Raw genomic sequence first — 48,306 nt, forward strand, 5'->3', positions numbered from 1 at the left:
TGGACCATGCCGATTCGGGATTGGAAGGCGGCGCTGACTCGCTTTACCATTCAGTTCGAGGAACGCATTCCACAGGCGTAACCCAAACCCCGTTTACACAAAAATTCGGACAGGCCCGCCATTGGTCCTATCAGTTTAGCTGTCTGTAACCCACCATTTCTAGTGCCACGGTGGCGGAAAGACTATGGCCATATTCTAGAAGACGCAGGATTTAGTGGATCACTCCCTGCGATCACGTCAACTGATGCAGCGGTCCTTTTCTTAGCACAAAATCTGAGATTCCTTAGCACAGGTGGCAACCTCGGCATCATCGTCCCAGACTCACTAGCCTGTGCAGAAAAGTATGTCGGCTTCCGCAAATCGCTGTTGCAGAACTATGATCTTGTACATGCAATCCGCCTGCCACGTGGTTCGTTCCTTGGAACCGATGCCCTGGCCCATATTTTTGTAGTTAGCAAGAGACAACCTTCACGCCCTTTGATTCGCCTTTCATGTTTAGCTACTGAGGGCGGACCTTTACGAACAATTGAAGTAGAACGCGACTTAGCCGTACAAAGACTCGACTATTCGTTCCATGCAGCAGAAGCGAATAGCACAGTTACAAGGTTGCGTTTAAAAGATGTAGTTATCAATATGCAGCGTGGTAGTTTTAATAGTGCAGAAGTACGTGCCTCACCATCTTTCATTTTGCACACCACAGATATTGGCGCTGACATGCGCGGCAATTGGATATCATTCGATAATAGTTCATTCAATCAAGATGCATTAGTCGGTAATGTCTTGATTGCTGAGCCTGGGGATCTTGTTATTGGACGTGTAGGGCGAAATGCAGCAGAAAAGATCATCGGAATTGCGAAGGGGCACGTCGCGCTCAGTGATTGTCTATTCCGATTACGAGTAAAGCCAGAATACCGCGAACACGTCCTGCGTGTAATCGCATCCGATCATAGCAAGCGCTGGATAGAGATGCGATCCCACGGAGTGGCCGCCAGTCACATTACCAAGCACGACCTTCTTAACTTGCCGCTGGATTACTCATGACTGAACCAGAACTGATCATTGGAGCACCGTTATCTACCTCGGAGGAAGAGGAAGTCGCTCAGGTTTATGAACAGCGTGCAGATCATCTTGAGTTGAACACATTTGCTCAAAACACTGTTCTGACTAACGATACAGAAGAATGGATACGTGCTCTTACGGGAACAGGTGCAAAACTACTTGTTGGGCCTCGAGGATGCGGCAAGACACACCTAATGCGTTTTGCATTTTCCGAATGCCAAGACAATGTGGAGCACCCCTTGGCTATCTATACCAACCTGAATCGCTACTACCGTCTGGAGCCGTTACTACGTAAACGCCCAGATGCGATTCCGATGTTCTACACATGGGTTCTGTCCAACATATTCGTTGCCTTGCATGAAGCCTTAGGTGCTTTTGCCACACAACAAGGCGTGATCATCGACCGTGACAGCCTACTAGAACTCAACGTTGGAGATGTGCAAGACCTTATTGGGACGCTGGAACAGTCTCGCCGTCCTCTGAATAACACCGAAGATGAGCTTGCATCACGCCTGACCGTGGATCGTATCAAGGCTTTCTTCCTCCGCTCAGCTGATGCGCTATCACGTCGCCGGGTCGTCTTGCTTCTTGATGATGCTGCATTAACGCTCACTCCCGAGTATCTATCCCACTTCTTCGACATTTTCCGCGCACTTAAAGCTGCCCGCATAGCCCCTAAGGCATCCGTTTACCCTGGAACAACAGAATATGGCCCGAGTTTCCACGCGGCACATGAGGCTGACTCGATATTCGTATGGAAGGCAGTTACTGACGGAAATTACTTGAATTTCATGGCCGACATTGGCAGAAAACGATGCCCTGACGCAGCCGATTTGCCTGAAGAGACTCGAACGTTGCTTGCTTATGCTGCCTTTGGTGTCCCGCGCTCGTTTATGTCCCTTGTACAAAATTATGTCAAAGGACGTAAATCATCATCACCTGCAACAGCCCAAAGCTTATTGAATCGAGTAATCGAAGACTTCTGTTCAGAAAAAATGAGAGAGTATTTGAGTCTACGGGAGAAGAAGCCGCAATTAGCCACTATCATTTCTGTCGGTGCTATGTGTTTCAACAAGATTGTCTCTGACCTTGCAGAGGCAAACCAAGCACTGGCAGATGGGACCACCCGGCAAATTTATGTAGGTATCGCCGCAGAAGGAGTCGATAGAAAACCTTATGTTGAGCGAATGCTTCGCTTGCTTGAAGAAGTGGGAATGATCTACAAATTTCCGAGCGTATCCCATGGTGATAGGGAATACGTTCGATATGTACCTCATTTGGCGGCATTACAGAACCAGCGTGCATTCACTCGAAAGGGTGCATTCTCTCCCAAATTATCGGTCGAAATACTTCAACGTCCAGACGAAAAGCATGCTGTACGACGATCCATCTCAACATTGCTTGAAGCTGAAACTATTGACGGACTCGGGTTAGATCTACCGAACTGTCTCAACTGCCACACCAAGCGAGTTGAAGGAGCAAAATATTGCTTCCAATGTGGGGCAAAGTTAACAGACGAATCATCCTATGACCGTGTTATGCAGTCACTGCTAGCTGACGTGCCGGGTCTGACCGACTGGCAGCGCGAGAAGCTTAGCCAAGCTAGTTCGGTTCCTCAAACAATTGGTGAATTTCTCGCCCTACAAGACCGTGGCACAACCTTGCGGACCATTCCCCGGATCGGGAAAATTCGTGCCGCCACTGTTATTGGAGCAGTCGAAGCCTACTTGGAAGAATACCTTTCCTAAATGACACCGATCGAAGAAACCCTCCTTGGTACTCTTACACCATCGGGTACTCCAATTACGTCCAAATTGGATACCACTGCGTGGTTCGATAGTACTCACGTAGCGACTGAGCGTTCGCCTATTGATGAATTCGTAGATAACCTGTACGGCATCAATCGTCTCTACTTACAAGCCGAGAGTCGTGGCGAATATAAACCAATCTTAGGCTCACTAGTTTATCTCGGCATGGTATCCGCAGCTGAAAGTTATTTTCGTTGTCTTCTGCGCCGTTTGATTCTTGTCGATCCAGTTTGTAATAACAACGCTTCTAGCCGATCTCTGACGTATGGCGCAGCAGTTCACCACGAAGAAAGTTTATTACCTGAGGCCTTGTTCGAAGGAGTATCGATGGCTTCAACGAAGAATGTCGCTAGCGAGCTGAAAACGCTCTGCGGAGTAACTCAGATGACGAAAGATGGTGGTGTTCCATCACACCTTCATTTGCTCTTCGAAAACTTTGAATCCATCTGTCAAATTCGCCATTGCGGCATTCACCGTTTTGGAAAGCTCGGAAGCCAACAGGCTTTGCGGCTCGGCATTAAGGCCCATAGCCCATTGCTTGAAAAACCGCTTAAACTGAGCGTTGCTCATTTGCAAGATGTAGCCGAAGCACTCGAAGCTCTTATTCGAGGGGTTAATTCGCATTGCTTCGCCGATATAATTAAGCGAACTCACACCGCAGGGCCAGGTGGACGCGACAAAGTGCAAATGTACACAGAGGCATGGCAAATGGATTTTGCGGCTGATCGCGAGCGGTTTAATCTCTACTACGAGATATTTGCTGCGTCTGATGCCCCCCTAAAATCCGAGCCGATTGAGAATGTTTACTCTGCCTTTATGGCTTTCGTCAGACAATATGATGCGAACTCAGGTTTGATAAGACGCTAAAGGTGTGATTACAGCTACGAAGTAAGCATACTGCACAGCTGGTATTTTCCTGAGCTTTGCCCGTGCGAAAATCACGATATACTGCGGGGGACAAAGTTTTATAAAAAGCCGTACGGTCATAGGAATTGCAGACACCCGATTGACAACAATGTAGTCAGCATTACTAATACATAGCTCATTATGTGCACTATAGTAGCTTTAAGCAATTGTGTCGCATATGCTTGTTTTGCCCGAGAAGTTGTTACAGCACAAACCTTCCCTTTTCAGCCTCCGTACACTTTCACTTCTCAAAAACGTAGAGGGGGTCAACGGCCCCCTCTCTTCACTCAGACTCCGACGAACTTTATTCGGATCCGACAGACTTTATTCGGCGTAGTCACTGCCTGCGGCCAACCTTATTCCACCGTGACCGATTTGGCCAGGTTGCGCGGTTTGTCCACGTCGGTGCCACGCGCCAGGGCGACGTGGTAGGCCAGGATCTGCACCGGGATGGAGTGCACGATGGGGCTGAGCACGCCCACGTGGCGCGGGGTACGGATGACGTGTACGCCGTCGGAATCGACGAAGTGGCTGTCGGCGTCGGCAAACACGAACAGTTCGCCGCCACGGGCGCGCACTTCCTGCATGTTCGACTTCACTTTTTCCAGCAGCACGTCGTTGGGGGCAATCACCACCACCGGCATGTTTTCGTCCACTAGCGCCAGCGGGCCGTGCTTCAGCTCGCCGGCCGGGTAGGCTTCGGCGTGAATGTAGGAGATTTCCTTCAGCTTCAGCGCGCCTTCCAGCGCGATGGGGTAATGCAGGCCACGGCCGAGGAACAGCGCGTCGTTCTTGGCGGCAAACTGGCTACTCCAGGCTTTGATCTGCGGCTCCAGGTTCAGCGCGTGCTGCACGCTGCCCGGCAGGTGGCGCAGCTCGTCCAGGTATTGTGCCTCTTGCTCGGCACTGACGCGGCCGCGTACCTTGCCCAGCGTGACGGCCAGTGCAAACAGGCTGACCAACTGGGTGGTGAAGGCCTTGGTGGAGGCCACGCCGATTTCGGCGCCGGCGCGGGTGTAGAACACCAGTTCGGACGCGCGCGGGATGGCGGACTCGCGTACGTTGCAGATGGACAGCGCGTGCTGGTGGCCCAGGCTCTTGGCGTATTTCAGCGCTTCCATGGTGTCCAGCGTTTCGCCGGACTGCGAGATGGTCACCACCAGGTGGTTCGGGTCGGCGTAGGCGTCGCGGTAGCGGTATTCGCTGGCGATTTCCACATCGCACACCACGCCGGCAATGCTTTCGATCCAGTATTTGGCGGTAAGGCCGGCGTAGTAACTGGTGCCGCAGGCCAGGATTTTCACGCCGGTAAGCTGCGGCAGCACGTTGGCCGCAGCCGGGCCGAACAGCTCGGGGACAAAGCCGTCGTCCAGTACCACTTCGATGGTGTCGGACAGGGCTTTGGGCTGTTCGTGGATTTCTTTCTGCATGAAGTGGCTGTACGGGCCCAGCTCCAGCGAGGCCAGCGACACGTCGGACACGTGCACTTGGCGTTCTACCGGCTGGTCGTCTTTGTCGATCAGCTTCACGCTGTCGCGGGTGAGGTGGCCGATGTCGCCCTCTTCCAGGAAGATGACACGACGGGTGGCCGACAGCACGGCGGAAACGTCGGAGGCGATGAAATTCTCACCCTCGCCCAGGCCCACCAGCAGCGGGCAGCCCATGCGCGCGCACACCAGTTCGTCGGGGCGGTCGAGCGCGATGACGCCGATGGCGTAGGCGCCGGTGAGCTCGCGGGTGGCGCGGTGTACGGCGCGGAACAGGTCTTTTTCCACCACGTAGTACTGGTGTACCAGGTGGGCAATGACTTCGGTGTCGGTCTGCGATTCGAACACGTAGCCGGCAGCTTTCAGGGCTTCGCGCTTTTCTTCGTGGTTTTCGATGATGCCGTTGTGCACCACGGCGATCAGGCCGTGCGACACGTGCGGGTGGGCGTTGTACTCGGTAACGCCGCCGTGGGTGGCCCAGCGGGTGTGGCCGATGCCCAGCTCGCCCTGCACATTATCAGCCTGGGCGGCCGCTTCCATTTCGGCCACGCGGCCAACCCGGCGCACGCGGGTAATGTCGCTGCCCACGTGCACGGCGATGCCGGACGAGTCGTAGCCACGGTATTCCAGGCGCTTCAGGCCATCAACCAGAATAGGAACAATATTACGACGCGCAATCGCGCCTACGATGCCGCACATACACTTCTCCTTGAATTATGAATGGCTAAAGGGCGCGCAGATCAGCGTTACGCCTTTGGCCCGGATCGTCGCCCTGGCTTCGGGTGCCAGGGCGTCGTCGGTGATCAGGGTCTGGATGCGTGCCCACGGCAGCTCCAGGTTGGGAATACGGCGGCCGATCTTGTCGGACTCCACCATCACTACTACTTCGCGCGACACTTCAGCCATCACCCGCGACAGGCCCACCAGCTCGTTAAAGGTGGTGGTGCCGCGTGCCAGGTCGATGCCGTCGGCGCCGATGAACAGCTGGTCGAAATCATAAGAGCGCAGCACCTGCTCGGCAATCTGGCCCTGGAACGATTCGGAATGCGGGTCCCAGGTGCCGCCGGTCATCAGCAGCGTGGGTTCGTTTTCCAGCTCGCGCAGGCTGCCGGCCACGTTCAGCGAATTGGTCATCACGATCAACCCGCGCTTGTTACCCAGCAAGGGGATGATGGCGCGCGTGGTGGTGCCGCTATCGATAATCACACGATTATGGTCGCGGATGCGCTCGGCGGCGGCGCGGGCAATGGCCAGCTTTCGTTCCGAAACTTTTACCGGGTCACTTTCGGCCACCATTTCGGTGGGTAGCGACACCGCACCACCGTAACGGCGCAGCAGCAAGCCACCGGTTTCCAGCAAGGCCAGGTCTTTCCGGATGGTAACTTCCGAAGTGGCAAAGCGCTGAGTGAGGTCTTCCACGCTCACCTCGCCCCGCTCTTGCACCAGGGCCACGATGGCGTGGCGACGCTGCTGGGTGTTACGTTTGGTCATTAAAATATTTCGGTTCGTAAGTTTTGCGAAATATTAGCAGCAGGTATGCTCAATGACAAGTGAAGCATGCACTACTGCCAGCCCCATGAAAAACCGCCAGGGCAAGGGCCGCTGGCGGTGTGGGTTGGCTGCAACAAGGCCGCTTATTTCAGCTTTTGCGGGCGCTGCCAGCCTGCTACGGTGAGCTGTTTGGCACGGGCAACGGTGAGCTGGCCGGCGGGGGCGGTTTTGGTCAGCACGGAACCAGCGCCAATGGTGGCGCCCTCTTCCAGCGTCACCGGCGCCACCATCAGGGTGCCGGAGCCAACAAACACGTTATCGCCGATAACGGTCTTGAACTTGTTCACGCCATCGTAGTTGCAAGTGACCGAACCGGCGCCCACGTTGACCTTGCTACCGATCTGCGCATCGCCGATGTAGGTAAGGTGGTTCACCTTGGAGCCTTCGCCCACGGTGGCTTTCTTGATTTCGACAAAGTTGCCCACGTGTACGTGTGCGGCCAACTCGGCGCCCGGGCGCAGGCGGGCGTACGGCCCGATGCGGCAGGCCTCGCCCACGACGGCGTCTTCCAGGTGCGAGTACGGTGCAATACGCGTACCGGCGGCAATGCGCACGTTTTTCAGCACACAGTAGGCACCGATTTCGACATTGTCACCCAGCGTTACCTGGCCTTCGAACACGCAGCCAACATCGATGCTGACGTCCATGCCGTGCTGCAGTTGGCCGCGGATATCGATACGCGCCGGGTCGGCCAGCATCACGCCAGCCGTCAGCAGCGCACGCGCCTGGTTTTGCTGCAGCTGGCGTTCCAGCTCGGCCAGCTGCACCTTGTTGTTGACACCGGCGGCTTCCCAGCCGGCAGCCACGGTGACACCCGGCACAGCGATGCCGTCGCGTACGGCCAGCTCGATCACGTCGGTAAGGTAGTACTCGCCCTGGGCGTTGCCATTGCGCAGCTCGCCCAGCCAGCCTTCCAGTTTGTCGTTGGGTAGTACCATCATGCCGGTGTTGATTTCACGGATGGCTTTTTGCTCGGCGTTGCAGTCTTTGTCTTCGACAATAGCCACGATCTCGCCGGCCGCATTGCGTACGATGCGGCCGTAACCGCTGGCGTCGGCCAGTACGTCGGTGAGCAGGCTCATGCCATTTTGCGCGGCAGCCAACAGCTTTTGCAGGGTTTCTACCGTGGTGAGCGGTACGTCGCCGTACAGCACCAGGGTGCGGCCAACCTTGGGCAGCTGCGACAGCGCCATTTTCAGCGCGTGCCCGGTGCCCAGCTGTTCGGCCTGCAGTGCCCAGTCTACGTCTTCATCACGGATATGCTCGCGCACCTGGTCACCGCCGTGGCCGTACACCACTACCATTTTTGCCGGCTGCAGCTGGCGAGCGGTGCTGATGACGCGGGCCAGCATGGGTTGGCCGCCGATGGGGTGCAGTACCTTGGGCATGGCCGAATACATACGCTTGCCTTTGCCGGCAGCCAGAATGACAACGCTGAGAGATTCCATAATCAAAATGCCCGGAAATTCGTATTGGATAGACTGCTATTATGCCCTAAAGCGGGCGTGAAAAAGGCTGCCACTTTCGTGGCAGCCTGTAGCTTGCATCGCACTGTCGTGCGCTTAGTGCACGCGCTTGCGGAGGTATTCCAGCGCCTTGAGCTGGGCAATCGCTGCAGCCAGGGCTGCGTGGGCTTTTGCCGTGTCCAGGTCGTCGGAAGCGTGCTTGAGGGCATCCTCAGCGGCACGTTTGGCCTCGTTGGCGCGAGCTTCATCCAGATCCTCACCGCGGATCGCCGTATCAGCCAGAACGGTGATGTGGGTCGGTTGCACTTCCATCATGCCACCCGACACCGCCACCAGTACCTCGTCCTTGGAACCTGGCACTGTCAAACGCAGTACACCAGGCTTGATACGGGTCAGAAGCGGCACGTGACGTGGGTAAACACCGATCTCGCCTTCCTGCGCCGGAGCCACGAGGAACTCCGCTTCGCCGGAATAGATGAGCTGTTCAGTGCTGACCACTTCCACATGCATCTTGGCCATGAGCCGTCTCCTTGATTACAGGGTCTTGGCTTTTTCGGCAGCTTCGTCGATACCGCCTACCATGTAGAACGCTTGTTCTGGCAGGTGGTCGTATTCGCCGCTGAGAATTGCCTTGAAGCCCTTGATCGTTTCCTTCAGCGGAACGTATTTGCCCGGGGAACCGGTAAATACTTCAGCTACGTGGAACGGCTGGGACAGGAAACGCTGGATCTTACGCGCACGGTATACAACGAGTTTGTCTTCTTCAGACAGTTCGTCCATACCCAGAATCGCGATAATGTCACGCAGTTCCTTGTACTTCTGCAGCGTGGTCTGAACACCGCGGGCAACGGAGTAGTGCTCGTCGCCTACCACCAGCGGATCCAGCTGGCGGGAAGTGGAGTCCAGCGGATCTACCGCAGGGTAGATACCCAGCGATGCGATATCACGCGACAGAACCACGGTTGCATCCAAGTGAGCAAAAGTGGTGGCCGGGGACGGGTCAGTTAAGTCATCGGCAGGTACGTATACGGCCTGGATGGAGGTAATGGAACCATCCTTGGTCGAAGTAATACGCTCTTGCAGACGGCCCATCTCTTCGGCCAGGGTAGGCTGGTAACCCACGGCGGAAGGCATACGGCCCAGCAGTGCGGATACTTCGGTACCGGCCAGAGTGTAACGGTAGATGTTGTCCACGAAGAACAGAACGTCACGGCCTTTGCCGTTTTCGTCTTTTTCGTCACGGAAATGCTCGGCCATGGTCAGACCGGTCAGCGCTACGCGCAGACGGTTGCCCGGTGGCTCGTTCATCTGGCCGTAAACCATGGCAACTTTATCCAGAACGTTCGACTCTTTCATCTCGTGATAGAAGTCGTTACCTTCACGGGTACGTTCACCAACACCGGCAAACACGGACAGACCCGAGTGAGCTTTAGCGATGTTGTTGATCAGTTCCATCATGTTTACGGTCTTGCCCACACCGGCACCACCGAACAGACCCACTTTACCGCCTTTGGCGAACGGGCACAGCAGGTCAATAACCTTGATGCCTGTTTCCAGCAGTTCGGTAGCGGAGGACAGTTCGTCAAACTTCGGCGCAGCCTGGTGAATGGCGCGAACGTGTTCAGACGCAACAGGGCCGGCTTCATCAACCGGGCTACCCAGTACGTCCATGATACGACCCAGGGTGGCAGCGCCAACCGGTACCGAAATCGGTGCGCCGGTATTGGTAATCGCCATGCCACGCTTCAGGCCGTCAGAGCTACCCATAGCAATGGTGCGCACTACGCCGTCGCCCAGCTGTTGCTGGACTTCAAGCGTCAGTTCTGCGTCAACCAGCTTCAGGGCATCATAAATCTTTGGCATGGCGTCGCGCGGGAATTCCACGTCAACCACCGGGCCAATGATTTGTACGATTTTGCCTTGGCTCATTATCGGTTCCTAACTCAATAAACTTTTACAGTCCTGCGACGGTTATACCGCAGCGGCACCAGACACGATTTCAGACAGTTCTTTGGTAATCGCTGCCTGACGCGACTTGTTGTACACAAGGCGCAGTTGCTTGATGGCATTACCGGCGTTATCTGTTGCGGCCTTCATCGCTACCATACGGGCAGCTTGTTCGGACGCCATGTTTTCGGCCACAGCCTGATACACGACAGATTCCAGGTAACGCTTCACCAGGAACTCCATGACTTCCGGTGCACTTGGCTCGTACACGTAATCCCACGAGTGGGCGTGCTCGACAACCATGTGCTCTTCGGTCAGAGGCAGCAACTGTTCCAGCGCCGGCTCCTGTTTCATCGTATTGATGAAGCGGGAGTACACGATGTAAACCGCATCCAGTTCGCCTTCAGCGTACTGTTTCAACAGCACTGTAAGCGGGCCGATCAGTTTTTCCATCTTGGGCACATCGCCCAGATGAACCGCACTTGCCACAACGTTCAGCTTGGCACGCTGGCAGGCTGCCAGGCCTTTCTGGCCCAGAGCGCAGGCTTGAATTTCAACGCCTTGCTCTTGCAGCGTGTTTACCTTGGCGTAGAAGCGCTTGAGAACGTTGGCGTTCAAGCCACCGCACAAGCCCTTGTCCGAGGTAACCACAATAATGCCTGCGCGCTTGATTTCGCTGCGACGGGCAAGCAGTGGGTGCTCCAGATCCGTATTGGCCGAAGCCAGGTGCGCCATAACAGCACGCACCTTCTCGGCGTAAGGACGGGCAGCGCGCATACGCTCTTGCGTTTTGCGCATCTTGGAGGTCGACACCATTTGCATAGCGCGGGTGATCTTCTGCGTGTTTTGCACGCTTCGGATCTTGGTGAGAATCTCTTTACCGACTGCCATATCCTGAACCTTTCTTTAACTCGAGGTATCCGAAAGACCCAGATTAGAAGCTGTAGCCAGCCTTGAACGATTCGATCGCCTTGGCCAGTACTTTTTCGTTGTCGGCAGACAGATCACCGGAAGCATCGGTAGCGGTCAGCACGTCGGCGTGATTAGCGCGAACGTAAGCCAGGAACGCTGCTTCGAAAGCCAGGGCTTTCTTAACCGGTACGTCTTCGTAGTAACCCTTGTTCACAGACCACAGAGTCAGTGCCATTTCGGCGGTAGACAGGGTCGAGAACTGTTTCTGCTTCATCAGCTCGGTAACCACTTCACCGTGTTGCAGCTGCTTGCGGGTCGCCTCGTCCAGATCGGAAGCAAACTGCGAGAACGCAGCCAGTTCGCGGTACTGGGCCAGAGCCAGACGGATACCACCGCCCAGTTTCTTGATGACCTTGGTTTGCGCAGCGCCACCCACGCGGGATACCGAAATACCTGCGTTAATGGCAGGACGGATACCAGCGTTGAACAGGTCGGTTTCCAGGAAGATCTGACCGTCGGTAATGGAAATTACGTTGGTCGGAACGAAAGCGGAAACGTCACCAGCTTGGGTTTCGATGATTGGCAGAGCAGTCAGCGAACCGGTTTTGCCTTTAACAGCGCCGCCAGTCAGTTTTTCTACTTCGTCTTCGTTGATGCGGGAAGCGCGTTCCAGCAGACGGGAGTGCAGGTAGAAAACGTCGCCCGGGTAAGCTTCGCGGCCCGGTGGGCGACGCAGCAGCAGGGAGATCTGACGGTAGGCTACGGCTTGTTTGGACAGATCGTCATAAACGATCAGTGCATCTTCACCGATATCGCGGAAGAATTCGCCCATGGCGCAACCGGAGTACGGTGCGATGAACTGCAGTGCAGCCGCTTCGGAAGCAGTCGCAGCAACCACAATGGTGTGACCCATTGCGCCGTGCTCTTCCAGCTTGCGCACTACGTTGGCGATGGAGGACGCTTTCTGACCTACGGCTACGTAGATGCAGACAACGCCGGTGCCCTTCTGGTTCACGATGGCATCCAGTGCCACAGCGGTTTTACCAGTCTGACGGTCGCCAATGATCAGTTCACGCTGGCCGCGGCCAACCGGTACCATGGAGTCGATAGACTTCAGGCCGGTTTGCATTGGCTGCGAAACGGATTGACGGGCAATAACGCCCGGAGCAATCTTTTCGATCGGGGAAGTTGTGGACGCGTTGATCGGGCCTTTGCCATCGATCGGCTGACCCAGCGCGTTTACCACGCGGCCAACCAGCTCACGACCTACCGGCACTTCCAGAATACGGCCGGTACATTTAACTTCCTGACCTTCGGAGATGTGCTCGTACTCGCCCAGGATCACGGCACCTACGGAGTCACGCTCCAGGTTCATGGCCAGGCCAAAGGTGTTGCCCGAGAACTCGAGCATTTCACCCTGCATCACGTCTGTCAGGCCATGGATACGAACGATACCGTCGGTCACGGAGATCACAGTACCTTTGGTACGGGTCTCGGCACCTTCAGCCAGGTTCTGAATCTTCGCCTTGATCAGATCGCTGATTTCAGAGGGGTTCAACTGCATGATCTCTCCTAATTCTTGAGGCTTGCTGCCATTGCCTGCAGTTTGCCGCTCACCGACGCATCAATCACGTCGTCACCAACCAGTACTCGCAGACCACCGATCAGCTCGGGGGCAACACGCACTTCAATCCGTACGGTTTTGCCGTACTTCTTGGTAAGCGTGGCGATCAGGTCAGCTTGCTGGCTTTCGTCCATTGGGTAGGCGGACTCTACTTGAGCGTCCAGCACACCTTCGGCACGGGCCTTGAGGGCTTCAAACTGTTCGGCAATTTCAGGCAGCAGCGTCAGACGACGGTTTTCGATAAGGGTAACGATGAACTGTTTGATGTCATCATTGGCCTTGTCGCCCAGTACGTCCAAAAACAACGCCTCAATCTCTTGCGCGGTATGTTTCGGGTTCGTGACGACTTGCGTCACGTCCGGGTTCGCCACCATGGCAGCCAGCCACGCGAGCGCGTCAGACCACTTGGCTTGAGACTGCTGCTCGGTGGCAAGGCTGTATACCGCTTCGGCATAGGGCCTTGCTACGGTAATGAGTTCTGCCATGAGTTAATTAAAACTCCGCTTTGATGGAGGCTAACAGATCAGCGTGCTTCGCAGCGTCGATCTCTTTACGCAGGATCTTCTCTGCGCCGGCTACGGCCAGACCAGCTACCTGCTCGCGCAGGGCTTCCTTGGCACGCAACACTTCCTGATCGATCTGGGATTTGGCTTCGGTTACCAGCTTGGCACCTTCGGTGCGAGCGGCATCCTTCGCCTCTTCCACGATCTGGTTGGCGCGCTTTTCAGCGGCCAGGATCAGCTCGGTAGCTTGTTGTTTAGCCTGACGAAGTTCGTCAGCAACGCGCTTTTCGGCTGCTTCCAGATCCTGCTTGCCACGTTCTGCAGCGGCCAAGCCATCAGCAATACGCTCGGCACGCTCTTCCATCATGTTGGTAAGCGGAGGCCAAACAAACTTCATGGTGAACCATACCAGGATAGCGAAAGTGATCGCCTGGCCCAGTAGTGTTACGTTGAATTCCACGCTTGTTTTCCTCCAGTGTGGTTACGACAACAACCGTTTTCGCTTAGAAATTAAGCGCCAGCTTTCAGGGCAGCCAGAGCTGCAGACAGGAACGGGTTGTTGAAGGTGTACAGCATAGCTACACCCACACCGATCATGGAGATGGCGTCCAGCAGACCAGCGATAATGAACAGCTTGGTTTGCAGAACCGGGATCAGTTCCGGCTGGCGAGCGGAGGACTCCAGGAACTTGCCGCCCAGAATGGCGAAGCCCAGAGCGGTACCGATAGCACCAAGGCCAATGATCAGAGCTGCAGCCAGAGCGGTCATCGACTGGATCTGAGAAACGAGAGCTTCCATTTAAATCTCCTAAAGACTAATGCAAGGATGGTTTGAGAAAAGGTACGAAAAAACTGCTAAAAATTAGTGCTTCTCTACTGCCAGGCTCAGGTACACGATGGTCAGCATCATGAACACGAAGGCCTGCAGGGTGATCACCAGAATGTGGAAGATCGCCCACGGTGCGCCCAGCAGCCACTGAGCACCCCACGGCAGCAGCGCGATCAGGATGAAGATCAGCTCGCCGGAGTACATGTTGCCGAACAAACGCAGAGACAGCGAAATCGGTTTGGCCAGCAGTTCAACCATTTGCAGGGCAAAGTTGGCCGGTGCCAGCAGGATGGTGCCTACCGGGCCACTGGCGTGGAACGGGGCAGTAAACAGTTCTTTGATCCAGCCGCCCAGACCTTTGGCGGAGATGGAGAAGCCGATGATGCAGATCAGCACGGAAATGGACAGACCAAAGGTCACGTTCACGTCGGCAGACGGCACAACACGGAAGTAAACATGGTGAGGGTCGGCACCGAAGAAGGTGAAGCCGATCCACTGGGCTGCCATCGGAATCAGGTCAACCGGCAGCATGTCCATGGCGTTCATCAGGAACACCCAGCAGAAGATGGTCAGCGCCAGCGGTGCAATGACGTTGCTCTTGGCGTGGAAGATTTCTTTCACCTGGGTATCCACCATCTCGACGATGGATTCGACAAACAGCTGCAGTTTGCCGGGGTTTTCCAGCTTGGCGTTGCGTGCCACGTAGGCAAACACACCGGCAAACAGGAAGCCGAGGATCAGGGAAACAGAGAAGCTGTCCACGTGCAGGCTGGAGAAACCACCTTCGTGCGAAGAGTTCCAGAATGTCAGGTGGTGCTTGATGTAATCAGTTGCGTTACTTGCCATCGCTTTATCTCAATTTTTAATCAGAAGCCCGAACCAGTAAGCGGAAGTGGCTGCTATGTAGCCGCCAAACAAACCCGCCACCGACAAATCCTTGAAAAAAGCGAGAGCACCACCAAATAACAAAAGAGTCAGCACAAACTTGACTGCTTCTGCCTTGTAATGCGCCCGCATCAATTCTGCAGGAGAAACCCTGTGCATCGCCCCGGCGATGCGCACGTAAGCCAGTGCCGGCAAGATGGCACACAGCCCGCCTATCAGTGCCGACACCGGAACATTGATCGTCGCGCCGGCAACCAGCAAGCTGATCACCACGGCCAGCAGGGTAAGCCTCACCTGCAGTCGAATTACGCGTTTGGCGTCCGGATTAGTCATGTACGGCACTTAAAAAATCGGTCGATTATAGGCTTGGGCTGACGAAAGCGTCAACTTCGTTAAGTCGTCTGGATAATTGCCGCAAGCCGCTCAGCCGTTTGATTTTGCTTGCAGTTTTTCCAGCAGCCCGTCCAGCTCGTCCAGACTTGCATAATCGATGATGACCTTGCCCTTACCCTTGCTGCCGTGGCGGAAGCTCACACTCATGCCCAGCTTGTCCGACAGCATCCCTGCCAGGCGCTCGATATCAGCGTCGCGCGGGGCTGGCGCAGGGGCTTTGCGGCCAACCTTGGGCTCGGCCAGGGCTTGCACACGCTGCTCGACTTCACGCACGGACAGCTGCTCGGCCACCACCGCCTGCGCCAGCGCCATCTGCTGCAGTACCGGCAGCGGCAACAAGGCGCGGGCATGGCCCATTTCCAGCTGGCCTTCGTGCAGCATGGTTTGCAGCGGTGCCGGCAAGGCCAGCAGGCGCAGCAGGTTACTGATGGCGCTACGCGAGCGGCCCAGTGCATCGGCAGCCGCCTCATGCGTCAGGCCGAATTCCTCGATCAGACGCTTGATACCCTTGGCTTCTTCCAGCGGGTCCAGTTGCTGGCGCTGGATATTCTCGATCAGGCCCATGGCCAGAGCCGACTGGTCGGCCACACTGCGCACCACCGCCGGTATGTCGGTGAGCCCGGCCAACTGGCTGGCACGCCAACGACGCTCGCCAGCGATCAGCTCATAGTCGCCCAAACCGATTTCTCGTACCACGATGGGCTGAATCAGCCCCTGGGAGCGGATGGATGCGGCCAACTCTGCCAATGCAGCTTCATCCATATGGCTGCGCGGCTGGTACTTGCCCGGGCGGATACTGCGCACAGGCAGCGTAGTCAGGCGTTCGTTGTCTGCTTCGACGGTGGAGAGGAGCGCGTCCAGGCCACGCCCGAGTCCTTTGAGTTTGGCCATATTAATGCTCGGTACTTGCGGTTTGCGGTTCTAGGCGGGCGATCAGTTCGGCCGCCAGAGTAAGGTAGGCTTGCGAGCCGCGGGCGGCGCGGTCATAGACGATGCCGGGCAGGCCATGGCTGGGCGCCTCGGCCAGGCGGATATTACGCGGCACGACAGTGTCGAAGACCTTGCCGCCAAAGTGGCGCGCCAGCTGTTCGGACACTTGCTGCGACAGATTGCTGCGCGCATCGAACATGGTACGCAACAGGCCCATGATTTCGATACGCGGATTCACCGCCGCGCGCACTTTGCGCAGGGTATTCACCAGATCGGTCAGCCCTTCCAGCGCGTAGTACTCGCACACCATCGGGATCAGCACGCCCTGCGCAGCCACCAGGCCGTTCAGGGTGAGCAGGTTGAGCGATGGCGGGCTGTCGATCAGTACGTAGTCGTAGTCCGCAGACACCAGCTCCAGTGCATTTTTCAGCCGCGCCTCACGCGCCAGTTCTTGCACCAGCTCGATTTCGGCGGCCGACAGGTCGCGGTTGGCCGGCAGCACGTCATAACCGCCTTCTTTGGCTGGCTGGCGTACTTCTTCTACGGTGTGCTCGCCCATCAGGACGTGGTACACCGACTTTTGCAAAGCGTTCTTGTCGATGCCGCTACCCATGGTGGCGTTGCCCTGCGGGTCGAGGTCGACAATCAGTACGCGCCGGCCCTGCTCTACCAGGCTGGCAGCCAGATTCACGACGGTGGTGGTTTTACCCACCCCGCCCTTCTGGTTGGCCACAGCGATAATGCGGGCTGTCATTTTGCTACCACGCGTACCAGGTGGCGCTGTTCGGCATCCAGCCCCGGCACGTCCAGTTTTTTCACTTCGGCCACGGCAAAGTCTGCCGGCAGCTGGGCGATTTCTTCAAACGGGTAAACGCCTTTCATGGCGACAAACTGGCCGTCTGCGGCCAACAGGTGGCGCGACAGCTTGACGAACTCGGCCAGCTCGGAGAAGGCGCGGCTGGTAATACGGTCGAATTTTTCTGCCGGCTGGTAGGCTTCTACGCGCTCGGTGATCACTTCCACGTTATCCAGTTTCAGCTCGATGACTGCCTGGCGCAGGAAGGTGGTTTTCTTGTGGTTGGCGTCCAGCACCACCACTTTCAGATCAGGGCGCGCAATCGCGGTAGGAATGCCCGGCATACCGCCACCCGAGCCCACGTCCAGCATGCGCGTACCGCCGGCCAGCTGTGGCACCAGGGTCAGACTATCCAGCAAGTGGTAGCTCACCATGCGGTCTTTATCGCGGATAGCGGTGAGGTTGTAGGTCTGGTTCCACTTGGCCAGCAGGCCCAGATAGCCTTCCAGCAGGTCGATCTGTGCGTCGGACAAATCCAGGCCGATAGCGGCCAGGCCCTGGGTGAGTTCTGCGCGATGCGTCATGATGTTCGGAATACGGTGTGTAAGTTGACCCGATTGTAACGGGTATCAAAAACAAATGCGCCCCGAAGTAGCCACCCCGGAGCGCAGTGCAACAAAAAGACGCCTAGCTTGCGCTGCGCGCTTCGCTGAAACCACGCTTGAGGTGTACCAGCAGCAAGGCCACGGCGGCTGGCGTAATACCCTGGATGCGCGAGGCCTGCCCCAGGGTTTCCGGGCGATGCTGGTTCAGCTTTTGCGACACTTCTTTCGATAAGCCTTTTACCAGCGCGTAATCGATGTCCAATGGCAGCTTTACGTCGTCCAGCTGTTCGCGCTTGGCGACTTCTTCGTTCTGGCGGTCGATATAGCCCTGATACTTGATCTGGATTTCTACCTGCTCGGCCACCACCTCGTCCTGTACGCCCTCCCCTGCCAGCGACAGCTTCATCAGCTCGGCGTAGGCCACATTGGGGCGGCGCAGCAAGTCGGCCAGCGTGTATTCGCGCGCCAGTTTCTGGCCCACGATGGCTTCGTCTTCACCCGGCTGCAACTTGGCGGGCTGTACCCAGGTACTGGCAAGGCGCTGCTTTTCAGCCTCGACGGCATCGCGCTTGCGGCAGAAAGCGTCCCACTGCGCATCGCCGATCAGGCCCAGCTTGCGGCCAACCTCGGTCAGGCGCAGGTCGGCGTTGTCTTCGCGCAGCTGCAGGCGGAACTCGGCTCGGCTGGTAAACATGCGGTAAGGCTCGGACACGCCCAGCGTGGTGAGGTCGTCTACCAGCACGCCCAGGTAGGCTTCGTCGCGGCGCGGACACCAGCCATCCTGCTCGCGGGCGTACAAACCGGCGTTCAGGCCAGCCAGCAGGCCTTGCGCGGCGGCTTCTTCGTAGCCGGTGGTGCCGTTGATCTGGCCGGCAAAGAACAAGCCCTGGATGGCCTTGGTTTCCAGCGTGGATTTCAGGCCGCGCGGGTCGAAGTAGTCGTACTCGATGGCATAGCCGGGGCGCAGGATGTGAGCGTTTTCCAGGCCGCGCATGGAGCGCACGGCAGCCAGCTGGATATCGAACGGCAAGCTGGTGGAAATCCCGTTAGGGTAGTACTCGTGCGTGGTCAGGCCTTCCGGCTCCAGGAAGATCTGGTGGCTTTCCTTGTCGGCAAAGCGGTTAATCTTGTCCTCGATGGAGGGGCAGTAGCGCGGGCCCACGCCCTCGATGACGCCGGTGAACATCGGGCTGCGGTCAAAACCACTGCGGATGATGTCGTGCGTCTGCTGGTTGGTATGCGTGATCCAGCACGGCAGCTGTTTTGGGTGCATGGCGCGGCTGCCACGGTAGGAAAACACCGGCTCCGGCGTATCACCCGGCTGCGCTTCCATCACCGAAAAGTCGATGGTGCGGCCATCAATACGCGGCGGAGTGCCGGTTTTCAGCCGGCCTACCGGCAGGCTGAGCTCGCGCAGGCGCTCACCCAGCGTGGAGGCGGCCTGGTCGCCAGCGCGGCCGCCGGTGTAGTTTTCCAGCCCCACGTGGATCTTGCCGGACAGGAAGGTACCCGCTGTCAGCACCACCGTCTTGGCGCGGAAGGTAATGCCGATAGCGGTGATAGCACCGGCGACACGGTCGCCCTCGATCAGCAAGTCGTCCACCGGCTGCTGGAACAGCATCAGGTTAGGCTGGTTTTCCAGCATTTCGCGGATAGCCGCCTTGTATAGCACGCGGTCGGCCTGGGCGCGGGTAGCGCGCACGGCCGGGCCTTTACTGGCATTGAGCGTACGGAACTGGATGCCACCGATATCGGTAGCCAGCGCCATGGCACCGCCGAGCGCGTCGACTTCTTTTACCAGATGACCTTTGCCGATACCGCCAATGGACGGGTTGCACGACATCTGGCCCAGGGTTTCGATGTTGTGCGTGAGCAGCAGGGTCTGGCAGCCCATGCGTGCAGCGGCCAAAGCGGCCTCGGTGCCTGCGTGGCCACCGCCTACTACGATTACGTCAAAGGTCGTCGGATAGATCATGGGTATTGTGCGAAAAGATCGGTCAAACAAAACCGAGTATTGTACGCCAAAAGCGCAAACTTTATAAGTCGTTGATTTTAATCACCCTGCTTGTCATGCGGGTTTCAAAAGACCGTCATCATCATGCCATGCCCGCGTCACGGCGCTGTCAAACTGCCTGCATAGCATGGTGGCACTACCCCTACCCGGAGTGCACGATGCAGCAAGGTCTCGAAACCGCTGTGCTGGCACCAGCCAGCAAGCTGAGTGTGCGTGTGGCGCATAGCGCCAAGGATATCCGTCGCGCACAAAAGTTGCGTTATCAGGTATTTGCCCAAGAGATGGGCGCCAAGCTGGCCTCAGCCGCCGAGGGCATAGACCGTGACGAATACGACCCCTATTGCGACCACCTGATCGTGGAAGACAACACCACCGGCAAAGTAGTCGGTACCTACCGCATGCTGCCGCCACACAAAGCGCGCCAGCTGCCCAGCCTGTATTCCGAGCACGAATTCGACATGAGCCGCCTGGCCGGCATCCGCGACCATATCATCGAAATTGGCCGCTCTTGCGTCCACAAGGACTACCGCCGCGGTGCCGTCATTGCCCTGCTGTGGGCCGGCCTGGCTGACTACGTACGCCAGCACGGTGGCCAGTACCTGGCAGGCTGCGCCAGCGTGAGCCTGGCCGATGGCGGCCATCAGGCCGTCAGCCTGTACCGCCTGCTGGAAAGCAAAAACCTGTCACCAGCAGAATGGCGCGTCACCCCGCACCTGCCCTTGCCGCTGGGCGAGGTGCAGGACGACAGCCAGGTGCCTGTACCACCGCTGATCAAGGGCTATCTGCGCGCTGGTGCCTGGGTGTGCGGCGAGCCGGCGTGGGACCCGGATTTCAACTGTGCCGACTTCTTCATGCTGCTGCCGATGAGCCGTCTGGACATGCGCCATCAGCGTCACTTCGCGGGCTGACCTCTCCCGGCCCGTCCCGCCCAAGGTTGGCTGCACGCCCGTGCGGCCAACCTTTCGCTACAATCGGGGCATGAGCTACACACTGCACCCTATTGGCCTGATCAACTCGCCGTATCAGGAAAAGTTCGGCATACCACGCCAACCCGCGCTGGCACCGTCCGCCCCGGTGAGCCTTACCCTGCTGCCACCCTACAACCAAGCCGACTGCGTGCGCGGCCTGGAGGCTTTTTCCCATGTATGGCTGACGTTTGTCTTTCACGAAACCCTGGCCCGAGGCTGGCAGCCGCTGGTACGCCCGCCGCGCCTGGGTGGCAATAGCAAGGTAGGCGTCTTTGCCAGCCGCGCCACGCACCGCCCCAACGGCTTGGGCTTGTCATTGGTCGAGCTCAAAAGTATCGATACACAGCAAGGTGTCACCCTGCATCTGGCAGGGGCAGACCTGCTACACGGCACGCCGGTGCTCGACATCAAACCTTATATTCCTTTTGTGGAGGCCAAACCGGATGCTCGCGGCGGCTTTGTCGACGGCCCGCCCCCGCAGCTAGGCGTACAGTGGCAGCCCAAAGCACTGGCAGATCTGCAAGCCTGGCACACGGCACCCGCATGGCTGGCCGGCTTGATAGACGAGGTGCTGGCACAAGACCCCCGGCCCGCCTACCAGAACGACCCGACACGCGTCTACGGCATACGCCTGGCTCACTGTGACGTCCGCTTTGCCATACAAGGCGATACGGTGCTGGTACTTGAAATAATCCCGCCCGCCCAGAACTAAGCCATGTTTCGCGTAGTCGAAACGCTGCCTGACCATCAGAGTCAGCTTACCTACTGGAGAATGAATCAATGATTACCCGAGCGAAGACGTCCATTCTGGCCCTCTCCCTCATTGCTGTGCTGGCCACGCCGTTTGCAGAAGCCGCACGCGTGGGTAAAGGCAAGAGCGCCGGCATGCAGCGCGCCACCCCTACCCAAAGCTTCTCGCAACAGAACGCCATCCCTGCCAAAACACCGACCCAGGTTGCACCACAGCAAAAAGGTTCTGGCATTGGCGGCATGGTGGCCGCCGGTGCCGCCGGTGCTGCAGCCGGCTATCTGCTGGGCTCGGCCATGGGCGATGACGACGGTGGCTTCCCATGGCTGGCCGTGATCGGCGGCTCGCTTGCTGGTTTGGCACTGCTGTCTTTCCTGCGCCGCAGAGCGGCCAGCAAGCAGGCCGGCCATCGCGCACCGCCACTGCAAACGCAGCCCATGCACTTCCAACCCTCGCCGGCAGGTGCCAACGGCATTCCGCCTATCGGCTCCGGCAATAACGCCATGGGCGGCAGTGGCCTGACTCCGCCGCCGGCCTCATTCCAGCGCCTGCCAGACGGTACGGAAGCCCCGCACTTCCTGCGCCAGGCGAAAGCTACCTTCCTGCATCTGCAGAATCTCAACTCTGCCGATAGCCTGGAAGAAGTTCGCAAGTACATGACCGCCGACCTGTTCAATGCATTGAAAGACGATATGGCTGCCAATACCGAGCCTGCCGACTTCCCGCAGCTGGACTGCCAGATCGTCGAAGCGACCGTGGAAAGCAGCCGCATGATTGCCAGCGTGCGCTTTAACGGCATGGTGAGCGAAACTGTTGGCGCCCCGGCGGTACAGTTCAGCGAAACTTGGCACTACGTCAAAGACGACAACAGCAATGGCAAGTGGCTGGTGGCGGGTATCCAGCAGAGCTAAGCCAAGGTTGGCCGCAACATGCAAAAAGGCATCTCCGGATGCCTTTTTTATTTTGCACGCCAATTGCCACGCCCGCACCCTACGTACCGGCCGGCGCAACAACATGCATCATCCACAGCGCACAAACAAACAGGGCGAGATGGCTCACCACACTCGCCCTGCCATTGGCCCATGCACGAGCCGCTTACTTCACTCCCGGCCCGGTCAGGCCATCAAAACCCAGCGACAGCAACATCTGCTGCTCGGCATCGGTACGCACACCCTCTGCCACCACGCCCAGGCCGATGTTATGGGCAATATTGCATACCCCTTTCAGGAAAGCCTGGTTGCCCGCCTCCTGATCAATCTGCTGCACAAAGCTGCCATCGATTTTCAGATAGTCGATACCCAGATCGTGCAGCTGTCCGATCAGGCTGAACTGTCGACCGAAGTGCTCGATACCGACCTTGCACGGCAAATCAGCCAGCGCCAGGCACAGCACCCGGAAGCGCTCAAAGCGCTGCACGATGCCGACTTCTGCCATTTCCAGCCACAAGCGCCCGGCAGCTACACGATGGGTGCGAATCTGCCCTACCAGCTTGGCCACAAATTCGTCATCGGCCAGCGACTCTGCCGCCAGATTCACCGCAATACCGCGGCAAGCTGGCTCCGCAGCCAGCTGCTGTAGCGCCAGGGACACTGCCGCCAAATCCAGCGCCGCCACGCGGCGCGTGCGAATGGCCATCGGCATGAACTGGCCGGCAGGCAGCCACTCCTCCCCTTGCAGCAAGCGCAGTGGTGCTTCTTCATGTAGCATGCCGCCGCTGGCGTCACGCACGGCAAAGCGCACCAGCTTGAGCTGCCGCATGGCAATCGCTTCATCCAGCACACTCCCCCAGCGGTCAGCCGTCATGGCCAGCGGCTTATTGAAATTCTCGTCAGCCAGCATCACGCGTACGCCGCCAGCCGCCTCTGACAAAGCCAGCGCGTTATCCAGCCGCGACATAATGTCGCGGATCGCATCCCCATCGCGCAGGTCAGTCGCGGCCATCGCCAGACATATATCTTGCGAGGCAAAACTGCTCAACAACGCGCCAAGCTCGTCATGCAGGGCCTCCAGCCGGGCAGGTTCGGCCTGAGCACTACCCAGCAACAGGGCAAAATCAGCCCCGTTCAAGCGCGATGCCAAGCTTTCCAGACCAAAACGCTCATGATCCCGCAGCGCAGCACCGAACTGACTGAGCATTTCATCCGTCAATGGCCGCCCCAGTTTGGCATTCAGCTCCGCCAGGCCATCAATACGCATCAACAACAGCGTGCGCCCTTCCTTGTCACGCTCCCCCAGCTCGGCGCCCAGCCGGCCCATGAAATAGCCACGGTTCGCCAGGCCGGTAACGCTGTCGAAGTTGATCTGGCGACGTAGCGCTTCAAGCCGCACCGCCTCCTCTTCAAACATGGCCTTTACGCGCATCACCATGGCATTCATGGCTTGGGCCAAACGGCCCATTTCCGGCCCATCCGGCTCCGGAATGGTAATGAAGCGGCGTTGGGTGATGGATTTGGCCTGGTTTACGACAGATAACAGTTGCCGGCGGATGGTACTCACCCCCAGCGAACCGATAGCCCCCACGACCAAACCCGCCAGTAGCACCCAGAACGATACATTCAACGCGCCACGCCACAAGGACTCGTAAGCGTAACCGGCTTCGCTTTCCACCTGGATATACCCTGCCTGCATCCAGCCACTGCTTACCATCGCGCGCGCAGGAGCCGGCACCAGGGTAAACACCTCGCGAAACCAGGCCGGCGTATCGCCCGCGCGCTGCGCGTTCTGGCGTAGCACCAGCGCCTTGCCCTTTGCATCTATCCAGCTGATCTGGCGGAAATGGCCTTGGTCGAATGCGGCATTGATCAGAGTCTCCCCCATCACAGGGTCGGCCTGATTCTGGGTAATGAGCATAGCCAGCGAGTTGGCCGCGTCCGCGCTTTGTGCGGCCAACTGCTGCTGCAAGTAGTCACGCGCATTGAACAAGTTGGCCGTCAGGCTGCCTGCGGCCGCCAGCACCACCGCTGCGATAACCAGCATCCATAGCTGTTGAATCAAGGAAACGCGTTTCATGCCATCTCTCAGGAAATAAAGCCTTCGGTTTTCATCTTGTCGATAAGCTGACGCCAACGGGTCAGCCTGTCTACACTAGAATTCGGCGTTGGGCCGCCCCCCACCCAAATACCATCCGCATTGAAGCTGAACACCGGCTGCAGGTCAGCCCGCTGCGATGCAGGCCGGATCGTGGTGATGAGGTTATCAAGAATGAGTGGCTCGGCTGCGGGGTCGGCATAGTAGGCCAGTACCATATGTGCCTGCGTTACCGTACTGGCAGCGCCACCGATACGAGCCTTCACGTAGGTCAGCCTCAGCTTTTGCGGTGCTACGCCCAGTTCGCGCAGGGTAAAATATTTGGCAATCGTATAATCTTCGCAATCGCCAGCACCGCGCGCCATACTTTCCAGAGGTGTTGCCCAGTAGTCCGCCTGCTTCCACAAATCCATATCGTCAACAAACTGGTAACGCTGATTGAAGAACTGGTTTACATCGCGCAGCATGCTTTGTTCGTTACTTTCTCGCCTGGCGGACAAAAGTAACTGCTGCCACTCCCGATATATACGGACAGCCTGCCCGCCATAAAGCTGTTGCACGCGCTCTAGCGGCATTTCAGCCACAGCCAGTGCTGCCAGCACCAGCCACACAGGCAGCCAGATGAAACGAGTAAACACCAAAGGTACGCCCATAGACTGGTTCCGCTGGATGGCTATAAATGCATCCGTCTTATCACGCAACAAGCGTATAGCAAGCCTGCACATTTTGCTACGTTTAGCTTGACACTTTAGCATTCACTTCCGAAAATACAGCACATAAAGCTTTTATTTAAAATACTTAGAACTGCTGCTTAATAATAAACTGTTCAATCATCACAGTATTCTATGAGGCTCACATGAACTTCCGCCCGAAACGCATCTTTGGCAGTACGCTTATCGCCTTGCTGGCACTTTCGCTACCTATGGCCAGCCACGCCCTGGAGCTGAAAGACACCATTGAGCAAACCCTGAAGAACAATGCGGAAGTTCGCATGAAGTGGCACACATTCCGCGCCAGCCTCGAGGAACGCGGCATTGCCGAGGCCGGATTCAAACCAACAGTTGACCTGAGCTACGCCACAGCCCGCGAGAAGAACAAAGTCCCCACCACCACTGGCGGTACCAGCACTAGCAGCTTCACTCGTCATGGCTACAACCTGGCCTTGAGCCAGAACATCTTTGCCGGCTTCATAACTACCAACCAGGTAAAACAGCTGGACTATACCAGTCGTGCCCGCTACTTCGAATATCTGGCCGCCGCCGAGCAACAGGGCCTGGAGTCGGTACGCGCCTTCGTTGACGTCGTTCGCTACAGCAAACTGGTCAACATAGCAGAAGAAAACTATGCCATCCACAAAGGCATCTACGAACAGATCCTGCAGCGCGTGACCCAGGGTGTAGGTCGCCGTGTCGACCTGGAACAGATTGCCGGCCGGCTTGCACTGGCAGAGTCCAACCTGGTAAACGAGCTGTCCAATCTGAATGATGTATCCGCTCGCTATGCACGTATCACCGGCGAAGTACCGGCAAACGAGCTACAACTGCCAGCGCTGAATCTGGGCCTGATCCCTGCTGCCAATGACCTGATGGTACTGGCTGACAAAAGCAACCCGTCGCTGCAAGCTGCTCGCGCCTTTTACCGCGCAGCCGAGGCAGAAATTGATGTACGCCGTGGCGCCTTCTCGCCTACGCTTGACCTGCGCGCCAACAAGGCAGCCACTACCAACAAGGACGGTGTAAAAGGTCGCACCAACGAGCAAGCTGTCGAACTGGCCGTCAATCTGAACCTGTACCGCGGCGGGGCAGACCGGGCTCGTCTGGCTTCAGCTACCGAGCGCCGTGACGAAGCCGAAGCACTAGGCGTAAAAGCCTGCCGCGACATGCGTCAGCAGGTTTCTATTGCTTATAACGACTCGGTACGTATCAGCAGCCAACTGGAATCACTGCGTCAGCATCAGCTTTCTACAGAAAAAGCGCGTGACGCCTACCGCAAGCAGTTTGATATCGGCCAGCGCACGCTGCTGGATATGCTGGATAGTGAAAACGAGCTGTTCGAGTCGCGCCGCGAACTGTTGAATGCAGAGCTGAACCAGCAACTGGCCACCTACCGCGTACTGGGAGAATCTGGCCGCCTGATGGAAGTCATGCAGCTGAAGCCCAAAGACGATGGCGGAAACAATGATAGCGATCTGACAGCCCCAAGCTGCCCGACCAGCTACGTAGCACCAATACCACTAGATGCCAGCAAGATCCCCGCCCGCTCGTTCAATAGTGGTGCAGAGCTGGCACCCATCGTTGCCAACACCACGCCGGTCTCCCCTTCTCGCGACATTACTGTCAACCTGCAAGTGCAGTTTGACCTGAACTCTGCCAAGATCCGCGCAGAAAGCCTGCCAATGCTTGACCAGCTAGCTAGCACGCTACAAATGCCGCAGCTGGCCCAGAAACGCTTCCTGGTAGAAGGCCATACCGACAGCACAGGCAACGCGGCATCCAACCTGGCCCTGTCACAGCAACGGGCGCAAAGCGTACAAGCCTATCTGGTAAGCCGTGGCATACCAGCCAGCCGCATGGATAGCGTTGGCCGCGGCAGTACGCAGCCGCTGCCAAACAAAGCCGCCAATGACCCGCAAAACCGCCGCGTAGCCGTGGTTATGCAAGAGACAGCTGCCCGCCAAGCTACGGCACCGGTACCGGTGCCGGCAAATGCTGCACGTACTGCGCCGGCAGCTGCTGGCAAATCAGGCGCCGCACCGCTCATCCGCCGCGCAGCACCTGCGACCTCGACTACCAAGTAAGCCTGCTGCAACCCCCAAAGCCCGCACACTGCTGCGGGCTTTTTCATTTACCACCTTGCCATAAACAAAACAGCGCTGGCCATACCGTGTAGCCATCGACACACACAAACTCTCAAAAAGAAGCGCCTGTGGATACGACCATCAGGAGCTTCTTGCCAATCCGCGACCCTCATCGCGACTGGACTGTTGCCTACACCTGAAAACGTGTAATGCTATGGTCTAGTTCTTGTGACTGCTGCTTCAGGCCACCAGACAAACTGCTAGCTTCCGCCACCGCCAAGCGCGTCTGGTCATTCATCTGCGCGATCTGCTCCATATTCTGGGCGATATCCTGGCTCGCCACCCGCTGTTCCTGAATCGCCTGCACCATCTGCGCGACCTTTTCTTGCGCATAAATAGACGACTGGAAGATCTGCTGCAGAGACTGGGCAACCTTCCCTGTACCCTCCACGCCGCTTTCCACCAGCGTGTTAGCCTGCTGCATATTGTGGAACGCTTGCTGCGTATCGTGCTGCACACCGGCAATTCGGCTGGAAATCTCGGTGGTTGCCTGGCTGGTACGCTCGGCTAGCTTACGCACTTCATCTGCCACCACTGCAAAGCCACGCCCAGTCTCCCCAGCACGCGCCGCCTCGATTGCCGCATTCAGCGCCAACAGGTTAGTTTGGTCGGCGATCTCGCGAATCACGCTTACGATATTGCCAATCTCGCTAGAACGCTGGTTCAGGCTGTCGATCGTGCCAGACGTACGGCCAATGCTCTGGGCAATATGCTGTATCTGGTTTGCCGCTGTCTGCGCTATATCACTGCCGGCACGGGCATCACTCGCAGTCTGGCGAGTCTGTTGTTCCACGCCCTCTGCATTATCAGCCAGCACACTCACACTCACCGTCAACTGCTCTACCGCCGCGGCACTGGCCGCTGCAGCATTAGACTGGTTTATCGCTGCGTCATGAATGGCATGACTCACGCCAGACAGCTGCTCGGACGCACCAACCAGTTTGGCAGAGTGCGTGTGCGACTCGCGAATCAACGCTCGTACAGTCACAATCAGATGGTTCAGCGCCTGCCCGGTACGGCCAAGCTCGTTACGACCATAGTCCGGAATGGTGACAGACAGATTCTTGCTACTGGCCAGTTGCTCTGCCAATAGCGTTATCTCGCTCAATGGCCGGCGAATCGACAAAGAAATCACGACAGCCGCCCCCACCGCCGCCAACAATGCCAGCGTGCTTAGCCCCAGCAGCAAGCTGCGCGATGCGCTGATATCCGCCTGCACCGCCTGCTGACTGGCCTGAGCATGTTGCCCCGCATTCTCAACCAGCGTACGAGTGGTATTCTCCATACCCCGCACCGCCTCCTTCACTGGTTCCAGCGCCTTATTGCCATCTTGTGGTGTGGCCAGGCTGCCTGCCTCGATCTGGCCAGCCACACTTTTCAAGCCACCCTCATAACGCTCCATGGCAGCCAACAACGACTTGATGGACTCTTGCTCGGCACTGCTGGCCAAGGCATCCGCCTCTTGCAGATGTTTGCGCACCTTGGCTACGCTATCAAGCCACTTATCCAGGTACTCTTTCCGTTTTTCCACACTCTGGATATTCAGCAGCAAGTCTTTTTCATAGCGCCGCAAATTACCTACTTCAGACCTGACAGACTGGATATGCTGGCTAAAAGCCAAGCTACGATTTACCAGATCATCCAGACTGCTCCCCGCTCGCCCCAATGCCACAAGACTGCTACCCACAATCAATAGCAAAACCATTAGCATGAACGCAAAGCCCACACTGATGCGCGCTGTTACAGTGACATTCTTCAACATTGCTCTCTCCTTATTCACACTCATGAACAGCGGCATCACCTGCCCAGGCACAGCGCCGGCACGACCCTGCACACATTCTGATAAGTAGCATGCGCTACAGCGTCTAGCGGCAAACCACGTAACTCGGCCAATACCGCAGCAATGCGGGGAAGATTCTCAGGGTCATTAGGCTGCCCTTGCGCCCACTCCGGGGCCATATCCGGACCATCTGTTTCCAATACCAACGCCGACAGTGGCAGGGTGGCCGCCAACCGCCGTATCCGCTGCGACCCCTGATATGTCATCGCCCCACCAAATCCCAGGCAGAAGCCCAAATCTATAAAAGCTTCGGCTTGCTGGACACTGCCATTAAATGCATGTACCAGCCCCCCACGTACTCGCACTTGGCGCAAACACTTCAAAACACGATCTTGTGAGCGTCGTACATGCAGGATTACCGGCAAGTCAAATCGTCGCGCCAATTTGAGCTGGGCAAGCAGCAATGCCTCCTGTCGCGCGGGGTCCAGCCCTGGCACATAAAAATCCAGCCCGCACTCGCCCACCGCGATGGCCTTACCCTGTGACAGATAGTTCTCCAGCACGGCCAGGTGCTCATCCTCGTGCCTGTCCAGGTAAAGCGGGTGCAAACCGAGTGCCACATCCAGGCCAAACTGGTCTGCTACCGCGATAGCACGATCAAAAGTGCTGCACGACACCGCAGGTACGATCGCATGCACCACCCCTGCCGCCTGAGCACGCGCCCAGCGCTGAGCTGTATCTGCGGCAAATTCGGGCGCATCAAAGTGCAAGTGGGTATCAACAAGTGACATAAATTTGCAATATTAAAGAGGGCGGCGGAGTACAAGCCAAACAGTTAACAGTGTAGACCACGCATGCAATTTTCCACCTTGATATCGATAATTTTCAAAGAGATATACCTCTACTTTTAAAAAAACTTATATGAATAATTAAATGAAACAAAATCTTCAAATTACTCATTTTGATTTTCCTACTTCCGGCAGAATGCTAAAAAATCATTGTCATAGGCGAATCATCTGAAAACATAGGAAACAGCACAGGCCGCACAATGCACTCCTTATCGCACCTTGGCTGGATTTACCCTGTCTCCCTGGCAAGCAGCCCTACCATGCCGGCCAACAACACACGGACCAAGCTATAAACTACCGCTTGTCACCTGGGCATAAAGCGTAGACCAGCCAAGCCCGCAACAGCACAAACAACAAAGCCAGCTCTCCGGCTGGCTCTGGACGCCCTATGGCGGTGTGCCACGTAGGATAATGCCGGCGTTCTCCTCATGACTGGAAACAATCACAGGCCGTGATCAGCGCAAGACAGCTGAGATCTGGCAATAGTGTGCTCTTTGGCGGTGTACTCTTTTTGCCTGCTGGGCTGACGCACCACAAAGGATAGCGGGCAGGGTGTGTATCTTTGAGATAGGGCACCAAAAAAGTACACGAAATGGTACACAAAACGGCGGATGCGGCTGGATGCAGCCAGACGGTGCAGGACAACAAAAAACCCGCAGAGCCTTGTGCTGTGCGGGTTTCATGGACTGCTTGGGATGTTGCTGGACTTTCTCGTGGTGCCGGGGCCTCTATCGAAGTATACCCTGAAAGCCTTTCCAGACAAGCATTCTTGCTTCGTGAAAAACAAATCTATACACAATTCTATACACACATTGGCAACGCTGGGCCGTGCTGGGTGCTTATCACCGGCTGCAGCAGCGTCAAATCCAGCGCCACCAGGTTGCAGCCTGACGGGCTACGCTTCCCGCCCTGCCAGCCCTGACAACGCACCGATCTAGCCACGCTTGCCGAAAAAACGCACCGCCTCCGATTCATGGCCGGATATGCCGAGCATTCTTAACCCCCCCTCCCTTGAAAAAAACTCGCCATAAAAATGCGTGGCTAGGCACGCGGTCTTTGGCAGTGGCCGCCAGACTTTGACCCACCCCCCACCCTGCCCGAGTTTCCGGCCAGGCTGGCCAGTGCAGCCGGGCAAGTCATACGATCAAATACACCGACTTCTTTTTTGTCCAACAGCCACCCGATATCGCAACCTAGCCCCAGTCGTAGACCCCCCCCTATGATTTTTCACCGTGGGAAACGGTAGTGTTAGGCACGCGGTGTAACAGCACCGCATCGGATAAAAGAAACCAGACCCCCTGCCCACCATAAACCATTTAATTACAAATCGATTGCTTAACGGCTAGTTAATTAAGTTAGCCCCCATGGGCTGTGCCTGCCGCGCCACGACGGCCCGAACACCCGTAAGGGCCCGGGGGTCTGGGGAGGACCCGCGCCCACCGGGGTGCAAGGTGTCACGCTGCAAGCACGCGCCGGCCATACTGACGGGCGCATTCCCGACCCCACCAAAAAAGCATAGTGACAGTAGTGACATAGAACCACCCTTGTAAAATAAGGCGCTCAAGCCGACACCACGTAGTGACAAAACGCCGTGTCACTATGGTGACGCGTTAAGTAGCTTAACTACCGCCCAGCACCGGCAAGCCGAAACAACAGCAGACAGGGGGCGAACCCTCAAGCACGACCAAGGCAAAGCCACCGGGTAGAAACGCAGCCACGAGACCAACGCGGCCCCTACCAACGCTCGGACGATTAGTAACAATATCAAGCAAATACCCGCTTAATGTCACCACCGCAGCGCATCAGCCGACCATGCCAGCCACCACCACAGGGCACCAGCCCGGCCACGCCAACCACCACCACAGGGCACCAGCCCGGCCACGCCAACCACCACCACAGGGCACCAGCGCGACCACACCAGCTAGTACCACAGGGCAACAGCCCAGCCACGCCGGCAAAGCCAGCAGGGAGCGCGGCGCAGCCACACCGGCCAGCACCACAAAGCAGGGTAATGGCCAGGTGATAATCAGCAGGCTGCACAACGTAAAACCGCCACCTGTCACGGTGGCGGCTCAACGTAGCATCGGCTTGGCTAGCCCGGCACTGACAGCGCACCAGGTACGGGGTACACACCTTGAACGGCATCTCCATATTGAGAACGCGCCCAAGCCAAGGCCGCAGCCTGCGGCGCGGGTGGCAAGCAGCCCCACCACACCAGCCGGCCCGCTCCAAGCTGCACACGCCATAGCCAGCAGCGGCCAACCTTCACACCGGGCAATGGCATAAAGCGCCGGCATAGCGCGGCCTCTTCATGCCCGGGCACACCAGCCAGCACAGTGCAGTGCCCTTGCTGCAGCGACGTGCAGCCAAGGCACGGCAAGGGCAGCCGTCCTGCAGCATCACGCTGGCCTCCCTGCATTTCCTGCGGATAGTCACCACACCAGGGCAGGGCCAACGGGTCTGCCGGCGCTACGGCAGGGGCACCAGCAAAAACCGCCACGGGTTCAGGGTGGCGGCTTGCGGGTGGTGACGTGTCGGGGCTGGGCGGCTGGCTCTCTATGCCTGCAAACCACTGTGCTAGGTTACTCATACTGCCGCCTCCCCTGCCGCATCATCATTGCCAGCATCGAACAGGTTGGACGTGATGCAATACACCTTGGCCCGCCCGCTCTTGCTGTACTTGGCTTCGGGCGTGGTACGCACCTGCAACATATAGCCCGCGCCCTTGGTGGTTTCCAATGCACCAGCAGCCTGCAGCAGTTTGCAGACGCGGCCAACATCCAGCCCACTGCACACCTCATTGCGGAATGACTCGGGCAGCACGTAGTAACGAATCACGCCAGACACCTTGTCTTTCAGGCGATAGCCGCAGCGGCCAATGGTCTTGGGCGCGTGGTCGTCGGGGTCTGCTGCCATACCGTCATCTTCATGCAGCACAGCCTCATTCGACAGACGGGTAAAGCGGGCCTCGCCGTGTTGCTCGAAGAACAAGCGCACCTTGGCCAGCATTTCTTCGTCCTCGCGGTTGCCAGTCGTGCCCCGGGCCTTGAGCCAGTCAGCAAAGCACACCTTGGCGGCCTGCCATGCTGCCCCCTGCGGCCAACCTGTAACGCCCCACATGCTGGCCAGCTCACCGGCGACCGCCACCAGGGCAAAGCGTGACGCGGCGCGATGCGCCTGCCCGTGGGCATCGGCGGGCAACACCTCATCACAAAAGCGGGTCAGTTGCTGCCGGATAACCGCCCCGAGTTGGCCGCGCTCCTGTACCAGCCGCCCGATATAAGCCCGGGCCGGTGTGCCGTGATAGCGGGCAATGCCTGCTTTCAGGTGGTCTGCCAGCGCCTTGCCGCTGCCCTTGTCGTGCAGCTTATCGAACAGGCCCAGCGACTGCCCGGCATCGGCTTGCACCGCCAGCATGCGAATCTCCATGCCGGCTTTCATTTCCTTGCGGGCCTCTGCCATATGCGCGGCCAGCGTCTTTTCGCCGCTGGACATAAACAGCAAACGCCACTCCGCAACGTTGCCACGGCTGCCGCCCCGGTCGTTGGCGCGGTTCTTGCCGCGACCGTTACCCAGCATGTAGACCGTTTCCCCAACAATGCGCGGGTCACACTGGTGGATTTCGTCAAGCGGCAGTAAGCAATCACTATAAGCTGATGCAATAGACTCTAGACTATTGTCGGTCGAGCGCCAGCTTTGCAGGTAGCCCGGCGTGCCAAATACCGATGCGGCCACCTGCAGCAGCGTGGTTTTACCCTGTGAGCTATCGCCATAGAAGTGAAAGCCGCCCGACTCGCCGCCGATCACATCCAGCAACGGCCCGGCAAAGGCCACCGATACCGCAAACGCCAGGCGGCTATTACCCTCGCAGTAGCGGGCAATGTGCTGTTGCCAGTCCTGCAGGGTGCCAGCGCATTGCATGACTTCCCGCTGCTTGTTGCTGGCCTGAAATACCAGCGTTTCGCCACTGTCGCCTAGCTGGCCATCCGGCAGCAGAAACGCACCATCATGCCAGCCCAAGCGCGGCACAATCGTGGCCCGCTCGCTGCCGTCGTAACGGCACAGGTATTCCAGCAAACGCTGTTTGGCCTTTGGCCCGGCACCGATCAGCAGGCCGCGCCCCATCAGCCCCTTGACCACCTCGGCCCCCTCGCTGGTGGCCAGCAACTCAGCCGGGATATTCCACTCTTTCACGGTGTTGTCAGGGTCTGCAAAGCGCACCAGCAAACCCCATCCATCGCCAAATTTGTCCCGCGTGCGGGCAATGATTTCCAGCTTGCGGCACACCCATAGCGGCCCCTCCATTTCCTCCGTTTGAAACCAGACGCCGCTATCGGTCACGCGAAACGGGCTACCCGCACCGCCCCCACCCTTCGGGCGCTTAGGCGCGGCAGGCTTCCCGGCGTCGCCCGGTGCTGGAGGTGCTGGCGCGGCCACGTCGTGCCCTACCTCATCCGCTGCCATTGACACCAGCCACAGGCCACGCGCCTGCATCAGCGCGATATGCGCCGCCGTCCAGTCGCGCTGCAAGGCGTCTGCCGCATCGTCACCCTCGCCCCACTGGCCACCCTCCAGTAACACCGGCTGCCCCTCTGCAAGCCCGGCAGCTACACGGGCAAAGCTGGCCACGTTCACCAGGTCCACACCCGCCGCCCCCACCTTGGCCAAGGCCAAGCGCACTGCATCGGCAGCCGCTTGCCCGGGGTCGTCGGCATCCGGCCAGATCAGGCAATGCCGGCCAGCCAACGGGCTGAAATCGGCCTTGCTCACCGCCTCGGCACCGTTCATCCAGCACACGGCCACATAATCCGGCAGCAGCTTGGCGGCAGCATCGGCGGCTTTCTCACCCTCACAAATCACCACCGGGGCGTCAGGCCGTGCGGCCAACCTGTCCAGCCCGTACAGCGGGCGCGGTGCTGGCAAGCCTTTCCAACGCCACTCAGTCTTGCCGGTGGCCACGTCCTGCCATACCGACAGCGGGTAGTAGTCCTTGCTGCGCTCGTTCGCGCCCGGCTCCAGCCGCACCACATACACCAGCGGCAGCCCTGCGGCATCGTTGTAGCACCACACCTGCACTACCTTGCCCGGGTGCTTGGGCTTGCTGCGGGGCATACGGCCAAGCATGCCGGCAGGGATAGGCAACACGGGCTGCGTATCCGCTACTTTTGCGGCTGGCACCGGCAAGGGTGCGGGCTCAGCAGCGGGGCTAGCGTCACCTGCCATCACGCCAAACAGCCGGGCCAAGTCCTTGCAGGCATCGCCTTGACCATAGCCTTTCAAGTAGGCCACCAGCGACACCACATCCCCGCCCTTATCGCCGGTGGCAAAGTCTGCCCACACGCCGCTATTGGCGTTGATCGAAAACGAGCCGAAGCTCTCATCATCACTACGGTGGGGGTTCAGCATCTGCACTTCGTAGCCATGCTGCTGCCAGCGCACCCCGGCCCAGTCCAGCACGCGGGTCAAACCGGCCAACGCCGCCTGATTCACCGCATCAAACGGTAGTTTTTTTGGTGGCATAGTCAATACTCCTCTGTGCTGGCCAGCTCCAACGCCAGCGCCGCACCGTCGGCCAGATCATCGACCAAAGCTGCCAGCGGGCGGGTGTGTTGTTGGTGTGTATCGCCCAACAGGACCAGCGCATCGGCCAAGGTGGGCAGCAGCGGGGCAAGAAAGCCGCACAACGCAGCACGGGCCATATTGGCTTGCTGCTCTACCGTGTAGCCCTGCAGGCCCTGCACGGTCACGACATAGGCCAGCAGTTCTAGGCCGTAGTCCCGGCCATCATGGAAAGCGGCCACCGCGCCAGGCATATCGGAATCAAACGGCAAGCCGGGGGCCTGCCAGTGAAGGCATACGTTTTTTGCAGTCATGGGACTTACCTTTTAGACGGTGGCAGGCGTGGCGGCCTGATGCTTACGGCGGCGCTTAGGATTGGCCTTGGCCGGTGCGGGTTGCGTGGCAACACCCGGGTTTTTCAGGGCGGCAGGGTCCACCCCGGCCACACGGGCCAGCCGCGCCATAAAGGTATCAACAGCCGCAGGCTGGGGTAACAGCACCTCAGCCCAATCGCGGATAAACGGCGCAGCAGCAAACAGTGCATCAGCCCTGTTCTGATGGGTAGCCAGCAACAACAGCACGTCCGGAAAACTGAGCCGGCGCGGTGCAAAATCATAGTCACGGCGGGCAAAGCAAAGCCATTCTGGCTCATCGCCGATTTTCACCGAAGGCACCGCCAGATTGATTTGTGCGCGGTTCAGAATCATGAACGCCGCATCCGGCACCGGCAGCCCCAGCGCAACGGTTAGCAGCCATGCCGTAGCCTCCAACGCCAGCATGTGCGAATTATCTGCCGCGATCGACACCAGCCAGTCTTGTGGCACTGCGTCATCACCCAAGTTGACGATGAATTCATAGCTATGAAACTGAGCGCGGCCCGTTACCGGGTGGTCTACATAGTGCTCGTACCAACTACCAATGAGCGGTACAGCTGGGCGCTCCCCCTTGCCGGCATCGATTAAGCGCAGGTTTTTCAGGTTGATTTGCGTCGTCATGCTTCTTCCCCTTGCAGGCTGTCTGATAAGGCCCCCAGCATGCCAACAATCCAGCCGCGCAAGCGCTGCTGCTCTACGGATAGCTCACCCTCCAGCCCCAAGCGGAGCAGTAGCTCGTTTTTGCAACGATTGACCGTGGCGGCTGCAGAGTCAGGCCGCACCGCCACTGAGAACGCGAGTTCGCCTTCCAGATTACCGATCACATAAGCACGGGTCGTAGGGCTTTCTTGATAAATATCGGCAAGGACGCTAGCGCGAGTGCTGGCCGCCAAAGACACCAGCTGACCACCTTCCTCGGGGCAGAATCTCAGATGGGCGGCGCTCATGCTGTCACCTCCGACACGGCAAAGCCTTGGGCTGCGGGCTGAATGGCAACGCGCTTACCACGGGACACCAGCAACGCAGCTAGGGCGCGGGCCTCGGGCAATGTTGGCAGTGTAGAAACAGGAATGGCGTAAACGGGGAACAGGGCGCGAAAAGCGCGCAGGGCAACGCTAGGCATGGTGGCCTCCTTCTTGGGTTTAACCCCATCACTCCTGAGTCCAATCAGGGGTGATGGGTGCATGGCAAAGGTTGGACTATCAGCAAGAAGGCACTGACCCAGCCGAAGCTGGCCTTCGCCACGACCCATCATTGAAAAAGGCGCACGTGTGGCGTGTGACAGACGTAAAAATACCGCTTTCGCGGCAGTGTCTGCCTTCTTGTTCGGGAGTCCAAGCCCGGCTGCTGGATTGACAGCAACACCCGCATTGTCGCCAAGGTTCGCCGCAGCGTCAACCTGCTGGCAGGAGGCCAGTGCCAAAACTACCCCGGCCACCCACCACCAAACACGGCTGCGCGGCTGTACGTTTTCACGTTCATGCAGCATGGCTATCTCCATCGATTTGATTACCGCTATCGCTCAAGCGCCCTGCCAAGGGCAAAGCCATGCGCTGGCGCTGCTGCGTGGCGAAGGTGGTCAACACCTGTTTGCGCTCTGCGTATGGCATGCCACGGCCCAACAACAGCATGTCCTGCGCTTCCAGTAGTTCCAGCAAGCGCAGCTCTTTGCTGCTTAATGCATCCCGCTTGATGGGCGTGAAGCTGCCGCAGAATGCCCAGTTGATAAGCTTGGCCTCGTTGATGTAGTGGTGGGCAGCGGTGTGCTTGCCATCGGCCTGCCGGGAAAGGTTGAGCATTTCGCACACGCCCTTGAAGCGACTGGACGCCTCAATGCGAAACTTTTGCCAATCTTGTGGCTGAGGCGTACCGCGCACGATGGCGTCAATCTGGAGGTCACACCAGATGGCAAAGCGCACATCGAGCCACTGGGCGAAGCGAACTGCCAACTTGGGATGCAACCAGGTGCCGCCACCGTTTTGCGGGTTGCCCGCTTTGGTACGAACGTACCCGGATTGCTTGGCCAGCTTGAGTAACCGGGACTGACTGGCCGCAGAGGTGCTGGGTAAAACGCTGATTGCGTTGAACTCCTCCACAAAATCGGAATTGCCGTGATAGCTGGCCAAGGCGGCCAGGTAGTCCACGGTGTCACGTTGGCGCAGCCAATCGCCCGGCTCTTTGCCGTAATGGCTGGCGGCCTCTGTGGCATTGAACCAGGCATCGCTAGTGAAGTGCAGGCGCTGGCCGTTGAAATCGGCTTGAATGATGTTGCTCATTAGGCGGCCCCCTCGTAGCTGCAGCAGTCGCTCAAGGCGTCGCGGCGGGCAATCACGGCGTCGATAATCTCTTCCAGCATGGCCATACGCGGCGCGTAGCTCTCTGCCGCGAACTGCTTAGCAGTACGGAAACGCGCCTGCGCTTCCCATGCGGTAGCGGCAGCACGAACGCGGCGATTGTGTTCTTCCATATCGCTGCAAAGCATTGTCTTGGCCGCCTGAATCAGCTGCTCTACTTGCTCGACTTCTTCCCGGGACCAGTCCGGCACCTTACCCCCGGCCACGCTGCGGAAAACGTGGGCAATTTGTACGTATTCACGGCTTAGCATGAGGCTGCCCCCTTGATGTAATGCTGCTGTTGGGCAAGGCGATGGACGACAGTAAACGCATAGCCACCCGAGACACTGACAGCGGCGTGGCAGCTATCGCACACAGCGGCGCAGTGCTGGCCACCATCCAGACTCAGAGCCAACTGTTTGCCCAGGTAGCGGTGACTGTTGCAGACAGGGCATTGACCATGCACGCCGGCCTTGCGGCCAACCGGGACACGGGTAGAATGGCGCTCGATATCTGGAAACACCCTTGCCAAGTCTTTCAAAGAAGCCAGCCGCTGCCACGGTTGGCTTTTTTTGTTTCTCGCTTTCATATTCATTCCCTTACGGTGCCAGGCACCAGAAACGACAAAGGCCCCGGCGCTGGGTAGCGCACGAGGCCAGGACGTAAAAAAACCCGCATATAGCGGGCTTGGGGGTGGTTGGGCTTGGGGGTAGTCTGTTTTCATCAGGCAGCCTCTTGGCCTTGCCCCAGTTTCTCGGCAAGCCATTTTTCTACAGCCCTGCTGTCCCAGCGAACGGCACGCGGGCCAAGCTGGACTTGCCGGGGAAAGCCACCACTCTTCACAAGCGCGTAAAGCGTAGAACGGCCAAGGCCGGTGATCTGCATCACCTCTTCCAGCTTGAGCATACGAACACCCGTCATGCTGCATCACCCCCTGTTGGCAACTCACCCAAGCCCTGCTTGCTCGCTTCCAGAAACGCCAGCACATCGCTTTGCTTGTACATGGCACGGCGGCCAACACGGTAAAACGGCAAGGCAACACCCCCACGACTAGCCCATGCATTCAGGGTCCAGACACTCACCCCCAGATAAGCTGCGGCCTCTTGGCGCGTCATCAGCTTGGGCAACTTGATTACTTGCGACATAGCATTCTCCAAACAAAAAACCCGCACATGGCGGGCACAAAAAAAGCCGGGGCAAAGGCCACCGGCTAGCGCATTCACAAACGACAACATCCAAATGCATCCACATGCAAGGACACGGACAAACAAAAAAAGCCAGCTTGCGGGCTGGCTTTGGACGCACCTATGGCGGTGTTAAACGTATGGTATTGTCAGATTTTCACACTGTCAACGGGCGACAGCGGACGCTGAAAAGCAAAAAAGCCAGCGGCTGGGCTGGCTTTAGACGCAGTTGTGGAACTGGTAAAACGTAATGTAGTGGAACATCTGGGCCACGTCAACGCGCCATAATCCCCGGCACAAAAGCAAAGAGCCAGCCGCTGGGGCTGACTCTGGACGCAATTGTGTTCGCTGCGAAATGCAGGATATTGTAACAATTCAAGCGTGTCAATCTCAGGCCCATACACGACCAAACACAAAACTGATAAGCTTTTCAGCACCACCATGAAAACGTAACAGCGTCACAATGAAAGCTAGCAAAACCAAAGAGCAAGGACAGCTATTGGCACAGAACTTAGCGGACTTTCTCAACAGCGACGGCCGCTCATATCGCCCACGCTACAACGGGGCACTGCTGGACCAACTCCATATTGCCATTGATGAGTTAGGAGCGAGCCCGGCAGGCCACACAGCGCCGGCAGGCTTCACGGATTGGCTGACCTTCGTGAATACAGTGCTATCGGTAAAACTTACACCAGCTGACAGAGCAAAATTCGAGCAACTACACAAACCCAAGGCCCCACATCGCAAGCAAATCAACAGCGATAGCGAAGCACTGGCAGCAGCTCAAATGCTGCATGGGCTGTTTAGCAATACTGATGACATGAGCGCCCTCCCAAACTATCAAACCTTGTGGCAGATCGAGACTGCCACCAAGGTGCTTAATGGGCGGGCAACAGCCACGCCACCAATCGGATTTGATAGCTGGCGCGATTTTGTTTGCGACACCCTAAACGGACTCCCCCCCGAACTTCGCTCAAAGACACTCGCGCGCCTGCGCATGCAACGCTCACGCACCAAACGCAACCTTGTATCACTAGAAGTGGAAGCCCCAACCATGGCCAAGCTACAGGAGTGGCAACACAAACATGGCCACCGCAACCTAAGCCAGGCGATAGATGATCTACTGGGGAAAGTCGGCAAGGAATAAAAAAAGCCCAAGATGGTTATCTTGGACTTTTTTTGGACGCAACTTGTGCAACTGTTATTAGCTTAGCTTTATTCAACAGCAGCCGTCAACAACAGATGGCAAACGCCACCAAAACCAACGCCCACAATAGCCTTGGCAAAAAATCATAACCGTAACAGCGTTACGAAATCATGCCTTGGCTATACGGTGCACGGTAGCGCGATCAACACCATACTGCCGCGCCAGCTCGGCACGGCATTCGCCGGCAGCGTAGCGGGCGCGAAGCTCTGCCTTTTGCTCATCGGTCAGTTTGGATTTACGGCCCTGATACTTACCCTCAGAACGAGCACGGCGGATACCCTCTTGCTGGCGTTCGCGGCGCAGATCGTTTTCAAACTCTGCAAAGGCAGCAAACATCGTCAAGGCCAACTTGCCGGCAGGGGTGCTGGTGTCGAATTGCTGCTTGAGTATCACCAGGCGCACACCCTTGGCTGTCAACGTCTGGATGCTGGCCAGCACGTCTACCGTATCCCGGCCCAGCCTATCCAACGAGAAAACTACCAGCGTGTCACCTTCGCGCAGGTAGGCCAGCATGGCCGCGAAGCCGTCGCGGCTTTCCGCTTTCACCGTGCCACTGGTGGCCACGTCGGTAAACTCCCGGACGATATCGAACCCAGCGGCCTTGATGGCCTCGCGCTGGTTGGCAATGTGCTGGTCCTCGGTGGACACGCGAAGATAGGCGATAGCTTGTGTCATGACGTTCAAACCGTTGCAATAGGGTATTTATTGAATAATGCAACGCAATGCCCCATTTTGCAACATATTTTGCAACGGTTTTATGGCTGGTGTTGCACCGTTGCATAGGGATTACCCTATTGCAACAGCTCATAACTAGTCGCACCAGTCCTTGGGTAAAAAAGCTCTACACGCATAATATGCAGAACGATCTACAAATTATCCAGACTACAAATTAGCACCCAGCAAGCTATCTAAGCTAGGCACTATCAAACAAGACTGTCTTTCACACTTACGGCTCCGTTCTTTCTTCGACTGCCTAGCCCTCGACATATGCCTATTGATTCTTTGGCAGTACTTTTTATACTCAGCACTCTGCTTAAAAGTGAGCATATTTATCTCACACATAGCTAAGCTGAAATCAAGATCATAATCGACTAACGCATCACGCCATGAAACACTGCGCAACTTCTTCTCAAAATGTCGAATCCAACCAATCGCATCCAAGTGAGAATAAAAGCCAGCGGCTTGTTTATTCACGTACGCCCGAAGGACATGTAAACTTAATTTTGCCTGAGCTATCCCATACTTATTTTGTTTTGATGGAATATTAATCACATTAGCAAGTCTGCTTTGCCATATGGCATATGGATGCATAACACGGATATCAACATGGCTATCATCACCAATCTTAAAACGAACCATGAATGATGTTCTAAAAAGCACATCATTGCTTACTCCCAAGATGCTACTCAGGAAATCAACCTCAAGGTCCTCACCATCAACTGGCAACGTCAATTTAGCAAGATTAGTTGTATGATCATCAATGTTTGATTGCGCAAATATACCGCCAAAGCCATCTTTTACTTTGTGAGCAGACTTAATTCCACAAACCAAATCCAAGTCCCGCGTCACAGATGGAGGCAGTTCTGGCGGGACTGACACTCCCAAAAGAAAAGTCCATAAAGCAAGAGCCTGGCCACCGACTAATATAGCGGTGTCAGGCTCTGTTTCATATACGGTTTTTAAAATCCGCAATAAAGATTCGTTGGTTATTCTTCGAGACATTACCAAGCTATAGCGTGAGTAATTTCAGGACTGGCAAGCAACTCTAAGGTGCCATTATTGAGATTAAACAAGCTACCTGCTCTTACAGCATCAATACCAAATACATGCTGCTCATCGAGGTCTTTAAGGAAGCTAACGGAAGCAGATGGCATATTCCCTACCAAAGGCTTCTCTATGAACATTAGGTTTTGCATCATCGACTCCTGTCGACGGCATTAATTATATCTATTATTAGCCGACTTATGATTTATATTATCTATCAAAACAACTTGAAAAATTGCGCTTCCCCGTTCACAGACTTAGTGAAAAAAAGCACGTTTACATTGTAAATCACAGAGATAGAAGAAAACAAGGCAGCAGCAAAACTTCATACACCCAACAAAGAACTGCGCCACACTTCTACTTTAGGCCCAATAATGGCGAAATCCTAGCATCATGATGATCGCAGACAAAAATCAGCCCACCACTGCATCATCTTGCGTCGCTCATCCAGGTACTCAGCACGATGGTAAGCAGCCCGCACCTTGTTGCGCTCGGCATGGGCAAGCTGGCGCTCGATTACGTCAGGGTCGAAACCTTCTTCATTGAGCGTAGTAGACGCCAGCGCACGGAAGCCATGCGGGGTGGCCACGCCTTGATAGCCCATGCGCCCCATTGCATAGCTAAGGGTGTTTTCACTCATGGGCTTGGCATGGTCAGTCATGGCCGGAAAAAGCAAGGCTCCGCGTCCAGTTAGTGGCTGCAGTGTAGCCAGCAGGGCCAGCGCCTGACGGGACAGCGGCACGATATGGGGCTGTCGCATCTTCATGCGCTCGGCAGGGATTCGCCACTCGGCACGCTCGATATCAAACTCATCCCAACGGGCCGCCCGCAGTTCACCAGGTCGCACAAAAGTCAGCACCAGCAAATGTAAGGCAATGCGGGTTGGCTCATAAAGGTTGGCCGCAGCCAAGCGCCGGTAAAACTCGGGTAACTCAGCACGGGGCAATGCCGGCCTGTGCTCTACTTTTGAGGCCGTCAGCGTGCCAGACAGCGCCTGTGCCGGGTTCACCTCAAGCCTGCCGGTTTGCACTGCGTAGCGCAGCACAGCACTGATACGCTGCAGCACCCGGCCTGCCGTTTCAATCGCCCCGCGCTTTTCTATCTTGCGCACCGTAGCCAGGATAAGCGGCGCGGTGATATCACCAATGGCCACACGCCCCAGATCAGGAAACGCATCATTCTGCAGGGACTCAAGCACACGCCGGGCATGGTCAGGCGTCCAGCGTGGCAGCTGCTTTTCGTACCATTCCAGCGTGAGCAATTCAAAGGCGTTGGCACTGGCGGCCTGTGCAGCCAGCTTGGCTTCTTTCTTGGCCTCCCCGGGGTTGATACCCTCAGCCAACAAACGGCGGGCCTCTGCTGCCCGCTCTCGGGCCTCAGCAAGCGACACGGCAGGATACTTGCCCGGCGACAGCACACCCGCTTTGCCATTGAAGCGGTAGCGGAAACGCCAGTTTTTGCCGCCCGCTGGTGTTACCTCAAGAAACAGGCTGCCGCCATCCTTAAGGTAATAAATCTTGTCTTGCGGCTTGGCCTGCTTAATGGCCAGGTCAGTCAGTGCCATACAGCCCCACTGTGTATAGATTTGCGTGTATAGATTTGCGCCCGTCAGGTTGGCGCATGGGCACCAACCGCGCCCGCCCTTGGCGGTCACAGCATCAGCTTGCAGGGTGGGCAGGCCGGGCCATTGCGGCTTTCTATCGCGTCACCATAGTGACAGCATCAAATGTCACTATCGCGTACTTGCAAAAAACCCTTTAAAAACAAAGCCGTCACTATGTCACTACTGTCACCACGCATTTTTAGCGGGGTTCCCAAAATGTACAAAGACCACCCAAGCCCCTACCCAGACGATGCGACGGCGGGGACTACTCACACATTTTCTAACCAGTGTATGAAGTGAAAAAGGTGCTAAGGACAGCTGTGTATAGATTTTAGGTCTGCTATCGATCTATACACAAATCTATACACAAAAAGGCTGGATGTAGCCGGACGCTGCTGGACGTTACAGGACAACAAAAAACCCGCAGAGCTTTGTGCTGTGCGGGTTTCATGGACTGCTTGGGATGTTGCTGGACTTTCTCGTGGTGCCCGGGGCCGGACTCGAACCGGCACACCTTGCGGCGGGGGATTTTGAGTCCCCTGCGTCTACCAATTTCGCCACCCGGGCGAGAAAATCAGAGGAACGCAGTATAGACGCCCCTTAACCACTTGTAAATATCACTCAGCGCTTTTGAGCTTCAAGGCACAATCGTACAGCAGCTTTTTGTTCAGGTCATAGTGAGCAGCCACGATCCCAGCGGCCTGCTTGGTAGGGAGTACTGCGGCCAACTCGGCCAACAAAGACATGGCGGCGGCGGGTAGTTCGTCATCATCTGTGGCTAGCTGCGGTGCAGCATCGATAATCAGCACGCACTCGCCACGCTGCTGGTTGCTGTCGCTACGAATACGCTCCAACAGTTCGCCGGCGGGCAGTCGCAGGAAGGTCTCGAAGGTTTTGGTCAGCTCGCGGGCCAGTACCAGCGGGCGGTCCGGCCCCAAGGTTGCGACGATATCCGCTACGCAATCGAGGATGCGGTGCGGTGCCTCGTAGCACACCACGGCGTAATCGGCTTGTGCCCACTGCTGCAGGGTTTTACAGCGGGCACCCTGTTTGGGCGGCAAGAAACCATGAAACAGGAATCGTGCTGTTTCCAGGCCACTGGCGGACATAGCCCCGACTACTGCGGATGGACCAACAATAGGCACCACGCGCAGGCCTGCAGCCCACACGGCTTCGGCCAGGCGCGCACCAGGGTCGGAAATGCCTGGCGTGCCGGCATCGGACACCTGCACCACGATCTTGCCCTCTTCCAGCCAGCGAATCACACAGGCAGACATGTCGCGTTCGTTATGCTCGCGCAGGCTGACCAGTTTTTTACTGATGCCATAGGCGCTCAGCAAGCTGCCGGTCACACGGGTATCTTCTGCCAGCACAATATCAGCAGCATGGAAGCTGGCGATGGCACGTACAGTCACATCAGCCAAATTTCCAATGGGCGTTGCCACCACATATAATGCCCTTTCGACAAATGTTTCCCGAGCAGAATTCATCAAGTGATCAAGCGCTGTCTGCACGTTTTGGCTCCATGGTTATCCGGCTCTGCCGTCTTGTTGGCGGCAAGTGTAGCGATTGCACAATCCCCGGGCTACATACTTCAACAAAATCAGGTTTCACTGCAGCCTGCTACCGCCAAGGGCAGTATGGTTCCTGCCACGTCAGCTGCGGCCAACCCTGCGCCCATTCCCGCCAAATTACCCGGCAAAGCTAAAGGTGTGCACCTAGGCTTGATGCTCCCTGTGGGGTCCAGCCAGCTGGGGGAAGCGGCCCAGGTAGTCAAGGCCGGTTTTGATGCTGCAGCGGCGGCAGATGGCAGCGTGGAAACCAGCTTTGCGGCGCTGCGCGACGAAAACGACACCACCGCGGCTTACCAGCAGCTGGTAGCCAATGGGGCGACATTCATTGTGGGCCCGCTTACCCGCCAGGGCGCTGCCAAGTTAGCGGCCAGCAGCAAGCTACCTACGCTGGTCTTGAATGCACTGGACAAACCCCCGCCAGCTGGCAGCAAAGTGTGGAGCCTGTCGGTAACGATTGAAACCGAAGCCCAACAGATTGCCCGCATGATGCGCGACGATGGCAGCCAGCAGCCGCTTATCCTGTTTGATAACGACAACTTGTCCCAGCGTTTGCGCCAGGCATTTGCTGATGAATGGCGTAATCGCACTGGCAAATCTGCACGCGAATTGAACGTTTCTGCACTGACAACAGACCAACTGGATATCGAGCTGCGCATTGCCGACGCGGCTTTCCTGGCACTGGACACCAAAGAAACCGAAGCGACGCGCGCACTGCTGAACCCGGCGCTGCCCGCCTACGCCACCTCGCTGGCCAATGTACGCAACCCTGGCCCGGCACTGAGTGGGCTGCGCGTGATTGACATGCCCTGGCTGCTGATACCCAACCACCCAGAGACACGGCTGATTGCACGCCCGGCCAACCCGCTGAACAAGGCGACCGAGCGCTTGTACGCCCTGGGTGTCGACGCCTACCGCCTGGGTGCGGCCCTGGCTAGCAGCAAAAACCCCAGCCAGATTCGTCTGGGTGGGGGAAGTGGCGACCTGCGCATCGGCAAGGGCTGGGTAGTACAGCGCGACCTGCCCGGCAGCGTGATTGGCGCCCAGTAATGAGCCGGGCCAGCGGCAATCTCTTTGAAGACCAGGCTTGTGCATTTTTGCAGGCGCAGGGCCTGAGCTTGCTGGCACGTAACTGGTCGTGCCGCTTTGGCGAGATAGACCTGATCATGCAGGATGGCAAGTACCGGGTATTTGTGGAAGTCCGCGCCCGCAGCAGCCAGCAGTATGGTGGTGCCGCTGCCAGCATCAGTGCGGCCAAGTGCCGCAAACTGCAGGCTGCGGCCAACCTTTATCTGAGCCAGCATCACCTGAACAGCCCCTGCCGTTTTGACGCGGTGCTGTTCGAAGGGATAGCCCCACCGATATGGCTCAAGAACATCATCAGCTAGGCGTAGCACCAGCTGAGCAAAAAGGATAGACGATGGACTTGATCGATCGCGCCAGCGGACATTTCCGCGAAAGCATTGCCACCCAGCAGCTCGTCATGGAAGAGCTGGCCCCCGCCATTGCCGTGGCTGCGGAAAAAATGGTGGCCAGTCTGATGAACGAAGGCAAGATTCTGGCTTGTGGCAATGGTGGAGGCGCGGCTGTTGCCCACCACTTTGTAACCAATATGCTGGGGCATTTCGAAAAAGAACGCCCGGGCCTGGCAGCACTGTCGCTCTCGCATGACAGCCCGGCGCTGACTGCCATTGGCAACCAATACGAGTTTGACCTGATCTACTCCAAGCAGGTGCGGGCCATAGGCCACCATAACGACCTGCTACTGGTGATTAGCAGCTCCGGCCAATCTGCCAATATCGTGGAAGCCATCTACGCTGCCCACGAGCGCGGCATGGGCGTGATTGCGCTGACCGGCAACGATGGTGGCCAGGTCGCCGAAATCCTGTCACCCGAAGACCTGCACCTGAACGTGGCGGTAACGCGCACCGCCCGCATCCAGGAAATACACTTGCTGCTTATCCACGCCCTGTGTGATGCCATCGATTACATGCTGCTGGGAGGAGACTGAATGACACCCCGCCTGAAAAGCCTGACCCTTGCCGCACTGGTAGCGGCCAACCTGAGCGCCTGCTTCCCCCTGGTGGCTGGCGGCGTGGCCGCCAGCGCACTGGTGGTAACCGACCGCCGTACCAGTGGTACCTATGTAGAAGACCAGGGTATCGAGCTGAAAGCCGTGCGCCAGCTCAGCGAACGTTTTGCCGGTAGCCACGTGAACGCCACCAGCTACAACCGTGCCGTACTGCTGACTGGCGAAGCACAAAGTGAAGCCCAGAAAGCCGATATCGAGCTGATGACACGCGGTATTCCCAATGTACGGCGTGTGTACAACCACCTGGTGGTCGCACCCGTCACCACCCTGGCACAGCGGAACAACGACACCTGGCTTACCACCAAGGTGCGTGCCCGCCTGCTGGAAGGCCAGGGCTACGCGCCCAATACCATTAAAGTCGTCACCGAGCGCGGTGTGGTGTATCTGCTGGGTCTGGTGAGCGATGCCGAAGGCGAAGCCGCTTCGCAAGTGGTAGCCAAAACCGCTGGCGTACGCCAGGTAGTTACCCTGTTCGATCCGATCACCGCCCCTTAAGCTAGCCTCCACAACAAAACACCGGGCCCAGGCCCGGTGTTTTGTTTTTGCCAATGCCCGTGTCTACTTGTCTAGTCCCGGACGATTACGCACCTGCTTTTTGAACAGTTCGGGATGTGATTTCTGCCACTGTTTCATCGCCAGCAATGGTGTCTGATGCGCCAGCATCCTTTGCGGCAGAT

The 48,306-nt window shown here is 57.4% G+C and carries 47 protein-coding genes, 1 tRNA gene and 1 pseudogene; 12 read left to right on the forward strand and 37 right to left on the reverse strand.

All coding sequences use genetic code 11. The features are described 5' to 3' along the window. Positions 1-129: 129 nt before the first annotated feature. The 3 genes from PQU95_RS17300 to PQU95_RS17310 are packed head-to-tail and all read left to right on the forward strand — an operon-like array spanning position 130 to position 3,734. A complete protein-coding gene (locus tag PQU95_RS17300; protein WP_272753205.1) occupies positions 130-1,041 on the forward strand; it encodes an N-6 DNA methylase in 912 nt (303 codons plus the stop codon). Beyond that, positions 1,038-2,807, forward strand: a complete 1,770-nt coding sequence (locus PQU95_RS17305) for a zinc ribbon domain-containing protein (protein ID WP_272753167.1) — start codon at positions 1,038-1,040, stop codon at positions 2,805-2,807. The genes PQU95_RS17300 and PQU95_RS17305 overlap by 4 nt, the downstream gene beginning before the upstream one ends. Next, positions 2,808-3,734, forward strand: a complete 927-nt coding sequence (locus PQU95_RS17310) for a hypothetical protein (protein WP_272753168.1) — start codon at positions 2,808-2,810, stop codon at positions 3,732-3,734. It abuts the gene before it with no gap. A 395-nt stretch (positions 3,735-4,129) separates the two neighbouring features. Here PQU95_RS17310 and glmS read toward each other — a convergent pair whose 3' ends face one another. From glmS to mnmG, 16 genes are all read right to left on the reverse strand, one after another. Then, the gene (glmS, locus tag PQU95_RS17315) at positions 4,130-5,959 is read right to left on the reverse strand and encodes a glutamine--fructose-6-phosphate transaminase (isomerizing) (protein ID WP_272753169.1); all 1,830 of its coding nucleotides are present in this window, start codon (positions 5,957-5,959) and stop codon (positions 4,130-4,132) included. A gap of 15 nt (positions 5,960-5,974) precedes the next feature. After that, a complete protein-coding gene (locus PQU95_RS17320) occupies positions 5,975-6,751 on the reverse strand; it encodes a DeoR/GlpR family DNA-binding transcription regulator (RefSeq protein WP_272753170.1) in 777 nt (258 codons plus the stop codon). 143 nt (positions 6,752-6,894) lie between these two features. Continuing rightward, positions 6,895-8,259, reverse strand: a complete 1,365-nt coding sequence (glmU, locus tag PQU95_RS17325; RefSeq protein WP_272753171.1) for a bifunctional UDP-N-acetylglucosamine diphosphorylase/glucosamine-1-phosphate N-acetyltransferase GlmU — start codon at positions 8,257-8,259, stop codon at positions 6,895-6,897. A gap of 114 nt (positions 8,260-8,373) precedes the next feature. Next, positions 8,374-8,796, reverse strand: a complete 423-nt coding sequence (locus tag PQU95_RS17330; protein ID WP_147685211.1) for a F0F1 ATP synthase subunit epsilon — start codon at positions 8,794-8,796, stop codon at positions 8,374-8,376. 15 nt (positions 8,797-8,811) lie between these two features. Further along, positions 8,812-10,206 carry a F0F1 ATP synthase subunit beta gene (gene atpD / locus PQU95_RS17335; protein ID WP_017509487.1) on the reverse strand — a complete coding sequence of 465 codons (1,395 nt, stop codon included), beginning with the start codon at positions 10,204-10,206 and terminating at the stop codon, positions 8,812-8,814. A gap of 42 nt (positions 10,207-10,248) precedes the next feature. Beyond that, entirely contained in the window at positions 10,249-11,115 is an 867-nt protein-coding gene (atpG, locus tag PQU95_RS17340) for a F0F1 ATP synthase subunit gamma (RefSeq protein ID WP_017509488.1), read from the reverse strand. Positions 11,116-11,158: 43 nt separating this feature from the next. Next, positions 11,159-12,700, reverse strand: a complete 1,542-nt coding sequence (atpA, locus tag PQU95_RS17345) for a F0F1 ATP synthase subunit alpha (protein WP_017509489.1) — start codon at positions 12,698-12,700, stop codon at positions 11,159-11,161. An 8-nt stretch (positions 12,701-12,708) separates the two neighbouring features. Then, positions 12,709-13,245, reverse strand: coding sequence for a F0F1 ATP synthase subunit delta (locus PQU95_RS17350; protein ID WP_272753172.1), 537 nt, complete (start codon positions 13,243-13,245; stop codon positions 12,709-12,711). A gap of 7 nt (positions 13,246-13,252) precedes the next feature. Further along, positions 13,253-13,723: a F0F1 ATP synthase subunit B gene (locus tag PQU95_RS17355; protein ID WP_017509491.1), complete on the reverse strand. Its 471-nt coding sequence runs from the start codon at positions 13,721-13,723 to the stop codon at positions 13,253-13,255. 50 nt (positions 13,724-13,773) lie between these two features. Further along, complete coding sequence (gene atpE / locus PQU95_RS17360) at positions 13,774-14,061, reverse strand: F0F1 ATP synthase subunit C (protein WP_026108060.1); 288 nt, start codon at positions 14,059-14,061, stop codon at positions 13,774-13,776. A 63-nt stretch (positions 14,062-14,124) separates the two neighbouring features. Further along, positions 14,125-14,937 (reverse strand): F0F1 ATP synthase subunit A, encoded by an 813-nt coding sequence (gene atpB, locus PQU95_RS17365; RefSeq protein ID WP_272753173.1) that lies wholly within the window; start codon positions 14,935-14,937, stop codon positions 14,125-14,127. 9 nt (positions 14,938-14,946) lie between these two features. Beyond that, entirely contained in the window at positions 14,947-15,309 is a 363-nt protein-coding gene (locus tag PQU95_RS17370; RefSeq protein WP_272753174.1) for an ATP synthase subunit I, read from the reverse strand. 90 nt (positions 15,310-15,399) lie between these two features. Then, the gene (locus tag PQU95_RS17375; protein ID WP_272753175.1) at positions 15,400-16,260 is read right to left on the reverse strand and encodes a ParB/RepB/Spo0J family partition protein; all 861 of its coding nucleotides are present in this window, start codon (positions 16,258-16,260) and stop codon (positions 15,400-15,402) included. A 1-nt stretch (position 16,261) separates the two neighbouring features. Beyond that, positions 16,262-17,053: a ParA family protein gene (locus PQU95_RS17380; protein ID WP_272753176.1), complete on the reverse strand. Its 792-nt coding sequence runs from the start codon at positions 17,051-17,053 to the stop codon at positions 16,262-16,264. Beyond that, the gene (gene rsmG / locus PQU95_RS17385) at positions 17,050-17,679 is read right to left on the reverse strand and encodes a 16S rRNA (guanine(527)-N(7))-methyltransferase RsmG (protein ID WP_017509497.1); all 630 of its coding nucleotides are present in this window, start codon (positions 17,677-17,679) and stop codon (positions 17,050-17,052) included. Before rsmG ends, PQU95_RS17380 begins: the two co-directional genes overlap by 4 nt. Before the next feature lie 103 nt (positions 17,680-17,782). Further along, on the reverse strand, positions 17,783-19,675 hold the full coding sequence (gene mnmG, locus PQU95_RS17390) for a tRNA uridine-5-carboxymethylaminomethyl(34) synthesis enzyme MnmG (protein ID WP_272753177.1): 1,893 nt from the start codon (positions 19,673-19,675) through the stop codon (positions 17,783-17,785). Between the two features lie 197 nt (positions 19,676-19,872). Here mnmG and PQU95_RS17395 point away from each other — a divergent pair, with 197 nt between their 5' ends. From PQU95_RS17395 to PQU95_RS17405, 3 genes are all read left to right on the forward strand, one after another. Next, positions 19,873-20,622 (forward strand): GNAT family N-acetyltransferase, encoded by a 750-nt coding sequence (locus PQU95_RS17395; protein WP_272753178.1) that lies wholly within the window; start codon positions 19,873-19,875, stop codon positions 20,620-20,622. A 70-nt stretch (positions 20,623-20,692) separates the two neighbouring features. Then, positions 20,693-21,394, forward strand: coding sequence for a tRNA (N6-threonylcarbamoyladenosine(37)-N6)-methyltransferase TrmO (gene tsaA / locus PQU95_RS17400; protein WP_272753179.1), 702 nt, complete (start codon positions 20,693-20,695; stop codon positions 21,392-21,394). Between the two features lie 68 nt (positions 21,395-21,462). After that, on the forward strand, positions 21,463-22,341 hold the full coding sequence (locus PQU95_RS17405) for a Tim44 domain-containing protein (RefSeq protein WP_272753180.1): 879 nt from the start codon (positions 21,463-21,465) through the stop codon (positions 22,339-22,341). Between the two features lie 184 nt (positions 22,342-22,525). On the opposite strand, the gene PQU95_RS17410 is transcribed toward PQU95_RS17405, so the two are convergent. Together PQU95_RS17410 and PQU95_RS17415 are read right to left on the reverse strand one after the other, a co-directional pair. Continuing rightward, entirely contained in the window at positions 22,526-24,439 is a 1,914-nt protein-coding gene (locus PQU95_RS17410; RefSeq protein WP_272753181.1) for a bifunctional diguanylate cyclase/phosphodiesterase, read from the reverse strand. Between the two features lie 8 nt (positions 24,440-24,447). After that, complete coding sequence (locus tag PQU95_RS17415) at positions 24,448-25,110, reverse strand: transglutaminase-like cysteine peptidase (RefSeq protein ID WP_272753182.1); 663 nt, start codon at positions 25,108-25,110, stop codon at positions 24,448-24,450. A gap of 203 nt (positions 25,111-25,313) precedes the next feature. Between PQU95_RS17415 and PQU95_RS17420 the strand changes: the two genes are divergently transcribed. After that, positions 25,314-27,254: a TolC family outer membrane protein gene (locus PQU95_RS17420; RefSeq protein WP_272753183.1), complete on the forward strand. Its 1,941-nt coding sequence runs from the start codon at positions 25,314-25,316 to the stop codon at positions 27,252-27,254. A 190-nt stretch (positions 27,255-27,444) separates the two neighbouring features. Here the strand turns inward: PQU95_RS17420 and PQU95_RS17425 are convergent, their stop codons facing one another. The 12 genes from PQU95_RS17425 to PQU95_RS17480 form a co-directional block, all read right to left on the reverse strand. Further along, entirely contained in the window at positions 27,445-29,076 is a 1,632-nt protein-coding gene (locus tag PQU95_RS17425) for a methyl-accepting chemotaxis protein (RefSeq protein WP_272753184.1), read from the reverse strand. A gap of 35 nt (positions 29,077-29,111) precedes the next feature. Next, positions 29,112-29,885, reverse strand: coding sequence for a TatD family hydrolase (locus tag PQU95_RS17430; RefSeq protein WP_272753185.1), 774 nt, complete (start codon positions 29,883-29,885; stop codon positions 29,112-29,114). A 2,643-nt stretch (positions 29,886-32,528) separates the two neighbouring features. Next, a complete protein-coding gene (locus PQU95_RS17435; protein ID WP_272753186.1) occupies positions 32,529-35,462 on the reverse strand; it encodes a DUF927 domain-containing protein in 2,934 nt (977 codons plus the stop codon). A gap of 2 nt (positions 35,463-35,464) precedes the next feature. Then, the gene (locus PQU95_RS17440) at positions 35,465-35,815 is read right to left on the reverse strand and encodes a hypothetical protein (RefSeq protein WP_272753187.1); all 351 of its coding nucleotides are present in this window, start codon (positions 35,813-35,815) and stop codon (positions 35,465-35,467) included. A 12-nt stretch (positions 35,816-35,827) separates the two neighbouring features. Continuing rightward, complete coding sequence (locus PQU95_RS17445; protein WP_272753188.1) at positions 35,828-36,496, reverse strand: hypothetical protein; 669 nt, start codon at positions 36,494-36,496, stop codon at positions 35,828-35,830. Next, positions 36,493-36,822, reverse strand: a complete 330-nt coding sequence (locus PQU95_RS17450; protein ID WP_272753189.1) for a hypothetical protein — start codon at positions 36,820-36,822, stop codon at positions 36,493-36,495. The genes PQU95_RS17445 and PQU95_RS17450 overlap by 4 nt, the downstream gene beginning before the upstream one ends. Further along, the gene (locus tag PQU95_RS17455; RefSeq protein ID WP_272753190.1) at positions 36,819-37,364 is read right to left on the reverse strand and encodes a hypothetical protein; all 546 of its coding nucleotides are present in this window, start codon (positions 37,362-37,364) and stop codon (positions 36,819-36,821) included. The genes PQU95_RS17450 and PQU95_RS17455 overlap by 4 nt, the downstream gene beginning before the upstream one ends. After that, on the reverse strand, positions 37,354-38,151 hold the full coding sequence (locus tag PQU95_RS17460; RefSeq protein ID WP_272753191.1) for a KilA-N domain-containing protein: 798 nt from the start codon (positions 38,149-38,151) through the stop codon (positions 37,354-37,356). The genes PQU95_RS17455 and PQU95_RS17460 overlap by 11 nt, the downstream gene beginning before the upstream one ends. Next, positions 38,151-38,480 carry a hypothetical protein gene (locus PQU95_RS17465; protein ID WP_272753192.1) on the reverse strand — a complete coding sequence of 110 codons (330 nt, stop codon included), beginning with the start codon at positions 38,478-38,480 and terminating at the stop codon, positions 38,151-38,153. Before PQU95_RS17465 ends, PQU95_RS17460 begins: the two co-directional genes overlap by 1 nt. After that, positions 38,474-38,932, reverse strand: a complete 459-nt coding sequence (locus tag PQU95_RS17470; RefSeq protein ID WP_272753193.1) for a hypothetical protein — start codon at positions 38,930-38,932, stop codon at positions 38,474-38,476. Before PQU95_RS17470 ends, PQU95_RS17465 begins: the two co-directional genes overlap by 7 nt. Further along, positions 38,932-39,129, reverse strand: a complete 198-nt coding sequence (locus PQU95_RS17475) for a helix-turn-helix transcriptional regulator (RefSeq protein WP_272753194.1) — start codon at positions 39,127-39,129, stop codon at positions 38,932-38,934. Before PQU95_RS17475 ends, PQU95_RS17470 begins: the two co-directional genes overlap by 1 nt. Further along, a complete protein-coding gene (locus PQU95_RS17480) occupies positions 39,126-39,353 on the reverse strand; it encodes a helix-turn-helix domain-containing protein (protein ID WP_272753195.1) in 228 nt (75 codons plus the stop codon). The genes PQU95_RS17475 and PQU95_RS17480 overlap by 4 nt, the downstream gene beginning before the upstream one ends. Positions 39,354-39,855: 502 nt before the next feature. Here PQU95_RS17480 and PQU95_RS17485 point away from each other — a divergent pair. After that, positions 39,856-40,539, forward strand: coding sequence for a hypothetical protein (locus PQU95_RS17485; RefSeq protein ID WP_272753196.1), 684 nt, complete (start codon positions 39,856-39,858; stop codon positions 40,537-40,539). A 168-nt stretch (positions 40,540-40,707) separates the two neighbouring features. Here the strand turns inward: PQU95_RS17485 and PQU95_RS17490 are convergent, their stop codons facing one another. The 6 genes from PQU95_RS17490 to rsmI form a co-directional block, all read right to left on the reverse strand. Continuing rightward, positions 40,708-41,274: a recombinase family protein gene (locus tag PQU95_RS17490; protein ID WP_272753197.1), complete on the reverse strand. Its 567-nt coding sequence runs from the start codon at positions 41,272-41,274 to the stop codon at positions 40,708-40,710. Positions 41,275-41,481: 207 nt separating this feature from the next. After that, a complete protein-coding gene (locus PQU95_RS17495; RefSeq protein ID WP_272753198.1) occupies positions 41,482-42,321 on the reverse strand; it encodes a hypothetical protein in 840 nt (279 codons plus the stop codon). Further along, positions 42,321-42,515: a hypothetical protein gene (locus tag PQU95_RS17500; RefSeq protein WP_272753199.1), complete on the reverse strand. Its 195-nt coding sequence runs from the start codon at positions 42,513-42,515 to the stop codon at positions 42,321-42,323. Before PQU95_RS17500 ends, PQU95_RS17495 begins: the two co-directional genes overlap by 1 nt. A 239-nt stretch (positions 42,516-42,754) precedes the next feature. Further along, on the reverse strand, positions 42,755-44,017 hold the full coding sequence (locus tag PQU95_RS17505) for a tyrosine-type recombinase/integrase (RefSeq protein ID WP_308446617.1): 1,263 nt from the start codon (positions 44,015-44,017) through the stop codon (positions 42,755-42,757). Positions 44,018-44,448: 431 nt separating this feature from the next. After that, positions 44,449-44,533: transfer RNA gene (locus tag PQU95_RS17510), tRNA-Leu, on the reverse strand. Positions 44,534-44,583: 50 nt separating this feature from the next. Then, entirely contained in the window at positions 44,584-45,456 is an 873-nt protein-coding gene (rsmI, locus tag PQU95_RS17515) for a 16S rRNA (cytidine(1402)-2'-O)-methyltransferase (protein ID WP_272753200.1), read from the reverse strand. Between the two features lie 237 nt (positions 45,457-45,693). Here rsmI and PQU95_RS17520 point away from each other — a divergent pair, with 237 nt between their 5' ends. Genes PQU95_RS17520 through PQU95_RS17535 form a run of 4 tightly spaced genes read left to right on the forward strand, consistent with a single transcriptional unit; the run spans position 45,694 to position 48,124 of the window. Further along, positions 45,694-46,587, forward strand: a complete 894-nt coding sequence (locus PQU95_RS17520) for a penicillin-binding protein activator (protein ID WP_373321418.1) — start codon at positions 45,694-45,696, stop codon at positions 46,585-46,587. Beyond that, the gene (locus PQU95_RS17525) at positions 46,587-46,925 is read left to right on the forward strand and encodes a YraN family protein (RefSeq protein ID WP_272753202.1); all 339 of its coding nucleotides are present in this window, start codon (positions 46,587-46,589) and stop codon (positions 46,923-46,925) included. The genes PQU95_RS17520 and PQU95_RS17525 overlap by 1 nt, the downstream gene beginning before the upstream one ends. A gap of 32 nt (positions 46,926-46,957) precedes the next feature. Next, positions 46,958-47,548, forward strand: a complete 591-nt coding sequence (locus tag PQU95_RS17530; protein WP_272753203.1) for an SIS domain-containing protein — start codon at positions 46,958-46,960, stop codon at positions 47,546-47,548. Further along, on the forward strand, positions 47,549-48,124 hold the full coding sequence (locus PQU95_RS17535) for a BON domain-containing protein (RefSeq protein WP_272753204.1): 576 nt from the start codon (positions 47,549-47,551) through the stop codon (positions 48,122-48,124). 63 nt (positions 48,125-48,187) lie between these two features. On the opposite strand, the pseudogene PQU95_RS17540 reads toward PQU95_RS17535, so the two are convergent. After that, a pseudogene (locus PQU95_RS17540) lies at positions 48,188-48,306 on the reverse strand (IS481 family transposase); the annotation flags it as partial.

It is taken from the genome of Vogesella aquatica, from assembly GCF_028548455.1.
GTDB classification, from domain to species: Bacteria; Pseudomonadota; Gammaproteobacteria; order Burkholderiales; family Chromobacteriaceae; genus Vogesella; species Vogesella aquatica.

What these genes read in the sequence shown, in the direction of transcription:
- PQU95_RS17435 (WP_272753186.1), bottom strand. Translation starts at nt 35,462, where the DNA reads ATGCCACCAAAAAAACTACCGTTTGATGCGGTGAATCAGGCGGCGTTG.
- PQU95_RS17500 (WP_272753199.1), bottom strand. Translation starts at nt 42,515, where the DNA reads ATGCAAAACCTAATGTTCATAGAGAAGCCTTTGGTAGGGAATATGCCA.
- PQU95_RS17445 (WP_272753188.1), bottom strand. Translation starts at nt 36,496, where the DNA reads ATGACGACGCAAATCAACCTGAAAAACCTGCGCTTAATCGATGCCGGC.
- PQU95_RS17350 (WP_272753172.1), bottom strand. Translation starts at nt 13,245, where the DNA reads ATGGCAGAACTCATTACCGTAGCAAGGCCCTATGCCGAAGCGGTATAC.
- glmU (WP_272753171.1), bottom strand. Translation starts at nt 8,259, where the DNA reads ATGGAATCTCTCAGCGTTGTCATTCTGGCTGCCGGCAAAGGCAAGCGT.
- PQU95_RS17485 (WP_272753196.1), top strand. Translation starts at nt 39,856, where the DNA reads ATGAAAGCTAGCAAAACCAAAGAGCAAGGACAGCTATTGGCACAGAAC.
- atpE (WP_026108060.1), bottom strand. Translation starts at nt 14,061, where the DNA reads ATGGAAGCTCTCGTTTCTCAGATCCAGTCGATGACCGCTCTGGCTGCA.
- PQU95_RS17475 (WP_272753194.1), bottom strand. Translation starts at nt 39,129, where the DNA reads ATGACGGGTGTTCGTATGCTCAAGCTGGAAGAGGTGATGCAGATCACC.
- PQU95_RS17480 (WP_272753195.1), bottom strand. Translation starts at nt 39,353, where the DNA reads ATGTCGCAAGTAATCAAGTTGCCCAAGCTGATGACGCGCCAAGAGGCC.
- PQU95_RS17535 (WP_272753204.1), top strand. Translation starts at nt 47,549, where the DNA reads ATGACACCCCGCCTGAAAAGCCTGACCCTTGCCGCACTGGTAGCGGCC.
- PQU95_RS17410 (WP_272753181.1), bottom strand. Translation starts at nt 24,439, where the DNA reads ATGAAACGCGTTTCCTTGATTCAACAGCTATGGATGCTGGTTATCGCA.
- PQU95_RS17525 (WP_272753202.1), top strand. Translation starts at nt 46,587, where the DNA reads ATGAGCCGGGCCAGCGGCAATCTCTTTGAAGACCAGGCTTGTGCATTT.
- mnmG (WP_272753177.1), bottom strand. Translation starts at nt 19,675, where the DNA reads ATGATCTATCCGACGACCTTTGACGTAATCGTAGTAGGCGGTGGCCAC.
- PQU95_RS17425 (WP_272753184.1), bottom strand. Translation starts at nt 29,076, where the DNA reads ATGTTGAAGAATGTCACTGTAACAGCGCGCATCAGTGTGGGCTTTGCG.
- PQU95_RS17305 (WP_272753167.1), top strand. Translation starts at nt 1,038, where the DNA reads ATGACTGAACCAGAACTGATCATTGGAGCACCGTTATCTACCTCGGAG.
- rsmG (WP_017509497.1), bottom strand. Translation starts at nt 17,679, where the DNA reads ATGACGCATCGCGCAGAACTCACCCAGGGCCTGGCCGCTATCGGCCTG.
- PQU95_RS17330 (WP_147685211.1), bottom strand. Translation starts at nt 8,796, where the DNA reads ATGGCCAAGATGCATGTGGAAGTGGTCAGCACTGAACAGCTCATCTAT.
- tsaA (WP_272753179.1), top strand. Translation starts at nt 20,693, where the DNA reads ATGAGCTACACACTGCACCCTATTGGCCTGATCAACTCGCCGTATCAG.
- PQU95_RS17370 (WP_272753174.1), bottom strand. Translation starts at nt 15,309, where the DNA reads ATGACTAATCCGGACGCCAAACGCGTAATTCGACTGCAGGTGAGGCTT.
- PQU95_RS17395 (WP_272753178.1), top strand. Translation starts at nt 19,873, where the DNA reads ATGCAGCAAGGTCTCGAAACCGCTGTGCTGGCACCAGCCAGCAAGCTG.
- PQU95_RS17495 (WP_272753198.1), bottom strand. Translation starts at nt 42,321, where the DNA reads ATGTCTCGAAGAATAACCAACGAATCTTTATTGCGGATTTTAAAAACC.
- PQU95_RS17450 (WP_272753189.1), bottom strand. Translation starts at nt 36,822, where the DNA reads ATGAGCGCCGCCCATCTGAGATTCTGCCCCGAGGAAGGTGGTCAGCTG.
- PQU95_RS17420 (WP_272753183.1), top strand. Translation starts at nt 25,314, where the DNA reads ATGAACTTCCGCCCGAAACGCATCTTTGGCAGTACGCTTATCGCCTTG.
- PQU95_RS17405 (WP_272753180.1), top strand. Translation starts at nt 21,463, where the DNA reads ATGATTACCCGAGCGAAGACGTCCATTCTGGCCCTCTCCCTCATTGCT.
- PQU95_RS17320 (WP_272753170.1), bottom strand. Translation starts at nt 6,751, where the DNA reads ATGACCAAACGTAACACCCAGCAGCGTCGCCACGCCATCGTGGCCCTG.
- PQU95_RS17470 (WP_272753193.1), bottom strand. Translation starts at nt 38,932, where the DNA reads ATGAAAACAGACTACCCCCAAGCCCAACCACCCCCAAGCCCGCTATAT.
- PQU95_RS17460 (WP_272753191.1), bottom strand. Translation starts at nt 38,151, where the DNA reads ATGAGCAACATCATTCAAGCCGATTTCAACGGCCAGCGCCTGCACTTC.
- PQU95_RS17430 (WP_272753185.1), bottom strand. Translation starts at nt 29,885, where the DNA reads ATGTCACTTGTTGATACCCACTTGCACTTTGATGCGCCCGAATTTGCC.
- atpG (WP_017509488.1), bottom strand. Translation starts at nt 11,115, where the DNA reads ATGGCAGTCGGTAAAGAGATTCTCACCAAGATCCGAAGCGTGCAAAAC.
- atpB (WP_272753173.1), bottom strand. Translation starts at nt 14,937, where the DNA reads ATGGCAAGTAACGCAACTGATTACATCAAGCACCACCTGACATTCTGG.
- PQU95_RS17380 (WP_272753176.1), bottom strand. Translation starts at nt 17,053, where the DNA reads ATGACAGCCCGCATTATCGCTGTGGCCAACCAGAAGGGCGGGGTGGGT.
- PQU95_RS17520 (WP_373321418.1), top strand. Translation starts at nt 45,694, where the DNA reads ATGCTCCCTGTGGGGTCCAGCCAGCTGGGGGAAGCGGCCCAGGTAGTC.
- PQU95_RS17530 (WP_272753203.1), top strand. Translation starts at nt 46,958, where the DNA reads ATGGACTTGATCGATCGCGCCAGCGGACATTTCCGCGAAAGCATTGCC.
- PQU95_RS17440 (WP_272753187.1), bottom strand. Translation starts at nt 35,815, where the DNA reads ATGACTGCAAAAAACGTATGCCTTCACTGGCAGGCCCCCGGCTTGCCG.
- rsmI (WP_272753200.1), bottom strand. Translation starts at nt 45,456, where the DNA reads ATGAATTCTGCTCGGGAAACATTTGTCGAAAGGGCATTATATGTGGTG.
- PQU95_RS17465 (WP_272753192.1), bottom strand. Translation starts at nt 38,480, where the DNA reads ATGCTAAGCCGTGAATACGTACAAATTGCCCACGTTTTCCGCAGCGTG.
- glmS (WP_272753169.1), bottom strand. Translation starts at nt 5,959, where the DNA reads ATGTGCGGCATCGTAGGCGCGATTGCGCGTCGTAATATTGTTCCTATT.
- PQU95_RS17310 (WP_272753168.1), top strand. Translation starts at nt 2,808, where the DNA reads ATGACACCGATCGAAGAAACCCTCCTTGGTACTCTTACACCATCGGGT.
- PQU95_RS17490 (WP_272753197.1), bottom strand. Translation starts at nt 41,274, where the DNA reads ATGACACAAGCTATCGCCTATCTTCGCGTGTCCACCGAGGACCAGCAC.
- atpD (WP_017509487.1), bottom strand. Translation starts at nt 10,206, where the DNA reads ATGAGCCAAGGCAAAATCGTACAAATCATTGGCCCGGTGGTTGACGTG.
- PQU95_RS17415 (WP_272753182.1), bottom strand. Translation starts at nt 25,110, where the DNA reads ATGGGCGTACCTTTGGTGTTTACTCGTTTCATCTGGCTGCCTGTGTGG.
- atpA (WP_017509489.1), bottom strand. Translation starts at nt 12,700, where the DNA reads ATGCAGTTGAACCCCTCTGAAATCAGCGATCTGATCAAGGCGAAGATT.
- PQU95_RS17375 (WP_272753175.1), bottom strand. Translation starts at nt 16,260, where the DNA reads ATGGCCAAACTCAAAGGACTCGGGCGTGGCCTGGACGCGCTCCTCTCC.
- PQU95_RS17455 (WP_272753190.1), bottom strand. Translation starts at nt 37,364, where the DNA reads ATGCTGCATGAACGTGAAAACGTACAGCCGCGCAGCCGTGTTTGGTGG.